Source organism: Novipirellula galeiformis (assembly GCF_007860095.1).
Lineage (GTDB): Bacteria > Planctomycetota > Planctomycetia > Pirellulales > Pirellulaceae > Novipirellula > Novipirellula galeiformis.
On record NZ_SJPT01000002.1, the window covers coordinates 1 to 57,671 of the forward strand.

General features: G+C 54.8%; 36 protein-coding genes (1 of these 36 running past the window's edge). 26 read left to right on the forward strand and 10 right to left on the reverse strand.

Annotated elements, in window-relative coordinates; all coding sequences use genetic code 11:
- On the forward strand, positions 1–1,392 hold a 1,392-nt coding region (locus Pla52o_RS26655), incomplete at its 5' end, for an alpha/beta hydrolase family protein (RefSeq protein WP_390620836.1).
- A gap of 519 nt (positions 1,393–1,911) precedes the next feature.
- Here Pla52o_RS26655 and Pla52o_RS05195 read toward each other — a convergent pair.
- Positions 1,912–2,613: a PEP-CTERM sorting domain-containing protein gene (locus tag Pla52o_RS05195; RefSeq protein ID WP_197169019.1), complete on the reverse strand. Its 702-nt coding sequence runs from the start codon at positions 2,611–2,613 to the stop codon at positions 1,912–1,914.
- 46 nt (positions 2,614–2,659) lie between these two features.
- Positions 2,660–14,446, reverse strand: a complete 11,787-nt coding sequence (locus Pla52o_RS05200) for a GEVED domain-containing protein (RefSeq protein ID WP_197169020.1) — start codon at positions 14,444–14,446, stop codon at positions 2,660–2,662.
- Positions 14,447–14,751: 305 nt separating this feature from the next.
- Here Pla52o_RS05200 and Pla52o_RS05205 point away from each other — a divergent pair, with 305 nt between their 5' ends.
- From Pla52o_RS05205 to Pla52o_RS05220, 4 genes are all read left to right on the forward strand, one after another.
- Positions 14,752–15,366: a sigma-70 family RNA polymerase sigma factor gene (locus Pla52o_RS05205; protein ID WP_146593575.1), complete on the forward strand. Its 615-nt coding sequence runs from the start codon at positions 14,752–14,754 to the stop codon at positions 15,364–15,366.
- A 21-nt stretch (positions 15,367–15,387) separates the two neighbouring features.
- Positions 15,388–16,995, forward strand: a complete 1,608-nt coding sequence (locus tag Pla52o_RS05210) for a serine/threonine-protein kinase (protein WP_146593576.1) — start codon at positions 15,388–15,390, stop codon at positions 16,993–16,995.
- A 1,303-nt stretch (positions 16,996–18,298) separates the two neighbouring features.
- Positions 18,299–19,162, forward strand: coding sequence for a DUF1206 domain-containing protein (locus Pla52o_RS05215; RefSeq protein WP_146593577.1), 864 nt, complete (start codon positions 18,299–18,301; stop codon positions 19,160–19,162).
- A 96-nt stretch (positions 19,163–19,258) separates the two neighbouring features.
- Entirely contained in the window at positions 19,259–19,438 is a 180-nt protein-coding gene (locus Pla52o_RS05220) for a YqaE/Pmp3 family membrane protein (RefSeq protein WP_146593578.1), read from the forward strand.
- 622 nt (positions 19,439–20,060) lie between these two features.
- Here Pla52o_RS05220 and Pla52o_RS05225 read toward each other — a convergent pair.
- The 5 genes from Pla52o_RS05225 to Pla52o_RS05245 form a co-directional block, all read right to left on the reverse strand.
- Complete coding sequence (locus tag Pla52o_RS05225; RefSeq protein ID WP_231612115.1) at positions 20,061–21,560, reverse strand: mechanosensitive ion channel family protein; 1,500 nt, start codon at positions 21,558–21,560, stop codon at positions 20,061–20,063.
- 70 nt (positions 21,561–21,630) lie between these two features.
- Complete coding sequence (locus Pla52o_RS05230) at positions 21,631–22,314, reverse strand: PH domain-containing protein (RefSeq protein WP_146593579.1); 684 nt, start codon at positions 22,312–22,314, stop codon at positions 21,631–21,633.
- A 523-nt stretch (positions 22,315–22,837) separates the two neighbouring features.
- Entirely contained in the window at positions 22,838–23,149 is a 312-nt protein-coding gene (locus tag Pla52o_RS05235) for a hypothetical protein (RefSeq protein ID WP_146593580.1), read from the reverse strand.
- Positions 23,150–23,195: 46 nt separating this feature from the next.
- Positions 23,196–24,884 (reverse strand): DUF11 domain-containing protein, encoded by a 1,689-nt coding sequence (locus Pla52o_RS05240; protein WP_146593581.1) that lies wholly within the window; start codon positions 24,882–24,884, stop codon positions 23,196–23,198.
- Positions 24,885–26,515: 1,631 nt separating this feature from the next.
- Positions 26,516–27,679 carry a sialidase family protein gene (locus tag Pla52o_RS05245; protein WP_146593582.1) on the reverse strand — a complete coding sequence of 388 codons (1,164 nt, stop codon included), beginning with the start codon at positions 27,677–27,679 and terminating at the stop codon, positions 26,516–26,518.
- A 773-nt stretch (positions 27,680–28,452) separates the two neighbouring features.
- On the opposite strand from Pla52o_RS05245, the gene Pla52o_RS05250 reads away from it, so the two are divergent.
- The 3 genes from Pla52o_RS05250 (at position 28,453) to Pla52o_RS05260 (ending at position 31,830) form a co-directional block, all read left to right on the forward strand.
- On the forward strand, positions 28,453–29,559 hold the full coding sequence (locus tag Pla52o_RS05250) for a baeRF3 domain-containing protein (RefSeq protein WP_146593583.1): 1,107 nt from the start codon (positions 28,453–28,455) through the stop codon (positions 29,557–29,559).
- A 31-nt stretch (positions 29,560–29,590) separates the two neighbouring features.
- Positions 29,591–30,856: a hypothetical protein gene (locus Pla52o_RS05255; protein WP_146593584.1), complete on the forward strand. Its 1,266-nt coding sequence runs from the start codon at positions 29,591–29,593 to the stop codon at positions 30,854–30,856.
- A gap of 197 nt (positions 30,857–31,053) precedes the next feature.
- Complete coding sequence (locus tag Pla52o_RS05260) at positions 31,054–31,830, forward strand: CAP domain-containing protein (protein WP_231612116.1); 777 nt, start codon at positions 31,054–31,056, stop codon at positions 31,828–31,830.
- Positions 31,831–32,244: 414 nt separating this feature from the next.
- On the opposite strand, the gene Pla52o_RS05265 is transcribed toward Pla52o_RS05260, so the two are convergent.
- Positions 32,245–33,150, reverse strand: coding sequence for a metallophosphoesterase family protein (locus Pla52o_RS05265; RefSeq protein WP_146593585.1), 906 nt, complete (start codon positions 33,148–33,150; stop codon positions 32,245–32,247).
- Between the two features lie 565 nt (positions 33,151–33,715).
- Between Pla52o_RS05265 and Pla52o_RS05270 the strand changes: the two genes are divergently transcribed.
- From Pla52o_RS05270 to Pla52o_RS05325, 13 genes are all read left to right on the forward strand, one after another.
- Entirely contained in the window at positions 33,716–36,805 is a 3,090-nt protein-coding gene (locus Pla52o_RS05270) for a DUF1553 domain-containing protein (RefSeq protein WP_197169021.1), read from the forward strand.
- A gap of 78 nt (positions 36,806–36,883) precedes the next feature.
- Positions 36,884–38,344 (forward strand): DUF1501 domain-containing protein, encoded by a 1,461-nt coding sequence (locus tag Pla52o_RS05275; protein WP_231612117.1) that lies wholly within the window; start codon positions 36,884–36,886, stop codon positions 38,342–38,344.
- 343 nt (positions 38,345–38,687) lie between these two features.
- Positions 38,688–39,095 (forward strand): malonate transporter subunit MadL, encoded by a 408-nt coding sequence (gene madL / locus Pla52o_RS05280; RefSeq protein WP_146593587.1) that lies wholly within the window; start codon positions 38,688–38,690, stop codon positions 39,093–39,095.
- On the forward strand, positions 39,092–39,868 hold the full coding sequence (madM, locus tag Pla52o_RS05285; RefSeq protein ID WP_197169022.1) for a malonate transporter subunit MadM: 777 nt from the start codon (positions 39,092–39,094) through the stop codon (positions 39,866–39,868). Before madL ends, madM begins: the two co-directional genes overlap by 4 nt.
- Positions 39,869–39,890: 22 nt before the next feature.
- Entirely contained in the window at positions 39,891–41,390 is a 1,500-nt protein-coding gene (locus tag Pla52o_RS05290; protein WP_146593588.1) for an acyl-CoA synthetase, read from the forward strand.
- Positions 41,391–41,424: 34 nt separating this feature from the next.
- The gene (locus tag Pla52o_RS27650) at positions 41,425–41,550 is read left to right on the forward strand and encodes a hypothetical protein (RefSeq protein ID WP_261343335.1); all 126 of its coding nucleotides are present in this window, start codon (positions 41,425–41,427) and stop codon (positions 41,548–41,550) included.
- 564 nt (positions 41,551–42,114) lie between these two features.
- A complete protein-coding gene (locus Pla52o_RS27315; protein ID WP_231612173.1) occupies positions 42,115–42,273 on the forward strand; it encodes a four helix bundle protein in 159 nt (52 codons plus the stop codon).
- A 361-nt stretch (positions 42,274–42,634) separates the two neighbouring features.
- Positions 42,635–43,360, forward strand: a complete 726-nt coding sequence (locus Pla52o_RS05300) for a hypothetical protein (protein ID WP_146593589.1) — start codon at positions 42,635–42,637, stop codon at positions 43,358–43,360.
- Between the two features lie 86 nt (positions 43,361–43,446).
- On the forward strand, positions 43,447–45,558 hold the full coding sequence (locus Pla52o_RS05305; RefSeq protein ID WP_231612118.1) for a caspase family protein: 2,112 nt from the start codon (positions 43,447–43,449) through the stop codon (positions 45,556–45,558).
- A 100-nt stretch (positions 45,559–45,658) separates the two neighbouring features.
- Positions 45,659–48,928, forward strand: a complete 3,270-nt coding sequence (locus tag Pla52o_RS05310; RefSeq protein ID WP_231612119.1) for a caspase family protein — start codon at positions 45,659–45,661, stop codon at positions 48,926–48,928.
- A gap of 499 nt (positions 48,929–49,427) precedes the next feature.
- The gene (locus tag Pla52o_RS05315) at positions 49,428–49,889 is read left to right on the forward strand and encodes a hypothetical protein (protein WP_146593590.1); all 462 of its coding nucleotides are present in this window, start codon (positions 49,428–49,430) and stop codon (positions 49,887–49,889) included.
- The gene (locus tag Pla52o_RS05320; RefSeq protein ID WP_146593591.1) at positions 49,879–50,331 is read left to right on the forward strand and encodes a MarR family winged helix-turn-helix transcriptional regulator; all 453 of its coding nucleotides are present in this window, start codon (positions 49,879–49,881) and stop codon (positions 50,329–50,331) included. The genes Pla52o_RS05315 and Pla52o_RS05320 overlap by 11 nt, the downstream gene beginning before the upstream one ends.
- A gap of 4 nt (positions 50,332–50,335) precedes the next feature.
- On the forward strand, positions 50,336–51,688 hold the full coding sequence (locus Pla52o_RS05325) for an alkyl/aryl-sulfatase (protein ID WP_231612120.1): 1,353 nt from the start codon (positions 50,336–50,338) through the stop codon (positions 51,686–51,688).
- 321 nt (positions 51,689–52,009) lie between these two features.
- On the opposite strand, the gene Pla52o_RS05330 is transcribed toward Pla52o_RS05325, so the two are convergent.
- On the reverse strand, positions 52,010–52,942 hold the full coding sequence (locus Pla52o_RS05330; RefSeq protein WP_146593592.1) for a methyltransferase family protein: 933 nt from the start codon (positions 52,940–52,942) through the stop codon (positions 52,010–52,012).
- Positions 52,943–52,996: 54 nt separating this feature from the next.
- Between Pla52o_RS05330 and Pla52o_RS05335 the strand changes: the two genes are divergently transcribed.
- Together Pla52o_RS05335 and Pla52o_RS05340 are read left to right on the forward strand one after the other, a co-directional pair.
- Positions 52,997–53,941 carry a nucleotidyltransferase domain-containing protein gene (locus tag Pla52o_RS05335; protein WP_231612121.1) on the forward strand — a complete coding sequence of 315 codons (945 nt, stop codon included), beginning with the start codon at positions 52,997–52,999 and terminating at the stop codon, positions 53,939–53,941.
- A gap of 14 nt (positions 53,942–53,955) precedes the next feature.
- Complete coding sequence (locus tag Pla52o_RS05340; protein WP_146594095.1) at positions 53,956–54,690, forward strand: nucleotidyltransferase domain-containing protein; 735 nt, start codon at positions 53,956–53,958, stop codon at positions 54,688–54,690.
- Positions 54,691–55,126: 436 nt separating this feature from the next.
- Here the strand turns inward: Pla52o_RS05340 and Pla52o_RS05345 are convergent, their stop codons facing one another.
- Positions 55,127–55,555 carry a DUF2780 domain-containing protein gene (locus Pla52o_RS05345; RefSeq protein WP_146593593.1) on the reverse strand — a complete coding sequence of 143 codons (429 nt, stop codon included), beginning with the start codon at positions 55,553–55,555 and terminating at the stop codon, positions 55,127–55,129.
- A gap of 194 nt (positions 55,556–55,749) precedes the next feature.
- Between Pla52o_RS05345 and Pla52o_RS05350 the strand changes: the two genes are divergently transcribed.
- The 3 genes from Pla52o_RS05350 to Pla52o_RS05360 form a co-directional block, all read left to right on the forward strand.
- Positions 55,750–56,016: a hypothetical protein gene (locus Pla52o_RS05350; protein ID WP_146593594.1), complete on the forward strand. Its 267-nt coding sequence runs from the start codon at positions 55,750–55,752 to the stop codon at positions 56,014–56,016.
- A 76-nt stretch (positions 56,017–56,092) separates the two neighbouring features.
- Positions 56,093–56,479 (forward strand): DUF2513 domain-containing protein, encoded by a 387-nt coding sequence (locus Pla52o_RS05355; protein WP_146593595.1) that lies wholly within the window; start codon positions 56,093–56,095, stop codon positions 56,477–56,479.
- 807 nt (positions 56,480–57,286) lie between these two features.
- Positions 57,287–57,671: the 5' portion of a CvfB family protein gene (locus Pla52o_RS05360; RefSeq protein WP_146593596.1), read on the forward strand. Its footprint extends 443 nt past the window's final position; the window shows 385 of its 828 coding nt (coding positions 1–385); its start codon is at positions 57,287–57,289; its stop codon lies off the right edge, out of view.

The following is a 57,671-nucleotide window of genomic DNA, read 5'->3' on the forward strand; positions in this document are numbered from 1 at the left end:
AATCGTGTTGGCGTTACCGGCAATTCGGGCGGCGGCACCATGACGACTTGGCTGTGCGGTTTGGATCCGCGTTGGTCGATGGCGGCACCGAGTTGTTTCGTCAGCACGATACGTCGCAACTTGGAAAACGAAGAACCTCAGGACACCGAACAATGTCCGCCTCAGGCATTGGCGCTCGATCTGGATCATGCTGACTTCCTGGCCGCGATGGCTCCCAAGCCAGTTATCATTTTGGCCAAGGAACGTGACTTTTTCGATGTGCGTGGAGCGGAAGAAACCTACGCTCGGTTGCGGCGTCTGTACCGCTTGCTGGGCGCCGAAGACAACGTTGCCCTGTTTGTTGGTCCCACCGGACACGGTTACTCAACCGAGAACCGCGAAGCCATGTACTCGTGGTTCAACCACGCCAGCGGGATGGCGGCCGGCGATACCGATCGCACGTTCGGTGGAGTGTTGAGTTCGACCGGTGAGGTTCCCTTCACGGCGGAGCCCGAGATCCGAATCGAAAAGGACGAAACGTTGCAGTGCACCCCCAAGGGGCAAGTCGATGCAATGGAAAACACGCGAACGATATACGATTTCACCCGCGAAAAGTCACAACAGTTCGCTGCGGCGCGCAAACCCCTCAGCGGCGAAGGCCTGCAAAAGGCCGTGACCGATGTATTGAAATTGCCCGCCGAACGCGGCGAAGTACCGGATTATCGTATCTGGGCCGATCTGCGGGCACGTGATTATCCGACCAAGCACGCGGTCGTTTATTCGGTCGACACGGAGCCTGGGATTCAGGCCAGCGTGTATCGCTTGACCAAGGGACGCTGGTATTCGCGTCCCGAGCGCACCGGCAAACGGGCGTTATTGTATGTTGCGCATCTGTCGAGCGACGACGAGCTACGCAACGAGCCTTTGATCCGCGAACAGATGCAGGCCGAACCCGATTCGCCCCTATTCGCCTGTGACGTCCGCGGCATCGGCGAATCACGTCCCGATACCTGCACACCGGGATCGTTTCACAGTTCCTACGGCAGCGATTATATGTATGCGATCCACAGCCTGATGCTCGATCGTCCCTACGTCGGTCAAAAGACACTCGATGTGCTGCGAGTGCTCGATTGGTTAGCGTCGGTGGGGCATACCGAGATTCACATCGTGGGTCGAGGCTGGGGCGCGTTGCCCGCTACGTTCGCCGCCGTGATGTCGGATCAAGTGAAGCAGGTGACGCTGAAAAACGCGTTGACCTCGTACAGCGAGATCGCCGAAAGCAAGCACTACGAATGGCCGCTTTCGACGCTGCTTCCCAACGTGTTAGCCCAATTCGATCTTCCCGATTGCTACGAAGCATTGCAAGCCAAGCAGTTGCGTCAGATCGAACCCTGGAACGCGCAGGCTAAATAACGTCTGCGTCGCCTTAACGACCGCGTCCCCGTAGCGTTCGGTCGCCAGTCCAGTGGATGGGAGAATTGCCCCGTCCACGTTCGGGTGAGCGTCGCTACGACCGGTTGCGGGCAGCGGGCCATCAGCCCATTCCGCCATCGATTGCGCAACGCGATATGTTATCGCTTCGTTCCGCAAAGCGTTAGTCGTTGTTCGCTCCGCGAACACAACGAATTGCGATCGATCCGTCCGTAAAGAAGCTGGATAGATCGCAATTCGATAGCGGTCACGACAATGGAGAAGGCAAAGCCATCCCCGACTACCGCCGCGGCTGTTCGATTTCCAGTCGCCTACCATGCCCTCAAAGCGTTTTCTTCACACAGGCTGCTGGATATCAAACTGGGCGTCGGTGCGTTTCGCGATAGTGCGGACATCGTGCTGGAAGTCGGAGGTGCCTTCGATCGCTCGTTAAAACTCCGCTCGCACCGCGGCGACCGGCCCCCTCGACGGTGCGTTTCTATTGCGCAGCATCACGCATGACTAAGACAAACGGCAAAGCGTCGTAGCATTGCCACGATCTTTACGGCGGCGGCAAAACACAAGGCAACCGCCAGCACATCCGAACACCAGCAAACTGGCAGGTTCGGGAACCGTGGCAGCGGACGTGACCGTAAACGATGCACCCTGCACGTCGGGTACAAGCGTCGTGAAATCGAAGTCGTCCAGGAGTAGGGTGGTACTATTTGCAAAGGGGGTGTTGTCGATCAAAAAGCCAATGGTGTAGTCACCTGGAGTGGGCGGAGCGACGGCTGACAAAGTCCCCAATCGAATGTAGGCGGTAGCCTCCGGGATTCCTGTGTCAGAACCAAATGGTGGCGTATCGGCGTCCAGAGTGACGATTCCGTCGTCGGATACATCGGGATCAAACGAGAAACTCAGCGAACCGATCAAGCCGGCATCGGGAACAAATGAAAACCCAGAAAAGTCTGTACCGCCAACGGTTAACGCTGCGTCGCTAGCAGTGAAATCCAAAGTGATGGAAATGATGCTGTCCGTAGGGCTCGGCAACGCCACGTTCCTAAGTTCGATATCAAAATCGACGACATCTCCCGGTGCGATGGGATCAAGCGTTGTCGTTGTGGCCGTAATCAAACCAGCTTGAACCTGGGCAGTGCAACAGGCGATCGTCACCCACAGCGTGGCAGCAAGTGACAATCGACAACTTGTTTTAGTAAATAGCATGAGGTTTCTCTTGAGGTTCAATCGGAAGGTGTCGTTTCTTGAGGAATCAATCCAGCTGCTTGCCCACACAGCTGCGAAGCCAGACGTAGTAGTCGCGGGTGGAGATAATGCCATCGCCGTCGAAGTCGAAGGCGGAGTCATAGCCGGCCATTCCGGCACGGGCTCCAAATTGGACTTTGGTGCGATCGAACCAGGTGGCTCGGTCGGAGATGCCGACAATCGCGTCGCCATCAAAGTCGCCGCTCAGTTGATGGAAATGGTAGCGGTAGACTCCGTCATCGGTTCCATCGGAGTCCACAAAACTTGCATCGATCGTGTCGTGGATACGCAGTTCGTACCGACCATCGGCCAGGATCGATTGGGTGCCTCCCGCAGTCAAATCGATCAGCAATCGGCTCGTCGCCATATCCCAGCGGAACTGGTCAGCGGTCAACGCGACGTTGGTGCTAAATCCAGCTCCGGTATGGAGTGAGATCGCACTCAGGATCTGACCGCTGTCGATCATGCTTTGCGCGTCGAAGTCGCGATCGAACTGAATGGCTAACTGAGTCGTGTTGCTGCGCTGCAGGGCTCCGTCATTAACCGTCACACCGGACACCGACAGCGGGTCCGCTGCGAGGTTGACGTTTAGGCTGAATGTGGTGCGCGAAGTGATTCCGAAGCTATCGGTGGCCGTGATCGTGACCGTTTGACTCTCATCGGTCGTGTCGTTGGTATTGAAGGACCAAGACCAGGTTCCACTGCCATCGTCAGCTTGTGTGACGGTCCCGATCGAAGCCGACAGGCTCACGACATCGCCAACGGAATCCGAGAAGGTGATGGTATTGCTGGCGACGTCGCCTTGGTCGACCGTCAGCTCCGAGAGTTCGACGGCAACCACAGGCGGTAAGTTCGTGACATCAAAGTGGGCGATTCGCGTGGCGACTTCGACGTCATCGACTCGAACCGAATAACGGAAGCTGGCGGAACCGAGTTCAGCGGCAACGAAACGGACGGTATGGTCGTCACTTAGGATTTCGGCTTCGCCGTTGACCGCTTCCGTGATAACGAACGTCGGATCGGTCAGTTCTAGATCAGCAACCAGCGACAGCAAGTCGAGGTCCCGCTCGCCAGCAACGAGGCTATCGAAAACATTGTCGGCGAGGTAGCTGACCAATCCCGCATCTTGCCGCTCCAAATGGTCAGTGATCTCCGCTTCGATTTCAAATTCCGAAACGATCGGGACTTCATCGATCTGGAACGTGTTACCGATCGCCGACAACGAATGGGGACCAGCGTTGTCAATCAGATCGCCATCGCCATGAATGATGATCGTGTTTCCACCGGGATCATCGGCAGTCCCCAGATCAACCTTTCCGCCGGTGACCTGAATGGCTGGCCGATCAGCCGTCGTCGTTTCTTCGATCCTGCTGTTGCGTAGCGTCAAGCTTCCGCCCTGGACGAGGATGGTGGGAGCGTCGGTGGCATTGGTGAAGGTGAAACCCTCGACGATCAGATTTCCGGATTCCAGCGTCAGTGCGGGCGAAGCACCCACCCAGGTTGGCCCGTTAGAACCGTTGATGCGAACGGTGATACCGGCTGGCAGTTTGATGGTTTCGCCGCTGTACACGCCTGCCGTCAGGTTGATGGATATTTCTAGCGTCTCTCCGACATTCAGGTTTTCGAGTTGGGTAATAGCCTGAAGCGTGGAGGTCAGTTTTTCCGGATCAGACGCGATGGTGAGGATCGGCTCCTTTTCATCTGTTGCTTCCTTGACCCAGTCCTTCAAGCCAGCGGAAAGGCTAGACAGGTCAAGACTGGCACCAAACGGATTCACCCCATCCCGGCCAAAAACCACATAACTTTGACCAGCCTGACCATCGGCGTAGTATGCTCCGATGATCAGATCGTCAATTCCGTCGTTGTTGACATCACCAGCACCGCTGACGGAATATCCTGAGAAGTCACCTGAATCAAAGCCGTAGATCACGAACCCATTGCTGCCGTCCAGAGAATTCAGTTCGACGCTGGCAGCAAACGGATGTTCCTCATCTCGACCAAAAATCACATAACTTTCACCAGCATCAGATTGACCATTGCCAGACCCATTGGCGGAATATGCTCCGATGATTAGGTCGTCGATTCCGTCGTTGTTAATGTCACCAGCCCTGCTGACGGAAATGCCTGAATGGTCGCTTGAATCAATGCCGTGAATTGCGAAACCACTGCTACCGTTCAGGGAGCTCAGGCTGACGCTGGCGGCAAACGGGACCTCCGCGTTCCGGCCAAAAATCACGTAACTTTCACCAGCAGCAGACTGGCCATTCCCTGCCCCATCGGCGTAGTATGCTCCGATGATCAGGTCGTCGATTCCGTCGTTGTTAATGTCACCAGCGCCGCTGACAGAAATGCCTGAAGAGTCGTCTGAATCAATGCCGTGGATTACGAAACCATTGCTGCCGTCCAGTAAACTCAGGTCGATGCTGGCGGCAAACGGATCCTCCGCGTCCCGGCCAAAAATTACGTAACTTTCACCAGCATTAGACTGGCCATTACCTGACCCATTGGCAAGGAATGCTCCGATGACGAGGTCGCTGATTCCGTCGCCGTTAACATCACCCGCACCGCTAACGGAGATGCCTGAACTGTCGCCTGAATCAACACCGTGGATCACGAAGCCATTGCTGCCGTCCAGAGAACTCAGGTCAACGCTGGCACCAAACGGATCCTCCGCGTTCCGGCCAAAAATAACGTAACTTTCACCAGCACCAGACTGGCCATTGCCAGCGCTGCCGGCAATATATGCTCCGATGATCAAGTCGTCAGTTCCGTCGTTGTTGATGTCACCCGCACCGCTAACGGAGATGCCTGAACGGTCGTTTGAATCAATGCCGTGGATCACGAAGCCATTGCTGCCGTCCAGAGAACTCAGGTCAACGCTGGCAGTAAACGGAGCCACCGCCTTTCGGCCAAAAATCACATAACTTTCACCTACCTGGCCATTGGCGTTGGGGGCTCCGATGACTAGGTCAACAATTCCGTCGTTGTTAACGTCACCAGCACCGCTGACGGAAAAACCAGAAGAGCCGCTCGAATCAATGCCGTGAATCACGAAACCATTACTGCCGTCAAGGGAACTCAGGTCGACGCTGGTGGTAAACGGATCCTCCGCGTGCCTGCCAAAAACCACATAGCTTTCACCAACATTGGATCGGCTATTATCAATCCCATCGGCGTAGGGGGCTCCGATGACCAAGTCATCAATTCCGTCGCTGTTCACGTCGCCAGCGCTGCTGACGGAATAACCTGAACTGTCAACTGAATCAACACCGTGGATCACAAAGCCACCGGTGTCGAGAATCGTCCCGATTCCCTCACTGCGGGTGATCGCGGCATTTCCAGTGACTCCACTCAGTCTCACCACAAACGTCTCGTTCGTTTCAGCATAGGTGTCTCCTTGAGCGATTACAGTAATTGTCTTGGTGGATTCACCGTCCAAAAATGTGAGTGTGTCCGCGACTGGCAGATAGTCGGAGTTATCCACAGTGGCCGTTCCGTCTACCGTCTGATAGTCAACACTGACCTCTCCCACCAGCGAGCCACTACGTGTCACGGTGAATACAAATGGAGTTGGTCCCACCGCACCTTCGACTTTGCTAACGTTGCCAATCGTCAAAAGACTGGAACGAATCGAGACGATATGGTCTTCGACTTCGCCATCACTGGCAAACCCGGTCGGTACGGAGGCGGCTTGTATGTCAGTGCTCAGACGGAATCGGGCGTACGTCGTGCCATTGAAACCGACGGGTACCATCGGGAAGTCCAATTCGACCGTCGTCGATTCGGGATCCGGGTTAACCGAATGCTGGGCGGAAAGATCGAACGTCCCGTCGCCGTTGGAGTCGATCCAGCCGTACAGCATTGCCGGTTTCGCGGTTCGATTGGTTACCACCACCGTTACGGTGGGGCTCGTACCTCCAATAAACGTCAACGAGCCAAACGCATCCTCGTCATCCGCCAATTCTCCGTGAAAGAGGTCACCAGTAACATCATCTGAGTTGGCTTGGCTGCCGGGATTCGCGGTGAACTCGCCGTCAACGAATTTACCGATGAAGATATCTTGGTCGATTTGGTGTGATGGCCCGCTGTCACTTATGGACGTGTTGTAGTTGCCAGGTCCCGTGCCGGGGCCGGTATCTGGGGCATCACCGTAGTCCCTGCTGAGCAAACTCGCGAGGTATTCTCCGCCCGCACCGTCATTGGACAGCAATCGGAGGATGGTCATCGTCGAGTCCGAACTGCCCGCCAATAGAATGCGATCGAATTCATCCACGAACACACCACCGATCGATTCCGAAGTGCTGCCGAGGTCGATGATTTTTTTGCCGCCGTCGCCGAACGCTTCGTCGAGGGTGCCGTCAGAGTTGATGCGGGCAACCGCGAAGTCCGAAACACCATCCGACGGTGAAAAGGTGTAGCCGCCGACGATCACGCGATTGGAACTGTCGACCGCGATACTCTGTGCGCTATCAGCATCGCCACCGAAGTCAATGGATAGCTTGCCGTCGTCGTCAAAGCTGACATCAAGCGAGCCGTCGGGGTTAAGCCACGCGATAGCAACGTCGGTTTGAGCAGCCGAATAGTCGTAGTAATAGCCACTGATGACGATTCGTCCAAATCGATCGATCGTGACTGCCGATGGCACATCCGAGCTGTTTCGATTGGCGTCCACGATATTGATGGTTTGAATCCCATCGCCGCCAAATCCAGTGTCGAGTTGGCCGGTGTTGAGATATCGAGCTGCCGCAAAATCGCTGTTAACTGTGCCCACGATCACAATGTTATCGTTCTGATCGACCGCTAAATCCGTGGGGTGGAACGCAAGCTCGACGTATTGACCGGAACCGAATGTCGAATCAAGAGTTCCTGAGGCTGTCAACCGTGTCAGGATTTTAGCATTTCCGGAAGTGCCGGAAATCAGGATACGCCCCTGACTATCGACCGCCATCGCGGTCGGTCTGTCACTTTGGCTGTTGAAGTCGTGGATGGACAGGCCGTTGGTGCCAAAGCTTGCATCGAGTTCACCATCAGCCGTCAGGCGATAGATGTTGAGGTTCTCTTTCGTGCCCGAGTTTAAGTTGCTCTGTCGACCATTCGTTAATAGGATGATTCGCCCTTGGTCATCAATATGGACCCCGATGGCGCGGTCTGAATTGTTGAAAGGATTCGTATCCAGTCGCACAAGACCTCGATCACCAAATCCAAGATCAAGCTGCCCGTCATCGAGATATCGAATGACCAGGACGTCACTCGATCCTGAAGAGTGCCCGATGGCAACGATTTTTCCGTCGGGCTGATGCGAGACAATTTCTGAAGCGAATCCGTTCGAATACGGACTTCCAATGTCGGTGGTGAGCTTGCCATCACGACTGAAAGTGCTGTCAAAGTCTCCATTGTTGGTCAGCCGCGCAACGGCAAAGTCAGAAGTCCCCGTTCCTGCAACCAGGATATTGCCGACCGGATCGATCGCCAAAAAGCCTCCAAAGTCGCGTTCGTTACCAAAGTCAACAATCTGGACCCCGTCGTCGTCAAAGGTATCGTCAAGTTCTCCCGAAACGGCAAGTCGGATCACCGCAATGTCCTCGCGCTGTCCGGACTCTTGAGTTTGGGCTGCAATCAGGATGCGGTCGCTGCCATCGATCGCCAGGCCATAGGTAAATTCCTGCTGTGAAAAGATGTCGACGATATGTTTTCCATCGTCTGAGAAATTCGTGTCGAGTACTCCGCCATTCGTCAATCGGGCGACGGCAATGTCTGTCCCGGATTCGCCACCTTGAAAGGATCGTCCAGTGACGACAATTCGCCCCAAACTGTCGATGGCGACAGAGCCTGGATAATCGCCCTTGTTATCGAAGTCGATTGTCTGGATACCGTCGCTGTCGAAAGTATCGTCGAGTACTCCGTCCTTTGTCAGACGAATCACCGCCAGATCACGTTGGCTACTCGATCGGAGGTTCGTATAGCCGCCCATCACGATTCGATCCAGAACATCGATGGTAAGGGATGTCGAGATATCCGTCGTTCCGCCAAGATCGAAGTGATTCTTTCCATCTTCCGAAAACGTCGAATCAAGCACTCCATCTGCGGTTAGTCGCGCAACGGCGAAGTCGTAATCACGGTCGACGATGTGCTGAGCACTTCCACCAACAACAATTCTTCCCGTACTGTCGATGGCGACATCTGGGGTTCCTGTTTTGCGTCCATCGAAGTCGATGAACTGAAAGCCATCGCTTCCGAAGCTGGTGTCGATATCCCCGTTGGGCATCAAACGAGTGATCGCGAAGTCTGATCTTCCTGATCCATCGGTGTACGACAATGCCCCCGCAATGATGATTCGATTCTGGTCATCCAGGACCATACTGCTCGCCGACATGCGGGCGCCATCGAACCACATCCGGTGCTGAGCGACTCCCAGGTTGCCAAACGTCCCGTCGGCTACACCATCCATGTTCAATCGGAGGACGGTGACGTCAGATCCATTACTCCCCAGAATCAATGATTGTCCGTTGGATGGATACGCAACGACGTCCACGACGCTATCGGTATTTGGCTTTCGAGAGTCCGTACGGACAACTCCGTTATTACCAAAACCGGGATCAAGCGAACCGGAGGGGATCAGGTTCTGGTAGCCGTTGCCGATCCCCGTTACGACGTAATCTTCGACTTCGCCATCGAGTGCACGACCGGTGGGAACCGCCGCACTTGCGTCGGTACTGAAGCGGAACCGCGCGTAGGTCGTTCCCGAAAATCCTTCTGGAACCTTGGGGAACGTCAGCGTGACTATCTCACCAAGGCTGCCTTTACCGACGGCTGCAGAAGGTACAGAGAGGGATACTTGTTCGCCCCCATCAAATTCGCCATTCATGTCGTAGTCGATCCAGCCGTAGAGCGCTGCATCACTACCAGTCAGGTTCGTGACGTACAGATCGACGGACGGATTTTGACCGACGGCCAGATTTCGTAGTTGTGATGGATCAACCAAGCCATCTTCGTCGTTACCAAAACCGGTGACGTCATCGCCTGTCGCCGCATCGTTCGGATTCGGTGCCTTTTCGACATCGACGAACGAACCCAGAAAGATGTTCGAATCAAGTTCGTGCGATGGCGACCGCATTGCGGTGGAAGCATCCGCTAGCTGCACTAGATAGTCACTGGATCCTGCTCGAACCATCAATTCCGGCAGGTCATTGCTGTTGCTGTCGTCCATCACAGCGATGGACCGTCCGAAGGATCCGTGGTTGTCCGCAGAGTCTTCTGGACCGCCTCCCATCCCGGTGGCAATTTTTGAGACGTCGGTTACGGAGCCATCCCTTGCCAACTGCAAGACGTAGACGGCACCTCGATTCATACCGCCGGTGTTGTCGTACGGAGCGCCGACAGCGATGTCAAGGATCCCATCCCCGTTGGCATCGCTAATCGATGCCACGGATGTTCCGAACCGGTCGTCTGCAGAAATCGGCATCCCAGTGCTTTGTGAGATGATATTTCGGCCTTGCTCCGTGCCATTGTTGTTCAAGTATACGACGAAAGCTGCACCGCTGCGGCGATTGGCAAGCGTGTCGGAATAAGTAGGGGCACCGATCAGCAAGTCGGTCACATGATCGTCATTGAGGTACCCAAGATTGACGACCGAGCTGCCGAAGTCTCCCGGTCCGCTGATCACTTGGTAGTCGTCAACGACTCCATTCGCCCCCATCAGGAGGATGAAGACCCTTCCATCGCCTTCAAATCCTGCAGCCCCCACGGCCAGATCATCGTATCCGTCCGCATCAATGTCTCCAATCGAAGCGATCGAGATGCCAAAACCCGCTGGTTCAGACAGCGATGGTCCATTGCCGCTGTCGCCGCCGATGATTGTGGAACCGATCGACTTCCCATCGCGGTCCAGAAAGACGACATCCAGTCGGCCCGCGGCTTCGCTACCGATCCCAGGTGAGCCGATGACGACGTCGGGAATGCCGTCGCCGTTCAGGTCACCCAATCCCGTGAACGATTCGCCCAAACGGTGCGTCTGAAGATCGACGGGAATCGCGGTTGACTCCACTCGTTTCACGGTGCCATCCGGGTTCAGCAAATGGATCTCTACGCCGGGAGAGTTTCCGCCGATCAACACCGATGCGGCCAGGTCATTCGTCCCATTGCCGTCAACGTCACCGATGTTGTGAAACGCCCCGTCGACAAGTTGAGACTGCGGCGTGGTCGCTGTGGAAACAATGCTTCCGGAGTTTCCGATCGCTGCATCGCCATGGTCGAAGTACGTTTGCCCCGAGCCTATTGGGGGTATGATCGTGACGAGATAGTCTTCGACTTCGCCATCGAAGGCGGCCCCGGTCGGTGCTGCGGCTGCACCATCGGTACTCAATCGGAACCGCGCGTATGTCATACCCGCCACCCCGGCTGGAATGAATGGGAATGATAATGGGACAGTCGGCTCGGTTGTTTTGTCCGGTACGGGAAACTCGCTCCGCTCACTGAGATCGAAAACGCCGTCGAAGTTGAGATCGATCCAGCCGTAGAGCATGCCATCGCTGCCGGTGTCATTGGTCACAATGACGTCTACCTGCGACGTTTGTCCCGCCGTCAGTGTCAAGACACCGCCGGGAAGAATCAGACCATCATCGTCATCACCGTCTGCCAAATTCGATGGATTGGCAAAGACATCCGCAGTAATGGAAGTGCCAAGATAGATCGCATCATTGACGATGTGTACTGGACCATCATCATGGGCGTGGGTGTTGTAGTTCCATGGTCCCGTGCCATCGCCGCTATCCGGAGCATCACCGAAATCACCGCGACGAAGTACGCCGATACTCATTTCAATTAGTCCGCCCTGGCTGTCACATCGCGGCGGAGCGGCTGTCACAAAGTCAACTCCACCTTCGCCATCGACGTCTCCTAGTACAGCCAAGTCGACACCTACGTCCGAGTAACTCCAGCCCTCGGGGGTTTTTAATTCAAGTTGTTCTTTGACCGTTCCATCGGCATTCAGCAAGAGCCGATGAATGCTTCCAAATCGTACGTCGCAAAACCCTTGCGTTGTATCGGTCGAAGTCCTACCGGGCGCTCCGACCAGTACGTCCGCGACCCCATCACCATCCAAGTCTCCTGGTGCGGCAACGGCTAATCCGAAGAGTTCTGCTGAGGTATCTGTGCCAAGCTTTGATAAGTCGTAATCGAATGTTTTACGATCACGAAGTTCTCCTTCTGACGATAAGAACACCACATCCAAGAATCCATTTCTGCCAACGGCGATCTCCAGCAATCCGTCGCCGTCGAGGTCGCCAATCGCGGCGAGGTCTTGAGCGTCAATCCCCGAGAGGCTTGTGCGGTCAATCACGCTACCCTCGCTCGACATGAAAAGGATATCGATTGCCGCATCGTAGGTATCGGTCACCAGGGCACCGGGTCCGGTGTACCGTTTTCGCTCGTATTCCTGTTGAGATACCGCGAGGTCGGGCACCCCATTGCCGTCCAAATCACCGACAGTAGTAATCGCTCGACCAAAGTTCAGATTAGCGGGATCAAAGTTGGCGTCGTCAGGGCCGAGGTTGGGGGTGGGGCCAATCTCCGCGAAATCGCGCAGCGAGCCATCCGTTTTTAAATACAGTATCTGAACTTTGCCATTTGCGTCTGGTGAAAAACGTGACACATCAGGGAATGTACTCCCCACCGCTAGTTCGTCGATTCCGTCACCGTCCAGGTCACCGGCAGACGCGAGCGACCCGATCGTTCCAAAACCGTTTCCGCCCACCCGGTCTCCACGAATCTCCGTGGTTGTGATGATTCGCCCTTCTGGACCGACAAACAGTACCTGGACCGCGTTACCAGCCGCGACGGCCATATCGCGATAACCATTGCCATCAACATCGCCGAGGGAAGTGACATGGCGAGTGTTTTGTCCGTGGACGCCAAACGGACCGATCTCACTACGAGCGACCGGCGATCCATCCGCATTCAACGAAACGATTTCGACCGAACCGCTCCACGCATCGTTGGATGCACTAATCGCAATCTCAATCGATCCGTCACCCGAAGGATCAACCGACAGGTCACCGAGAAACGCCATCGCACTAGCATACTTGGCGTCCGCATGCTGCGAATTCGATTTCAGTGCATACCGCTGTGCCGCCTCCAGAGTGCCGTTGGCATTCAGGAACAGCACGTAGGCTGCTCCCTGGACATCATTGGTTGGTTCACTATCCGCAAGCGAGCGTCCGCGGAGCGTCGGATCTCCGACGATCAGTTCGAACCTACCGTCGCCATCGAGATCTCCTGCGACCAGTGAATTTCCGAAGCCATAGTCATGCCGAGCACTGTAGTCAATGAAGTTGCTGGTCAAGTGTGTACGATGCAGTACCTCAAAGTCCGCATTGAGTGACAGGATTTGAACGATTCCCTCGTCATCGTTCCCACCACGCTGAATTCCCACAGCGATTTCGATATTGCCGTCGTCGTCCAGGTCTCCCAGCAGCGTGATGGCTTTACCAAATATATCGTTCGAATCAGGAGCCAAAGGCGCGGACGCGATGTGTGAAATCGTGGCAGTTTTCTGAACGGCACCACTTGAATCGACGGAGAGAATCTGGAAATAGTCGGTGTGTCCTACTTTGGGATTCCTGACGACCAGCTCCTGCGTCCCATTGTTTCCGAGATCGCCGAGGTGCGCGATCGGCTCGCCAACTCCTGTAGCAATCGACTGTACGCTTTTGGCGGTTCCCACACTGTTTAAGTAAATGACATGCAACGACGTAGCGTCCGACAAGGCTTCGCCGGATGAAACAGCGAGATCGACGAACCCATCCCCGTTGAGATCCCCGATCGGTGCAATTTTTAGGAGGTTGCCACTGTACGGCGCAGACTCCCCAATGCCTGCTGCTCCGAGCGGGATGATGGTTCGTTTTGAATAAGAACCATCCGATTCGAGAAAGAAGATGTGGACAGCTCCTGTGCCTTCCCCTTCGGAATTGTCCCCTGGAACGGCGACCGCGAGATCGGTGACGCCGTTTCTATCCAAGTCGCCCACTTTCGCGATCGAATCACCGAATTTGAAGTTGTAGCCCACAAAGGGAGCGTTGGGATAGTTGGTATGGTCATCTGCCGCCACACGATAATACTGCAGCATTTCCGCTTCGTCGGTGTGCGGTAAGAAGATGTTGGCCACGTAGTCTTCGACCTCTCCGTCGCTCGCCAGGCCGGTCGGGCTGGCTGCTGCACCATCGGTGCTGAAACGGAACCGGGCTTGCGTCTGGCCGTGGAAACTCGAACCAATCTCAGGGAAAACCAACTGGACGGTTTTGGATTCGGCAAAGCCGACGATTGTCTCGGGGGTCGCCAGAGCGCGTTCGGTTTGGTTATCAAACACGCCGTCGCCATTGAAATCGATCCATCCGTGCAGTGTGGCCGGGGCGTCTGTCCGATTCGTTACAACGACGCTCACCTCCGGCTGACTGCCATGAGTCACGTTCAGATCGAAGTGGGGGTTGCGCAAACCATCGTCTTTCAGCCGATCCGGTGTGCCCTCGCTCGGACGCCCCATGAAGATTCTCGCATCGATCGTGTGCCGAGGTCCGTTATCCACCAGCGACGTCTGGTAATCCCCAGGGCCCGTGCCGACGCCGAAATCCGGCGCATCACCGAAATCCATGGCCAACAGGTGACGGTCCTCCAGACGTTCAATGCCGACGCGGCGGTGCGTCGATCGCAACGCTGCGGATAGCTGACGGCGAGACGTTTTGCGGTGCTGGGTACGGCGACGCGAGATGGAGACGCGTTGGGTAGATCGCTTCGAAAACATGCGGGCCATCGTCGTATATAGGGTGAGGCGTTTTGTTCGGTGGGTTGCTTCGGGGCCTGCGTCAGGCCACAGCACGACGACACATCCCGCTACTACATTGGGCGTAGAGATCAGCGGAAACCGGAAAATTAAATCCGTAAACTTGAAAGCTGACTGTCTCACCACTAGGATGTCTGCATCTCGCCGAGATGCGATGGGGGTGCGGTGGACACCCGGCTAGGCGGCTAGGATCTCGCGGCCGAGCCGTTGCCGCGTTACCCAACGCTTGAAAGTTGACAGACACAGACCTGCGGGAGCCCCATCCGATGCCCTCTACGATTCGCGATCCCCATAGGAGCATTCCCACCGACGGCGGTGGCGAGTGTTTTGACGTGGAATTAATTGAGCGATTGCTGCCGCAATTGTCCCGGATCGCTAAGCGCTCCATTGCTCGCCAGTGGCAGGCGAAAGTCGCTGTGTCCGACATTGTCCAGGACACGTTCATGGAAGCGACACAAACCCTGCCCGACTTTTCAGGGTCCACCATCGGTGAATTTAATGAATGGCTGCGGGCGATTCTGACCAACAACCTGCGAGATGCGCGTCGCAAGTATGTCGATACTCAGAAACGATCGATCGACCGTGAGCAACCACTGAATCGACTTTCTGCACCAACGCTTTCCGCCACTGATCCGTCTCCCAGTCGAGTTGCCGAGTCGAATGAGTTCGATCGCGAATTGCACTGTGCCATCCAAGGACTGGCTCCCACGGACCGCCAGATTTTAGCGTTACGCTGCCAGCAAAAACGGACGTTCGCGAAAATTGGAGATCAATTGAAGATGAAAGAAGACACGGTACGAAAACGGTGGGGTCGAATTTTAAGCGCGCTGCATCGACGCCTGCAAAGCTTCGATTCGCGAGCTTTCTCAAGACATCCATGATCTGCCTGCGGCAGGAAGCCCATGAATAAATTTCGCGATCCTGATCCGGGAAGGCCACACGATGGCGTGGACCTTCCGGAGTTAGACGAATCCTTTCAGCTACTCGCCGCCGCGGCGACTGCCGAAGAACTGGAAATGGTCGCCGAGCAACTCGGCGGTGACCAGGCGGCGTTACTAAAACGGCTCGCCAAACACTTCTCCAAATCCCCTGCTGATCCCGCGGTTGCCGCGGATGGACATGCCATTCCCGATCGTGTGGGCCGCTTTACCATCCTTCGCGAAATCGGCAGCGGTGGTTTCGGTGTCGTCTATCTTGCTCGTGACGAAACGATCGGGCGCGAGGTGGCGGTTAAACTTCCGCGACGCGATCTAATACGGGATACGCTGCGACGGCAACAGTTGGTTCACGAAGCTCGCACGGCGGGGGCATTGGAACACCCGAATATTATCCCCGTCTATGAAAGCGGAACCGACGGCGAAATGGTCTACATCGTTTCGGCGTACTGCGATGGTCCCGACTTAGCCAGCTGGCAATCCTTGCAACGCCAACAATCAACGTCGATCGAAGCGGCTGTGTTTGTCAGCAAGCTGGCCAACGCCGTAGCCTACGCCCATGCGCAAGGAGTCGTACACCGCGATATCAAGCCGAGCAATGTATTACTTGCACGTGAACCGAGCCTGACGGACTCCAACGAAGTCCATGACCCCAAGGCGTCAAATTCATCGTTGCCGTTGTCGAGGTATCAACCGCGATTGACCGATTTCGGACTGGCCCAACGGTCCGATGAGCCGATCACCGATACTCGCAGCAGCTTGATTGTTGGCACGCCCCTGTACATGGCGCCCGAACAATTGTTGCCCGACCTGGGGCCTGTCACCGCACAGACCGACATCTATTCGCTGGGTGTATTACTGGTCGAATTACTGATCGGCCAACCGATGTTGAGCGGCAAAACCTACATCGAAATTCTTTCCATTTTCCAAAACGAATCGCCTGCCTACAAGCAACTGGTGCCGATTCATATTCCGTCGGACCTGCGGACGATCATCATCAAGTGCCTGTCGAGAACGCCGGAGAACCGGTTTGTCTCCGCCGACGCGTTGGCGCAGGATCTGGACGCTTTCGTGGGCGGCCGCCCCGTATCGGCTCGCAATGCGACGTGGCTGAACCGAACCATCACATGGTGCCGCGACGCTAAACGGACGCGAGAAGCATGCCTGTTTACGCTCGCCGCAATCGCTTGCATGACCACATGGGTTTTGTATTCGCTCACGTTGGTATGGGGGCCGACATTTCCAGGGCAAGACGCCTGGGGCCCGACCGTCCAAGCGATGGCGATCGTCGGCATTATCAACGTTCCTATCGTGATATTCGCGTATTTAGGTCTCGGCCAACGTCTTTGGGCAATGAAAGTTGCGTTGGCTTGGTTGCTCGTTGGCAGCGTGATTGTGCCAGGGCTGGTGGTTGTCGGCGCTATAGGGCTTCTGGACCCGATCTATGGTCCCTATCCCTACTTCAGGAAAAGTTTTCACTCACTGATAATGCTGGTCGGATTCGCGCAAGTAATCTACCTAGCTGTAGGCCTCTACGCCCATCACTGGAATACCAAGCGACACGTCAGTTGGTAGCTCGCAAGCCTGAGCAATTCAACAGCAGATTTAGCCAGGAGCATCCGAAGCCGGAAAATTACCGACCGTAGCAAGTCGGCTACGGTCGTTGTTCATCTTGAGGATTCTCACTATGCGGTTTTGTGTTGCTCTGACGACTCTGCTGCTCTGCCTAGCTTGCCATTCGCTTCAGGCGGATGAAAAAGCTGCCATCGATGCTCTATTGACGTTCCCGCTGACCGATGCGGCTGTACCGCAAGAAGAGGTCGAACGATTTTGCGAACCGAAGGTCGCTCGTATCCTTGAGACGTGTTGGTTGAACAGTAGGAGTCGGCCGTTGGATAGTGGCAAGAAACCATGTTCGAGCATGTGATCTTTCGCGGCCAAACGCGACAGGTGCGGGACCAACCGACCGACATCGTCTGACAGGATGAAATCCAGGGCGGTCTGGGCTGTCGCATCCGGAAACTACGCTACCAAATCTTGCCGGGCCTATGGATTCCCGCACTGTTATACGAGCCGACCGAGATATCCGGCAAAGTCCCGGTGATCATGAACGTCAACCTTCACGACGATGAAGATGTCAAAGCCGCCCCGTCCAACCCGATGCGGTGCATTACCTAAGCCAAACGTGGGATGATGGTGCTGAGTGGCTGAGTGGCTGAGTGGCTGGGGGAGGGGGGAGGGGCCAGCTGCGTAGCGCTGGATTCGCACTCTACCGCATGAACCAATCGGATCTCTGCGGCACCAGCGGTACGCACCGAGCTAGTGCGCACCGAGCTTGCGCCGGTTCGTCAAAAACAACCTTGCCGAGGTGGACTTCCATACTCCAGTAAAGTGCGGTGTCCCCTTGCGTTTCTATCGGCCAATTAGCCAATTACCTGCGAATGAGTTTTTCTACACCAAGTCACAAACGCGAATGGTGTCGCGACAACCAACGGTTTGTGGGAAGCGGCACGTTGTTTGCATAAATGAGTTGTTTCATAAATCACGTGGGGCTCGCCCAAAAGTGCAGTGCTGCGTGACGGTCCCTCCTGACGCTCTTCCAGCCAGCGAGTTGGCCTGACTTCCTTATCTCCATGCGAAACACAAACGCAACAAAATCCCGGATGGTAAACGGCGTTCTAGCTCGTACGGATCTCCTCATCGACCCCGGTGACGATGAACCCGGCGAGCGAAGCAAAGGCTAGTCGTACGATAAATCGAACACGGTTTCAGAATGAAGATAGATCGCTGGATCACTGTCGCATGACCGCTCCGCCGGTCGGCCTGTTTACAACGAATCGGCGGAGCGATTCGGCGACAATCCAACCGGAGAGATCCAATGTCTTCAACTACCACCAGCTCCAACTCCTGGCACGGTTTTAAATCCGCGACACTTCCTGATGTTCCCAAATGGGTTGTTGTCATGGGGCGATTTGGGCATATCGCTAAGGGGGTCGTGTATGCGATCATGGGCTTTCTCGCTTTCAAGGTCGCGATCGGCTCTGGAAGCGACATCGAAGGGTCACGTGGCGTGATTCGTGAGATCGGGCAACAACCCTACGGGAAAGTTTTGCTCGGGGTGGTTGCCATCGGTTTGCTAAGTTACACCGCGTGGCGATGGGTCCAATCGGGATACGACACCGACGGTGCGGGATCGGATTCCAAGGGCATCGTCAAACGCATCGGTTATGCTCTGAGCGGACTTAGTTATCTGATGCTGGGAATCTTCGCCGGCACGTTAGCGTTGGGAACTTCATCCGGATCAGGCGAATCGAGCGACTCGCAAAGCGTAAGCCCGCTGCTCGCGACGACATGGGGACAAGTGCTGCTTGGAATCGCCGGAACGATCGTAGTCGCCGTTGGGTTCTACTTCATCTACAAGGGATACCAAGCAAAATTCATGGAGAAGTACGACCTGGCAAGCATGAGTGAGACGTTACGTGAAGCGGCTTTGCACGCAGGTCGATTGGGACTGATCACCAGAGGCATCGCCGTCATTATCATTGGCGGTTTTCTGTTCAGTTCCGCCGTTTCCGGTACAGGTGATGGAGAGATCAGTGGGATGAGTGATGCTCTTGCTGCAATCGCTGCCCAATCGTTCGGGAAAGTTCTGCTGGGAATCACAGGCTGTGGGCTGATGTGTTACGCGGCCCACATGATGATGTTGGGTTGGTTTCGGCAATTCAATGTGGCAAGCGAATAGTCAATGATGGCACGCCGATTGCTACCGATTGTTTTCGTTACATACCGATTGCTTTAGCGATCGGGTGCGAATCAACCTACGTACGAAGGAAGACCAATGTCCACTCAAGTCGCCACCCAAAATACCCTTGTTAAAGTCATCTTGGCCATCCTGCTACCACCACTCGCCGTCTTCATGAACTCGGGTCTAGGGACTCAGTTCTGGTTGAATCTGGTCCTGACGATCGTCGGTTTCTGGATTGTCGGAGTGATCCACGCACTGATCGTGGTTCTGTAAAACTGGTTCAATTCAGCATGTGGACGTTAGACGATCCGAATCTTAGCGACGAGGTGGCGACGATCCGCACCATCGATAAAGCGGATGGTCCTTGAAGCGGGTGGCATTGAGTTTCCAATGAATCGCATTTCAACCACCGTTGAAGGTGATTGAAATGAGATGGCGAATGTCATTTGCGAGTGCGATGCCAACCTGCGTGAACATCAGGTTCGCGGCCTGACGAACATTTCGATCGACGACGATCCATGACGACGAGCCATAGCGGAGACCTATCCCGCAGTTTACAGCGACGGCACGACCCGCTGAGTCCAATTCGCCAGCTCGGAACCAGTGATGCAATCAGCGAGTGTAGAATCCATTTATGGCGGTATCGGATCCCACGCTAGCACAATAAAAAAATGGACGTGGGATTCCAGGCGTCGCTGCGTTCGCCAGTTGTAAGGCCCGTGCCCATTGGCCAGCTTTCGCTGGCCGGCGTGTGATTGGCCGGTAGGAGCCGGTCCTACATCTCACCTCATTTTTGAATAGGCTCTAGCGGTGCCACGACTTGATCGGATTGGGGGCTGGGGGGCCGAATCCTGTTTTATCGATCCCAGCTTGTCGAAGTATTTCGATTGGGGCGTCAATCGATCAGGTTTTCTTCGCCGTCATCCTCTGCTTCATCGGAGTGCCGCTGGATTTCGTCCGACATGCTGCGCAGGTTGCCTTCCCCCTTGCTCGCATGGACTGTGTCGGCGAATCGTTTTTGTGAATTCGGCTTCCGGTTGTCGGCAACGGCACCGCGCTGTGTTTGCACCCTGTCCGGTTGTTCTCCTGACAACATTGCCACGGGCACTCCGTTGGGGAACACGACTTCACGTGCTTCATCGGGCATGCTGATATTGGCTTGAGTCAATGCCGCTTTGGCAAGACGCATCAAGGCGCTGCTTACTGAGGCTGCGTCGAAACGTTCGCCGTCGAGCCAAAACAAAACTTGCAAATTTACGGTTGATGCACCTAGCGACTCAACCAACACGAGCGGTGCCGGATCGTCTAAAACGGATTCGTGCTTTATCAACTGTTGAAGAACGATCTCTTGCGCTTCGGTTACCGAGTCGTCGTAGCCGATCCCGATGGTGAAACGCTGTCGCAAGCGTGGCGAAGAAGAGTAGTTGATGATGACCGATTTGTAGATCGTGCTGTTGGGAATTTGAATGTGATTACCGTCAAGCGTCAGCAACAGAGTTCCGCGAGTCGTCACCTTACGGACGAAGCCTTTGTAGCGGTCCAATTCGATCAAATCGCCGACGTTGAAGGGGCGATTCAAACTAATCAACACGCTGGAAAGGTAGTTCTCTGCAATATCACGAAACGCGAAACCGAGTGCGATGCCGACCAATCCCGTACCACCGAGTACCGTGACCGCCAACCGGCTCAGACCTGACACCTTCAATGCGATGTAGAGTCCGATCAGCATCACCAACACGGCAACAACGCTGGCAATGACTTGCTGCAACAGTTGGCTGTCGATTCGCCGCGCCGTCATGCGACGCGCGAGTGATGCTAACAGTTTAGCGACCCCGTACGACAAGAGCATGACCAGCGTTCCCACCACCAGCAGCGGGATCAATTGAACTAAATCACGTGCAAGCTGTTTTAATTGAACGACAGCCGGTGAGACATCCCAGACCGGTCTTGCTTCCACCGAAACATTATTCACGACGGCAACCACATCGGTCGTGCGCTGCGCGACTCGTTCCGCCCAATCGCGATGTTGCTGAGTATCGGCAACTCCATTCAGAAAGACGACGCCTTCGTCGGTGGAAATTTCCACCGAATCAAACCAGCCCGTCGCATTGAGTATGCGCTCCAAACGCCCCGAAATGTCCACGTCTTCGGTGACCGGTTGGACCTCAATCTTATCGGGGGCTTCGATCACCTTCTCCTCGTCCTGCGGTGGCTCGATAGCCGCTTTTGGATCTGCGTCGCGTGGAATCACGTCCTGCGGATTCGCAGTCGCGATACCAAGTGCATTGCCGACGAACACGAAGACCACCGATAACATGATTCGGCGTGATGCGAGGTGCAAATGTTTCATGTTGACCGCGATTCGGTTCGTTGGAACTGCTGATTCAAAATTCATTCACGAACTCATGCCGGCGATACGCGGTGCGGTGGGCATCGCGTGCTGCGTGGCACTGCAACAATAGTTTTCATGCTTGGTTTTCACGAATGTGTTCGATGATTCGTTCGGGTTGCGGCAGGCGGCGAGCCACCACTTCCAAATCATCTTGGCCGGAGCTAGAAATGCCGACGTCGCCAACATTTAGCAATCGTTGAATGAACGTTTGGTTGAGCTGAATGTTTCGCACGTCGTCGTGTTGAACCTCCGATGTCTGGCGAGACACGATGCCTTCGCAATAAATCGTTCGATCATTCGTTACTGTCAACGTCGTGAACTGGCTTAATAACATCCAGCGACCGATGACGGCGGCCACGGTTAGCAGCGTGATCAGACAAAACCACGTCAACAGCGACACGGGCCCAAGGGCCATTGTTTCGTTCAAAGAGTAACCCGCCAACGACATCCCCGTCACCGACATTAGCATGAGCACGACGGCGGCGAGAGCGACAATGGACAGAACGAGTGTCGCTATGGGGCGGGCACGAAACACAACCGGGTGGACTTTGACAAGGGTTCGTTCGCCAAGTTCGGATGTGCTGCGAGTTTCGCGAGGTTTACTTTCGACTTCGCGAACCGACGACACCACGGCGGTCGGCATTTCCACCTCGAATGGCTTCTCGCAACTCGGACAAACCAGCGGACCGTCAAGATGCTCGATCGTGGTATCGACTTCGTGTTTACAATTGGGACACTTAAGGGTGAGGACTTGCATGGTGAGTCGTATCGGCGTTGGAGGAGAAGGGGGAATGCAATCCCTTTATCGGAGATGCACTTGATGTGCCGATCGGGAGCCGAGCTTTTGCCAAGCTCGGACATCTAAGAGCTCGGCGTCGAACAAGCTCGGCGTCGAACGATTCAGCCAAGCGGTTTCGCTTGTCGACCTCGTGAACACGTTAGCGAGCTCATCCAAACCGATGCCTGATGCGTGCATAGCATCGAGCAATCGCGTTTCAGCCGACGTAGCCGCGTCGATGGTTCGCGTTACGCGAACGCAGGCGCCGTTCTTGTCCGCGCACTTGTGCGTCGCCCCTCATCGTGGAGATCGCCTCAACGATCGTTCGCTGACGCAGGCACCTCGGTTGCTTATCCACCAAGTTGGTCGCACGGGGACCAGAGAGCCGGAGACCAGAGCAGCGGGAGGGACAGAGAGCCGGGGACAGAGCAGCGGGAGTGCCGGGGACAGTGATCGCACGGAAATCCGCTGAGCGTTGAGATCTCAATTGGGCTGGCGGACATCAGGTTTTGATATTTTTTAACCTCCCATTTTCTAACCGTCTCATCCGGTGCCCCGCATCGGTGGCACGCCCGCAGCAAAATGCTCTGTCCCCAAGCACTCGCCGCAAAATGCTCTGTCCCCAAGCACTATATTCACTGTCCCCAAGCAATTCATCGGGGAATGCGTCGGAAATGATTGCCCACGAATCACGCGAATCCGCGCGAATCGACTTTTGCTGGGTGACACCAATTAAATTCGTAATGAAACGATTGAAAAAAGGCTTGGTAGGATTTTCGCCTACCAAGCCTCCATAATCGTGGCCAAGATTCACTCAAGCTCGCTAACTTAGAGTGGTTGCAGTGAACCGTTGCTACACATTATTTGGCCGCTTGATCGAACAGGCGAGTCGATTCTTCGACGGTCACTTCTTTATTGAGCGACTGACTATTGAGCATCGCGGCGAAGCGAACGTCGCCATTACCGGTGCACTTGACCGTGACCTTGTAGTCGGCACGGTCCCCTGCTCGCATAGTCTTGATCGGCTTAAAGGTGATCGTCGATCCATCGACACTATGCTCGGTTGGTCCCTTGGCACTCACAAACTCAAGGCCTTTGGGTACTTCAGCCTTTAGCGTCACGCTGCTGTCGTCGGCATCGCCTTCGTTCCAAACTCGGATCGAATAAACAACGTTCGACTTTTTGGCAACAGGATCTTCGTCGTCAAGAACGACCATTTGCATGGCAGCCAGACGCACGACCTCGGCGCGTGCCATGGCCATTGACTCCGTTTCGCTCTTAGCATCGGCTTGGTCGTCAGCGGCGTCGACACTACAGAGGTAGCGAGCTACGACCTTGGTGGGTAGTGTATCCACGTCGCCGGTTCGCACGGCATACTCGAAAACGGCGGTTTGGCCAGCTTCCAAGCGTTCGATCGTGAACGATTTGTCGCTCATTGCAAGCTCGACGTCGTCGCCGTTTTTGCCCTCGTTTTTGTCAGCCGAACCTTGCTTGGCTTTTTTTGCATTTTTCGCCATCGTTGGCACGTCTTGCGATTGATCGCTTGACTTACCGGACGATTGATTCGAAGACTGCATTGTTGGTTCGCTGAAATCGACTAGGTTGCAGGCCTCGGGCCAGAACACATTGACACGAACGTCATCGGCCGCTGCATTGCCGGTGTTGGTCACGTGCGCGGTGAAAGTAGCGAGTTGTTCACCGTACAAACGATTCGGTCCATCGACCTGAACCGCCAAGTCGGCAGCAATCACCTCGGTCGTGGTCTCTTTGCTACGTGACTTTAGGTCACTGTTTTCAGCTTTAGCAATCGCGCGACTGCGGAACGAACCTGGCTTGCTAGCATAAACGCGAGCGAGGAAGTTGCGAGTGTCACCAGCCTTGAGACCGTCAACTTCAAACTTCAGTGTTTCGTCGCCATCGATGGTCGCCAGTCCATCCCCTAAAGTGTCGGTCACTATGAACGGCCCGACATCACCGCTACCTGCGTTCTTGACGGAGTATTCAAGCTCGATCACGTCACAGCGATCGGCTTGTTTGGGCGCCACCTTGGTTAGCTCGAGTTGTGGCTTGACGACTTGGCTGGTTAAACAGATCGCAGGCATGTAGTTGACGATGGCCAAGCAACTTCGCAGTTCGCCTACTTCATCAGCCGAAGCTGTCACGTTAACCGTTTTGCTTTCACCCGGTTTGAGCATCGCGATCTTCATCTCGCTATTACGCTTGCCCTTTTTGTCCTGCTTGGACTCAACGCTTTGCCTGGACTCAGCATCCTTAGATCCTGTCGACGTCGTTTCGACTGAAAAGCCTTTGGCCTTCAATTGCTTCAGTTCGATATCGTGAATCGTCACATTGTCTGAAGCGTTCGTAATTTTGACGGTGTAGGTGAACTCTTCACCGACGCGAACTTCTTCGGGCATGTTCGCGGTTAGTGTCAACAGACCATCTCCTGTGGAGAGGGTTTCCTCGGCTTGCGCGGTAATGGCGATGCAGGACGCTGCGGCAAGTGCGGCGGTCACTGATGCGAGCCGCCATGTGCTTCTCTTACTCATGATATGTCCCTTCGATTGGAGTGAAGTGATCGGTTCGGCGACGAGTAAACAATCGAACCAAGAAGTGAGCGGGACTAACGCTCCCGTGCTGCAGACTCTCTCTCCACCCGCAGATGCCGTGCCGCTAGTCTACGATCGAACCTCGGCTACCTTGATCGATTCGTCTTTCTCGAGCCTCTCGTCAAAGCTCCTGGTCTCGCCTGTTCTTTATCGAGAATGACAGCAAGCGAATAAGAGAGCCTGGGACATTGAGCCTGGGACAGTGAGCTCACAGAAATTCGTTGAGAACGCATAAGGCAAATCGGCTGGCCGGCACCAAGCTTCGTCATTTTCTAACCTCTCCTTTTCTAACCCTCTCGTCCGGTACCCCGCCGTGATGCTACGCCAGTAACAGTACGCACTGTCTCGCCGAGAATCCTGTCCCCAGGCATCCGAGCAGTAGCGTAGCCATGAGCAGCGGCGCCACAGTACCAGAGGGACACAGCATCTTTCCGGAGTGAGGTTCCAGAGTTGTTTGATTTTCTTTGTGAATTCTGTGTCTTTTTTTGGCTAGAAAAATAATCGACGATGCCACTCACCAATGCACCGCAAGCGTTTTATCGTCTGCGGAAAAAATAAGTCAGTTCGGCCACATCTTCGGAGGACGTGATTCCATCGTCACAAAGGATGTGACAGATCGACCAGAGTTTGACGACGATATAGAAAGGTTGTGGCAGGGAGATGGGCTAGTCACGAAAGGGCACAAGGGACACAAACGAAGAAAAGAAAGAGCTTTGAGCGGACGTACTTCTATATGTAGAAGCTTGGTCCGCCAAAGTTGATTCGCAGGCCGGGGGCGAAGCGGGCGGCTTTGAGGTAACCGAGGATTTGTGGGATGTCCGCATCAGAAAATCAAGGACAGGAAAATCAAGGACAGGAAAATCAAGGACAGGAAAATCAAGGACAGGAAAATCGGGGACGGAAAATCGGGGACAGTGATTGCACGGAAATCCGCTGAGCGTTTGAGATATCAAATGGGCTGGCCGAAACCAAGTTTTGATATTTTTTAACCTCCCATTTTCTAACCGTCTCATCCGGTGCTCCGCATCGGTGCCGCGCCCGCAGCAAAATGCTCTGTCCCCCAGCTCTATCGTCTGCGGAAAAAATAGGTCAGTTCGGCCACATCTTCGGGGGACGTGATTCCATCGTCACAAAGGATGTGACAGAGCGACCAGAGTTTGACGACGATATAGAAAGGTTGTGGCCATGGAGATGGGCTAGCCACGAAAGGGCACAAGGGACACAAAGGAAGAAAAGAAAGAGATGTGAGCGGACGTACTTCTATATGTAGAAGCTTGGTCCGCCAAAGTTGATTCGCAGGCCGGGGGCGAAGCGGGCGGCTTTGAGGTAACCGAGGATTTGTGGGACAGGAAAATCGGGGACAGTGATTGCACGGAAATCCGCTGAGCGTTTGAGATATCAAATGGGCTGGCGGACATCAGGTTTTGATATTTTTTAACCTCCCATTTTCTAACCGTCTCATCCGGTGCCCCGCATCGGTGCCGCGCCCGCAGCAAAATGCTCTGTCCCCCAGCTCTCGTCCCCCAGCTCTCACCAACCACTGTCCCCAAGCACGGTCCCCAAGCATGATGTCAGTGAAGGTTGAAACGAAAATAGAGGAGGTCCGCCTGCTCGTGGCCGTCGATCCGGGCCCGCTCGGTGAAGACGACAAGGTATTCTCCATCGCCGATCTGCGCGATCGTTGGATATCCGTAGAAGTTCATGTTCAACCGCCGCTTCGGCTCGAATTCCTCGACTGCCCAAGGGCGTCGCAGATCGTATCGCTGAGTCCAGTTCTGCGACTTTCCTACCACGTCATCAGGATCGGCCGTGTAAATCTGCAGCCCTTGTTGGTCGTTGGGCAGCGAGTAGCGAGTACTGTTGAGCGCGATCAGCAGATCACGATCGTGATCGTAGATTAGTTGCGGAGCAGCGCCCCAGTGCTGGTCCGGCGGGATGTTGGTCGGCTCGGGCTCGGTCCATGTTTTCCCGTTATCGTGGCTTTCGATCTGGAGCAGCGGGTGCCCCTGCTCGCGTCGGTCGTCCCGGATCAGCGCAAGCATGCGGTCGTTACCGCACCAAGCGCCGGCGATCTCGGTCAACGCATACTTCCGATTGTCCGTCACGAGCCGACGGTTGTCCCACGATACACCGTCGGGACTGGACGTGATGTACCGCCGACACCCCAACATCATGTATCGCTCGATATCGGGGTTGTAGAACATCTGCCCCGTGCTCCAGACACCGGGGATCCCGCTCTGCTGTGGGTCGGTCCAGGCCTCAGAGACTTGAGGCTCCGTCCACGTCTTTCCGCTATCATCGCTGTAGATAAAGTATCGCCCTTCTGTCTTCCCATCCTTGGCGAGGTGTCGGAAGAACACGACGATCCTGCCATCCCTGGTGACGCCTCCATGGACGTTGCGGTCATCATATTGGTCGCTGTTGTAGACCGTTTCGACCTGCCCCCACCGGTCCGCCTCCGGATCGTAGGTCATTCGAACAATGTGTCCGTTGGTGCCCGTATGGTCTCCCTGGATGCCAGGATCGAGGCGAAAGATCAGCATGATGCGCCCATCGGCGAGCGGCGCGAGGAACCCCTCGGACGTGTGGTCATCGCTGAACAAGACTGGCTTGATCTCGGTGGTCCGCAGCGTCCCTTCCTCGTTGGCCGCGACAGCACTCTGGCTTAGAGCCAGCAGTAGAACTCCGGCCAAAACCCTAGGGGTGACAGTAATAAGCGGCGTCTGTTTGGTCATCGGGTAACTCCAGTTGGCTTGGGGGCGACCTACGCAACGCGTCTGAATCGAAGGCGATCCTTCCGCGATCGGTATGGGGCAAAACAAATGCCCTCCTCAAAAAGAGGCTGGATAACGAACACCGCAAGAAACCGACGTTTCATGTTCGGCTAGCTTTCACTGACACGTCTCGCCATCAAGAATCGAATCGAGCAATGGACGCAAGATAGAGTACTCAAGATCATACCGGGACCAAGGAAGGACCTACCAGAGGGACGTCGAATCTTTCCGCTGCCACGCATTCAGAAAATGGCAGGCAAAAAATTAGCTCGCAAAACCAGGCAAATCGACTTCGCAGGCGCGCCGCGAATTGAAGGAAACGCGGTTCGATTCAATTTCCACGAGGACGATCCCGTCTCAACGTGGACCCTCGACGTCCAAACGTGCGATAGGCCATTTCTCAGCAGCCCAAGGCTAAAAAAATATCCAACTCCGCAGGATGAATCGCTGACCGGGTCCCACTTCGAAGTCGATCCCCTAGCAACATGCTCTGTCCCCAGGCAACTGTCGATCCCCGAGCAACATGCTCTGTCCCCAGGCAACTCGTCCCCAGGCAACTCGATCCCCGAGCAACATGCTCTGTCCCCAGGCAACTACAAACAGTTTCGAGAACGAAGTTTTGAGATGCCTGTGGCATCAACTTTGCATTGTCGATGTAGTCGCGATTGCCACAACCGCACGGTTAGAAAATCGCGGCTGAGACAACTCAAGTTACGCTTTCAAAGGAAATCCTCATGACCACCACGACTGACGCAACAACTCCACAGGCTCTCAATGCTGACGATTTGAAGGAATTGGCATCATCGACCGGAAATCCTTGCGTATCTCTTTTGATGCGAACCCACCGCAGCGGTCGCGAAGTCCAGCAGGGACCGATTCGCCTTAAAAACCTGCTCAAAGAAGCGAGCCAGAAACTGAAAGCTGTGGGGCATGACGACGGCATTCTCGATCGCCTGAAAGCCCAATCCAGCGATAGCCAGTTCTGGCAACATCAAGGCGAAGGGCTGGCGATTTACTTAACACCCAACGATTGCCGCATGTTTCGCCTCAATCGCAGCGTCGACGAAAAGGTCTGTGTTGGCAACTCGTTCTTCATTCAACCGCTGATTCGTGAATCCAATTCCGGTGGCGAATATTTTGTGCTTTCGCTTTCCTGGGACGAAGCGAGCTTATTTCGTGTCGCGGGGAAATCCTTCACGATGGTCGAAACCCGCGCACTGCCTGCGAAATTCGATGATCTCGTTTTGCCGCGTGACCCCGAAGAAAGTTTGCAATATACGAGTCACCGCAGCGTCGGTAACACCGCCGGAACCTCCACCGCAATGTTCCATGGCCACGGTGAGGGCGAAGACAAAATCGAAGCCGACCGTGACCAGTACTTATCGCTCATTGGCGATGAAGTGGCGGGGGCGATCTACAACACGGGGCTACCGCTATTGGTCGTAGCTACCAGTGAAGTGACAGGACATTTCGAGGCCACGACGAAAGTCCAAGTCGACGCGAGAGTCGACGGCAGCCCGTCCGGGTGGACCGACGATGAGCTACGCGAGCGTGTTCACAAAGCGATCGCACCTCAATTGAAGCCCGACCACAGCGAGTTCGTGGAACGCTTCGGCACGGCGATGGCGAATTCCAAAGCGTCCGCAGACATGGATGAAGTCTTGAAAACGGCGAAAGCCGGACGCGTCGATTCGTTGCTGGTGTGCAATCACGAAATTCATTGTGAGCAAACCAATCAAGTTGTCCTTGAAACACTGCGTCATGGCGGCGATGTCTTGCAATGCAGCCCCGAATGCATGCCCAGCGATGACGCCGTCGTCGCCGCGATTTTCCGTTGCTAAGCGTCAACATTCCCTTAATCAAGTCAATCCAATGAAATCCACACGACTGCTCGCCCTGCTCTCCATTGCGTTCGCCGCGATCGGGAGTGCGAATGCTCAAGATCAATCCGCCGTTCCCGACGGTTCCGCTTCCCAAATCAGCGACTGGGCGCTGGCAGGCGTGATCTGGAGCGACGCCAGTTTGACGAAGAAGCTCGCCAGACAAGCTGCGGAGGAAGCAGATTCACCGGAACAAGCTGAGCAGTTCAGGAAGCTGTTCCAGCAATCTTCTCGGATTGTGGAAGCGATGGAGACGTTTGGTTGGAAACAGGTCAAACAGACCGGCAATGTGAATGGCGATCGCTCGCTTGAGCCAACTGGCAGCAAGAGTTCGCTGCCAGAACTTCAAAGCACGCCAGCTCGCAACGACGTGTCAAGTGACGAAGCGGTTGGAGCCGCATTGGCGAGGCCGACGAATCTCTCAACCGCCGACGCTGACTCGTCCAAACGTCGCGAGCGACCGAAATCACAGACAGCACCAACGCCCACACTCGACTCTCGCATCGAGCGATTCGACACTGAAACTCCTGCGGGTCAGGATGACCCGGGAATGGACGATGAACGCAGTGGTAGCGGCTTATCGCTCGACGTCGACAATTATCGTGTCGACGACTACATCGACGAAACGCCCGCTGAAGCTCGTAACCGAGCCGATGCAATCGAAGACGGAGTGGAAGGCGCGATCGCGGCAGCATCCGGTCGTCTCGGCATCGGAACCCGAGGCACGGACCATATCAGTTATCGCGAAACGCAAACACGTTCTGCCACGTTGCCCTACGCTGAAGATTCGATCTATGACTCCGATGACTACGACCCAGACGCGGACTACGATGTCAATAACCCCCTGGGCGCGAACTCCATTAATCCTGCAAGCGTTAATCGAGGCGACAATGACGACGACATTGATCGTGGGGACCCCGCCCAGGTTATCGATGGCGAAGACGAGTTGCTGGCCGCGATGGCTCGTGAACAACAAGCGACACGAGAACCGACAACGTCGGCCGCAGCAACACCAAGGCGACCGACGCGGACTGACCTGAATCGCTACACCGCCGAACGTTCCAAATACATTCAAGACGCGAATTGGGTACAGTTCCACTTGGATGCGAATCAAGCGGTATGGACCAAGTTCACGACGCGAGAAAATCTAAATCGTCGACTCAGCGACTCGCTGGTAAAACTCAGAGCGGACGTCAGCGTCGCACTCGAAGCCACCGACAACGAATTGCTCAAGAGCATCCTCATTCAGGTGCAATAACGTCGCCAAATCAGCCTGACCGATACAACACCCACGGTAAAGAGCACGAAGCCCTACTCGCGTTCGCTCTTTGCCGTCGGCAGGGGATGGTTACGAATGCGACTACGGCAAATCGCATCGAGCCCGCGATGGCATCATTGTTGCGTCAACGTTGATAAACCCGCAAACGTCCGATCCTTTAAAGGGTGAACCTAGCCATGTATCACACCGCTTGCTCTATCTCGTTGAATCTATTCCTCGTCTTCACGACCATGACGGTCGTGAGTGGGCAAGAGGGACAATCGACCTCTTCAATTCCGGCGACGGGCAAAGCGACCGCTGGATCATCGAACATGATTGCTGAAGTCGAGCAGGCAATCGTCGATCAAACCAACGAGTTCCGCAAATCGAATCAGTTGGACGCCGTGCAGCGTGATGAACACTTGACGCAAGCCGCTAAGAAGTTTGCCGAGTTCATGGCCCGAACGAGCAAGTATGGTCACCGAGCCAACGACATGACACCTGCCGAGCGAGCGGAGGCGGCGGGCTACGACTATTGTATCGTTCGCGAGAACATCGCCTATCGAACCAACTCGGGGGACGTCTCTGCTGATAGTTTGATCGAAGTGTTTGTCCAAGGTTGGATCGAGTCGCCGCCGCATCGCGAGAACATGCTCGCCGACTATGTCACTCACACTGGGGTTGCGGTCGCAACAACGGATGATGTCACGTACTACGCAGTGCAGATGTTTGGGCGCCCGAAGTCAGCAGCATTCCGCTTAAAACTGACCAACGAGACCGAGGAAACGAAAACGATTGAATTTCGCGCCAACGATCGGCAAGACGAAGTGGAGTTGCAACCTGGGATGATCCTGACCATGACGCGATGCTTCCCGACGAAGGTCTCCGTTGCAGGAAGCGAGGCCACTACTAAAATCAAGTCCGACGCCAACTTAAAATTAACGCTCAAGGGACTGGTGAAATCGAGCGACTAAATCGTGTCGCGGGAATCACCTGACTCCCCAGCGTCCCATCACGCCGACGAATGATGGCGAATGCCACTGCGTTTACGGAAACGCTGGCAGAAACAGCACATTCCGTGGAGGGCGACTTTAGGCTGGCCGAGGGGCAGCATTCATTTCGATGAGGGGTTCGTTTTTTTTTGCCCCCCGTTACGCCAACTCGGGGAAGGTGTGATCCGGCCTGCTTGGCACGCTAGCCTTGACCAATTCGAGTCGGCAACGACCAAGCGTGCGCCTCCCCCCTAGCCCGCGCCCCCCCCCAAGCTTGCGCCGGTTTGTTAAAGCAACGCTACCGGGATGGACTCTAATCATCCAGCAAAGTGCTCTGTCGCGATGCCTTCTACTCTGCCCATCCGCGATTTTCGTTCTTTGCAGCTCCGGCTACGCTTAACGCCATGTCAGCGTTTTCGTTTCGCCGTTCCAGCGATGCGCTTCATCGGTCGTATGCGTGGTGAGCGTGACGCCGGTGGCGGTAAGTTTTGCAGTGGTCCAACCCGTTGTCGATTTTTGGGGATCGGCAACGTACGACGTCGCTGGCATGTTCAGGATGTGGATACCTCGATGATTCGCGTAGCCGCGATCGTGGATGTGTCCGTGAATGTAGGCTTTAACCCACGGACGCGGTCCAATCACGTCCCACAATGCCTCGGAGTCAATCAGACCGCCGGGGAAGTGCAAGGGATCTCCGCCCAGTCGCGGATTGTGGTGCGTCACAATGATTGCCGGCTTGCTCTGAAAACGATCCAGGGCAGATGCAAGCCACTGGAGTTGCTGCGTGCCAACCGTTCCTTGGGTCACCATGGTCTTTTGCAATGAGTCGAGCAGAACGAAATTGGCGTGCTCGGTTTCGACGATGGCAACGTGTCGCGATTCGACGGGGCTATATTCCGCTCGCTGTTCCTTCATCACTCCGAAAAATGCTTCGCGGTTGTCGTGATTGCCCAACGTCAGATTCGTCTCGATACCAGCGTCTTGAAGGGGACGGATCAACTTTGCGAACAGCCGGTAGTCACCGGGTTGGCCGTCCTTCAACGCCAAATCACCGTTGATGAGTACACACACCGGCTTCGTCGGCCGGTTGACCAATTCCGTGACCACCTTTCGCAGACGGCTGGGAACCGGGGATTCCTCCGGCTGTTGTTCGCCAATGTGCGTATCGTTCAGCAGATAAACCAGATCGGTTTCCACCTCCGCGGCTTCTGCTGCGGTGGAACTGCGTCCACACAATAGCATGCTCGCGCCACTAACTTGTAGGAGTCGCCGACGATTCAAGGCGGGAAGGTGAACAGGCATAATGGGCTTCTAGATAGGTAAAGGTCACAGGTGATCTTGCAAAAATATCGTACCACATCGCGATCTGCTTCCTCACATGAGCAGGGCAATTCAGTGTTTGAATGGCGACACGCTCCCCTTCGTCGGCGATCAAGTTACAAGCATCGCCGATGCGATCGTGAAACTTTTCCGCCTCGTTCATCGGTAAGAAACTTGGAAAAAGCGACAAGCCGTTGCGGTGAAACCTTCGTAAAATATAGCGGTTTTTAAACGCTCGTGGTGCTAACCCCCATGACATCGTCTTGATCAACGACGCGGGACGATCTGTCCGACGCCCGCGGGTAACGTGTTCGAGTTGGACGGGGCGACGTCACGTTGCCCCGCATGCGACTCGGCACACGCAAATGCTTCTTAGATTCCCGTTAGCGTACCGGATGGTGTGAGCCATCATCCGTGAAACGAACCGTGTACACTAATGACGGGTGAATCGGCAACGATGGGCAAAACGATCTCAAACATTGCCGAGTCTATCCCCTCCGCCTCGCTACACTGCTTTGCGTCCCTCTCACAAGCACCCTGCTGCACTATGGATTCATTTCTCAGTGTCGATGATCACTCTGCGAGCATGCAGCAGAAACGCGACGCGATCAACGATTGTCCTAGCGTGTTCGTTCGAGAGATTGCTAAACGGTTCGCACTCGCAATCCGTTGTCTTGGCGTCGCCGGTTTTGTTTGGTTCGTTCCAGCGATTGCTGCTGCGGGTGAACCGGTTGACTTCGTGACCCAGGTTTTGCCGATCGTTCAACAGCATTGTATTCGTTGTCATTCGCCCGGGATCGACAAAGGAAACGTGTCGCTGGCGACGGCAAGTGATTTGTTAGAAGATGATTACATCGTTCCAGGCGATTCGGACGCGAGTCCGCTGGTCGATTTGATCATAGCCGCCGATGGCGGCGTGCCAGAAATGCCCCAGCAGAGCGAACCGCTTTCCGAACGAGAAGTGCAAACGATTCGAGATTGGATTGATCAAGGCGCGAGTTGGCCCGACGACGTTGTGATCCATGAAAAATCCAAGGCGGACGAAACGTGGTGGTCACTGCAACCGATCCGCAAAGCGGACACCACAAAGACGAGCATCGACGACTTCGTTCGCGAAAAACTTGCGGAGCACGATCTTAGCCTGAGTCCGATCGCGGATCGTCGTACTTTGATTCGTCGCCTCACTTTTGATCTGCATGGATTGCCGCCGTCACCCGAAGCGGTCGCAGCATATGTCAGCGATCCCGACCCTCAGGCGTATGAGAAACTCGTTGACCGTTTGCTCGATTCACCGCACTATGGCGAGCGATACGCACGTCATTGGCTCGACATCGCTCATTACGCAGACACCCACGGATTCGAACGCGACATGCGACGCGACAACGCGTGGCGGTATCGTGATTACGTCATCGGGGCACTGAACGATGACAAACCGTACGATCGTTTTTTGCAAGAACAAATCTGCGGCGATGTGTTGTGGCCCGAAGATCCGCAAGCGGTAATCGCGACTGGTTTCCTGGCGTCCGGTCCGTGGGATTTCGTGGGGCAAGTCGAAACGAAAAGCGATGAACTACGTCGCGCAGCACGCTCACTTGACCTCGACGATATGGCCACCCAGGTGCTGACCACGACGATGGCGATGACCATCAACTGCGCTCGATGTCATGATCATAAACTCGATCCCATTTCACAGCGTGAGTATTACGAACTGCAAGCCGTCTTTGCCGGTGTCAAACGCGAGGATCGCCTCGTTGGTGGACTCACATTACAGAAGTACGAAAGCGACAAGACTCAGCTGACCCGCCGACTTGGCGAGATCGATTTTGAGATCGGGAAACTGGAAGGCACGGGAATCGACTTGGCGGATTTGGTGGGCGGTGGTAACGGGCATGGCACGGGAAAATATCGAGACGGCATCGACGTCCGATCCGGTGCGATCGATCGTCGCGATCTCGGTTCGCTCGGCACGGTTGTGACGAACAAGTTCACGCCGTCCGAGTTGCCGTATGTCGATGGTGTCTTCATTCCCAATGGACACGAGGACAACGCCGGGATCGTGGTTAGTTCGACCGGGATCACCGTGTCGGGACTGCCTAGCACATCAGGTGCCGCTTGGGACTTGATTCGCAATGGTCCGGTGACCAGTCAGCATTCGACCGAACTTGGTGGCATCGATTTCACAAAACCGGGACATTCCGTCCTGGGAATGCACGCCAACGCAGGGATTACGTTTGATCTGGATGCGATTCGTCGTGTTAACGGTGTTCGTAATGCCAACGATGACGGCGCGTTTCGATTCACAGCCAAACTTGGCTATTTTGGCGCAGTCGGCAGCTTTCACGCTGACGCTTGGGTGTTCATCGATGGACGCCTAGCCGCCGAGTATCGCGGGATTCGGCGCGACGATGGCTTGCATCATGTTGACGTTCCTGTGACTCGGGAGGCACGATTCTTGACCTTGGTTTCCACGGATGGCGGTAACGGTTACGGGCATGATCAAATCGGTTTTGGTGATGCGAAATTCATCGCCACGGAATCCATTTCGCTGACAACCCGCGAGCAAGAACGGCTCCAAAAACTGCGCAGCGAACGCGGTTCGGTATCTGATCGATTGGCAAACCTCGGTCCACCGCCGAGGTTCTACGGCGTTTCGTCATCCCTGGACGTTCCCCAAGTTCATGTTTTGATACGGGGCGACCCCGAGTCACCAAGCGGTGAGCCACTTGCTCCCGCCGCACTCGGTTGTCTAACGATGCTGCGGCCCGCCCTCGCAGTTCACCACTCGAATGCATCCCAACGGCGTGTCGCGCTGGCGAACTGGATCACTCACCCCGACAATCCATTGACGCCGCGTGTGATCGTCAATCGCCTGTGGCAATGGCACTTTGGTCAAGGCATTGTCAACACGGCGAGTGACTTTGGCTTTGGCGGCGGACGTCCTTCTCACCCCGAGTTGCTTGATTGGTTGGCGACCGAATTGTCCAGCAAGAGTGGATCCCTCAAGGCAATGCATCGCTTGATTCTGAATAGTCAGACGTACAAGCAGCAATCAAGTGATGCGAAGGAATTGGCGGGTGTGGAATTGGATGCTGGGAATCGACTGTTGTGGCGTCAGAATCCACGTCGCATCGAAGCGGAGGCGATTCGCGATGCGGTGTTATTCGTCAGTGGCAAGTTAAATCTCGAGCGTGGCGGTCCAGGGTTCGAAGATTTTGAGTATCAAGAAGCGTACGCTCCGATCTACACCTACCGGACCGCCGATCAACCCGAACTTTGGCGGCGCAGTATTTATCGCTATATCGTTCGTACGACACCCGACGGGTTTTTGACCACGTTGGATTGCCCCGATCCTGCGAATATGACGCCCAAACGGAATACGACAACCACCCCGCTGCAATCGCTCGCAATGCTGAACAATGATTTCATGCTCAGGCAAGCTCGCTATTTTGCCGAGCGAATTGAGCAGGAGGTCGGTGTCGCACCAGAACGCCAAGTGGAGCGGGCTTTCGAATTGGCGTTTGCAAGAAAACCGTCGGCACAGGAATCGCAATTGGCGGAGCCGTTTGTCAAAGCCCAAGGACTCTTCTCGCTATGTCGATCGTTGTTAAACGCCAATGAATTTGTTTACTTGGATTAAGGAGATCGGTCGAAACCAGGAGGCTAATTCCACGAAAGGGGTGATCGCCTCTGCAAACGCCTTCCATCGAACCTGCTCATGAATCAAAATTCTCGCTCGCCTCAATCCTCATCCATCACTCCGTCGATGCCGCAATCGTCACGGCGAACGTTTCTGCAAAATGCAGGCGGAGGTCTTGGTGGGCTCGCGCTGACAGCGATGCTGGCGGGCGAAACCCAGGCGGCAATTCACCATGCCCCCAAGGCACGGCGAGTGATTCAGATCTTTTGCCCTGGTGGGATGAGTCACCTCGATACGTTTGACCACAAGCCCGAACTGGTAAAGCGAGCCGGTCAGCCCTTTGACCCTGATGGCAAGTTACAGTTCTTTGCGTCCAAACCAGGCAATTGCCAGCCGAGTCATTGGGAATTTCGTCAACATGGCGAATCGGGGATGTGGGTCAGCGACTTGTTGCCCAAGTTGGCGACGTGTGTCGATGACATTGCCTTCATTCACTCGATGCAGAGCAAAACGGCGTTGCATGGTCCGGCCTGCTTCATGATGAATACGGGATTCACGCTTCCCGGTTTTCCCAGCATGGGATCATGGGTGACGTATGGACTTGGCAGCGAAGCCGACGATCTACCTGCCTTCGTCGTGTTGCCCGATCCAAGAGGCTTGCCACCGGGCGGCATCATCAATTGGGGAGCCGGTTTCTTGCCTGCCGTTCACCAAGCGACGATGCTGGACACATCGAATTCGAAACAACCGATTGCCGATTTGTTTCCGCCAGCGGAATTTGCGGAGCAGAGCCCGTCCTCGGAACACGCAGGATTGGACTTTCTGCAAAAATTGAATCAATTGCATCGCGAGACTCGCAGCGGTAACAGCGAGTTGGATGCGAGGATCAAGGCCTACGAAATGGCGGCGCGATTACAGCTCAGTGCCCCCGAAGTCACCGATATTCAATCCGAGAGCGAGTCGACAAGGCGTCTGTATGAGGTCGATCATCCCGAGAACGGTCCGTTTGGTCGGCAGTGTTTACTGGCGCGTCGATTGACCCAGCGGGGTGTACGGTTTGTCCAGATCTATTGTGGAGCAGAGAACACGACGGCCAAGAAGATCCGGCCCAATTGGGACAGTCACGAAGACATCGTTCGCGACCATGGCTATTGGGGATCCGTGCTGGACTCCGGTGCCTCGGCGCTGCTGAAGGATTTGAAGGCTCACGGGATGCTCGACGACACGTTGGTGATTTGCACCACCGAGTTTGGCCGCCAACCGGGGGCGCAAGGCAAGGAGGGGAAAGGCCGCGACCATAACGCGGGTGCTTTTACGGCTTGGCTCGCAGGCGGCGGAATTCGCGGCGGCGTCCGTTATGGTGCGACCGATGAACTCGGATCCAAAGCGATCCAGTCGCCCACGTACTGTTACGATTTGCACGCCACGGCGTTACATCTACTTGGGATCGATCACCAGCGGTTGACCTACTATCAAAACGGCATCGATCGTCGGCTCACTGATGTGCACGGTCACGTCATCCAAGAAATTTTGGCATAGCGTTCAACTGCACTTTAATGCTCAATGAAAGTGCTTTATCTCGTTGCCTTTTCCTTCGCCTTTTCCTTCGCCTTTTCGTTTGCCTTGCCTACGTAGGCCTGCATCCAAAGGTGCAGCGATGACAGAGGCCGAAATGGCGGCGCTGATGAGGGAATGTTTTACAGGGCGTTTCGCCGGACTGCGCGGTCAATGCATCTGCAGCAGTCAGATAGAACGACCCGTTTTCTGCATTCCTGGGAGTCAATATCAAGAGAATTTCCAAGCGAAGCCCGCTGCCTCCCTATGATCCGGCTCAATAGTGTATCGTATCCGTCGACTGACAAATTCCATTGAAGGAGTGTTGATGGCCATTTACGGAACCGCATTGTTATCGCTATGTCTGATCGCCGGTTTGATCGCTGGCAAGCTGATCGGGTTGGCCATTGGTATTGACGCCAATGTGGGCGGTGTCGGCATCGCGATGTTGTTGCTGATCCTGATTTCGGGTCGCTTGCAAATCAGTGGATTCATGGCCAAGCCTACGCAGAATGGCGTGCTGTTCTGGAGTTCGATCTACATTCCCATCGTGGTGGCGATGGCGGCGAGCCAGAACGTACGCGCGGCGCTTAGTGGTGGGACAGCCGCGATCATCGCCGGCGTCGTGGTGGTGATTGCAAGTTTTGCAATGGTGCCGCTGATTAGTCGCATCGGACAATCGAATGACCATTTAAAATCAACGCTTGAATCCGCTTCGACAGGAGACGACGCGTGAATGAACTATGGCAAGCTATCGAATCCGTACTGACGAAGTACTCGTTGGTGACGGCCTTTGCCGTGGTTGGCACCATCGTGTGGATATCCTACGGAATTTCGGCGAAAGTAACGCGCCATCGGATGCACGGTTCAGCGATTGCGATCTTGGTTGGTTTGCTGCTAGCCTGCATCGGTGGCGTAGTGACCGACGGAGAAAAGGGGATTGCTGACATCGAATGCTTGGCAGGGATCGGTTTGATGGGCGGCGCGATGTTGCGTGACTTTGCCATCGTCGCGACGGCGTTCGGCGTGCGGTTAGATGAGTTTCTCAAGACCGGTCTCAGTGGGGTCGTTTCACTGCTTGCCGGAGTGCTGATGTCGTTTTTGATTGGTGCGATCATTGCCTATGGCTTCGGATATCGAGACGCCGTCAGCATGACCACGATTGGCGGAGGAGCGGCGACTTACATCGTGGGGCCCGTCACCGGAACTGCACTAGGAGCGACGAGCGAAGTCATCGCGCTCAGCGTTGCTGCGGGATTAGTAAAGTCGATGCTGGTGATGACGTTGACACCCTTTGTGGCAAAGTGGATTGGACTCGATAATCCGCGTTCCGCACTCATTTTTGGTGGGCTGATGGGAACGACTAGCGGTGTTGCCGGTGGTCTTGCAGCCACCGATGAGCGACTCGTCCCCTACGGTGCGATGACGGCCACGTTCTACACCGGGCTGGGATGTCTGCTAGGACCCTCGGTTATTTTTATCGTCATTCGAGCCATTGTTGGAACATGAATCTAAATTTAAGGGCCATGAAATGAAACAACTACCCATTATCGAACGTGCCATGGCACACGGTGAACGAATCGCAGTTTGCTCCGCCACGGGCACCACCACGTATGGTGATCTTGTCGCTGCTTCGGAATCGGCCGCCGCGACGCTGCTCGCGGGAGCCGACGACCTGAACGAAGCTCGGATCGCGTATCTCGTTCCTGCCGGAGAAGGATACATCCAGACGCAGTGGGGGATTTGGCGCGCAGGCGGGATCGCCGTTCCGCTCAGCACGTCGGCAACCGAGAAAGAGCTTGAGTACACGCTCACCGACTCGCAGACAAGCACGGTGATTGCAACGAGTGAGCTTATTCCGCGGCTCACTTCGCTTTGCAAACAACTCGACATCCGATTGCTGTCGGTCGATGATGTGCCATCGACGCCCACCGCTCGACTACCTGAAATTTCGACCGAGCGGCGTGCGATGATTCTCTATACCAGTGGAACGACCAGCAAACCCAAGGGCGTCGTCACGACTCACGCCTGCATTCAGGCTCAGATCGAATCGCTGGTCGACGCGTGGCGTTGGCAACAGGACGACCGCATTCCATTGTTCCTGCCGCTGCACCACATTCACGGCATCATCAACATCATGTCGTGCGCGCTATGGTCCGGAGCACAACTCGAAACCTTTCCGCGATTCGATCTTGATACCGTCCTGGGCCGAGTCGCCGATCATGCCTACACCGTGTTCATGGCGGTGCCGACGATCTACGTCAAGGTGATCGAAGCGTTGGAGGCCATGCCGAGCTCCGAATGTGATCCGATCGTGCAAGGCTTTGCCGACATGCGATTGATGATTTCCGGTTCAGCCGCCTTGCCCGCTAGCGTGCATGAAAAGTGGTCGGAACTGACGGGCCAGAAGTTGTTGGAACGTTACGGGATGACCGAAATAGGCATGGCGTTATCGAATCCCTATGACGGGGAACGCCGCCCCGGTGCAGTCGGTCAGCCACTGCCCGGTGTCGAGATACGGTTACAGGACGAATGTGGTGAATCGATCACCAACGAAGGTGTTTCAGGGGAGATACAGGTTCGCGGCCCGAACGTCTTCCAGCAATATTGGAATCGACCCGATGCAACAAGCGAGTCCTTCGTCGACGGCTGGTTTCGTACTGGCGATATGGCCGTCATTGAAAACGACTACTTTCGTATCATGGGACGCAGCAGTGTCGATATCATCAAGAGCGGCGGTTACAAGCTGTCTGCTCTCGAGATCGAAGCCTCTCTGTTGGACCACCCAGCGATCACTCAGTGTGCCATCGTCGGTTTACCAGACGATACGTGGGGTGAAGCCGTCGCGGCTGCCGTCGTGCTGAAGCACAGCCAGGCACTGGAACTTGAGTCGCTTCGAGGGTGGTGCAAGGATCGAATCTCGCCCTACAAGATCCCACGTAAGTTGCTCGTCGTGGAAGAACTCCCCAGAAACGCAATGGGCAAAGTGACCAAGCCGGCGGTATCGCAATTGTTCAATCAGATCGATTAGGGGCGTGGCTGGCCGGAACGGTTGCGAGGTGGGGATGGCATTAAAGTCTGTGGCCCTAAAGTATGCGGCCGAAGGTTGGCGTCCTCGTAGGGCGAGCGTGATTGTCGATTTTCGCGTCGGATTCGGTGTGACCGACGTCGATGCGAGTAAAGGGGCATGAGCAATGGTCATGGTTTGCCCAAGATGATTTGGTGTCAAGCTTCGTTCTACGCTTGAACAACCACTCTGGCGTCAACATTGAGCACCTGCGTTCCGCATCAGAGTTTGGCGAGACGATCTGTCCCACATCACCACGAAAAACGTCTTACTAGTAGCATCGGCTTCTAACCTGTGTTCTTTGACAAGCAGGATGCTTATCCCACGATAGAGTTTGACGGATTCGACTGCGGTGAAGCTCCGGCGTGAGTACGCGCACCTTCACGCGTCTGCTTACCGTGAGTCGCCTTAGCATTGGGCCACACCGGAATAAACTCAGTCTTCAGGTTTCAGACTTCAGGCATTAGGAAAGGAAAGCATGCATGCGAGACTACAGGAAACTGCGAGCGTTTGAGTCGGCCGATCAACTGGCTATTGCTGTCTACAATTGCACATCAACGTTTCCCAAAGAGGAAATGTTTGGGCTAGGCTAAGCTCACAGCTTCGCCGCGCTGCCGTTTCCGGTCCATCAATCATCGTTGAAGGAAACGCTAAATGATCACAAGCCGACTATGTTCGCTTTCTCCAAATCGCTTACGGTTCGGTTTGCGACGTTGAGTACCAGCTTTCGCTAGCACAAGGACTCTCCTACCTCGAAGAAAAGGTCGCTGCCAACGTGATTTCGGTCGCCAACGAAACTGGACGCGTCCTCAACCGTTTGCTGCGTTCCCTGAAGTCTGGCTCCTGAAGCCTGAGCAAGCGCCCCATGGGAGCCGAACCGACACTTCCGTCATGGCAAGGCGAGCACGCTACCCGCTACCTCAGGGGCGCAAATGCATCGGCCTGCGTGACGTTATCGAGGCGGTTTCTCCGTGGTTTACAGAGTTCTCTGCTGCTGTGATTTTGCAAATCGCAGCGTTTCGTGCAGGGAAGGCTTCGCTGCCAAACAAAAAAACGAGAGAACTTTAATTGCACCTCAGTATGGGGGGCGTTAGGATTGCCAGGGGGTGGGTTGACAAAGGCATGCGTGTTGATCCTTCACCAGGATGGGTATCACCGTCGATGGACGGTTCTCTTTCTTTCACGCCTTAGGGCACGAGGTACACAGAATGCGTTTGAATCACATTGCAGTTGTAGCGGCGTTGATCGCGACGAGTACGTCGGTATGTTTCGCACAAGACGCGAAGCAAGAAGCGAAGAAGGGGGAGACCAAAGAAATCCGGTCCAGCCTTTCAAAAGAGGGGAGTACCACGCCCTGTCTGGGTGCTTGCACGATTAATTTTCAAAAGGAATTGGGGGCCGATTTTGCATACTTGATACCGTTGGGAAGCCAAATTCATCAAGCTCGAATCACTCCTGATCCCGTAACGATTGCGGTTGCGGCGCGCAGTCTCGCTGCTGCGGAAGCCGCCACAGGAAAGCAAGCGAAGGTGACTGCCTCACAGGTCATGGCGGAAGCCGTTGACTTGGCCAAAATGCGTGGCGATGCGAAAGAACTCAAGGCAATTGCTCAACTGGTAACCGATGCGACGACGAAATCGGAACTCAATCAACTCGTGGAGCTTGCCGAAGATTCTGCGGCGGAACCCGGTGAAGCGTCAAAGTCACAATATGGAGACCTGACCGTCATTAATCACACTCCCCATGACCTGAAGATTATGGTCGACGGGCATGTTGTTGGTCGTGTTCGTTCAGGACGAACACGACGAATGCACGTCCACGCCCATGCTTATCATAATCACTATGACGCTTACTGCATGGCGGATGGTGACCTGATCCGACACGCAAATGCGAGTGGGCACAATCACGATTTGACTTGGCACATCGACGAGTAGGCCAAATTTGAACTTCACTTCTCAAGCCCTCATGCGATTTTGCGTGGGGGCTTCTCTATCAGAGTTCAAAGCACGAGACCATGATAGTGAATCGCTTAATTCTGTGGATGGCTCTGTACTTCACTGTTGTTTCATCAGGCGAAGTTGCTCATGCCGAACGCATCGCTCTTTTGATCGGGTGTTCCGACTATCAGTCTGAGAAAATAGACGACCTGCCGGGAGCTGCCAATGATGTTCTTGCGTTCAAGCAACTCCTCGAAAACGAACTCGACTTTGACCGAGTCACCACGCTTACTGGCTGGACCGACGACGTCGCAACGCGTCCTACTCACGATCGTATCCACGATGCCTTCGAGCAATTAATTGAATCTGCATCGCTCGACTCTCAGGTCTTCATTTTACTGTCAGGTCACGGAACCAACGTTCCAGTTCCGGAGTCCCAGGCGAATCTTCTTGATGTGTCCAATCCCGAACCTGACGGGCTGAATGAGGCGTTCCTTCCTGCTGACGCACACGCGGATGAGAATCTGATCCTTGACGACCAAATCGGTCAGTGGCTGGATCAACTCCAAGAGAAAGGCTCGCACGTTTGGATCGTCTTCGATTGTTGTCACTCAGGAACGATGACGCGGAGTGTTGGCGCTAGCGACGAGGTGCCTCGGTACGTTTCGCCGAGCGTAGTGGGGGTATCGGCGGAAGTTCTCGAAGCAGCCCGCCAACGTGTTGAAAAGGGGGCGAACGTTTCGAGTGAAGACGAAGCGAAGGAGTTGGCCAAACCGAGGCAATCAAAGGGAAGTGTCGTGGCCTTTTTCGCAGCGAAAGCACACCAAACGGAAGCCGAGTTGATCCGCCCAAAGAACTCAGGAATCAAACGCGGGCTGCTTGCGTATCATCTTGAACAAGAGTTACGAGGACGCAAGTCCGGCATCACTTATGGAGATTTGAGCCGTGCACTAATAAGCCGTTATCAGGCTGACGGTCGCCGACACCCATCGCCGTTCTGGGCGGGGGACCTTAATCGTGAAGTCTTCGGCTTGCGATCTTGGCCTGAACAAAAGCCAATGTTCCTGAGCCGAGAGGGCGACGCGTTGGTCGTCTCGGGTGGCCGATTGGCTGGATTGAATCAGGGAACCGTCCTTGAAGTTTTTGCGCCCAGTGACAAGGCACACGAAACGCCGATTGGAACGGTTGAAGTTAAAACGGTAAACGCCACATCCGCAATCGTCGAGCCTACCGAATCGTCGGTTGCGGCTAATTGGCCCAACAATGGTTCTTGCCGAATTCTATACCACGAAAGTGATCGTACACCGCTGCGATTGTCGTTGTTGGCATTGTCTGGCTCCGCTTTGAAACCGTTGCCCCCCGAAGGGCTAGCCACAGCAATCCGCCAACAGTTCAAGGATTCGTCGATTCTTGTCAACGATGAATCCAATGATTGTGACTGGGCGTTTGTCTTGCTTGAAGAAACCGGCGATGCCGTTCTGGTCCTCGGCGAAGAACTGCAGCGACTATTACAGAACGGCATGTCTTCGTTGGAAAAGATTCCTCAAGCTAGATTCAAAAAATCCGATCTTGGCGATGTCGCGAAAATCGCTGCGGAGATCGAAAGCAATCTTACAAAGGTCGAAAAGTGGAGCAACCTGAACAAGTTGATGGTTGCGGCCGGAGCCGAACTGGATCCAAATCAAGATGTCCGTATTGAGGCGCGTGCGGCTGATGGATTGTTGATCGGCGATAGCCAATTGAAGCCAGGCGAGATCGTTGAACTTCGTGCGACAAACAAAAATTTGAGCCGAGACTATTGGTATGTCATTCTGCAACTCAACAGTCACTACGGAATCGGGCTGGTTGGGGGCGAGAATGGATTGGGAGTGGGAACGTTACGTCATGCTCCTCGAACCGCGCCGCCACGACCACAACCAATCTATCGTTTCCGATGTAACGACGATGCATCAGGATCATTCGGGCTGATCGTCATCGCGATGAACACACGCGATCATCCTCACACGCCGAATTTTGGTTTTTTAAGACAGGAAAACTTTGGTGCGGTGGTGAATCGTCATACGACGGAGTCGCCTACGACTGAGTTCGAGCGACTGTTAAACGGTACACTCAAATCTCCAACCAAATTTCGTAATCAACAAGGTTTGGACAGACCACAGATACTCACGTGGACATGGACGGTATCGCCGCCGTAGCCAAACAAATCCGATCAATGCGGGGGCTTTCGTGCAATTTTGCGGCGGTGGAAATGAGGCCTCCTACAGTCGCTTGCACATGCAAGCCAAAGGGAAAGCGATGAAGAATCTCATTCAGCTACCACTATTGCTCGCAGGCATGGTTTCGGTCTTTGCTGCGACGGCGGCGACGAGTCAAGACGCAGCAAATTCTGGCACCACAAGCCTTCCCCTGACCTCGTCGGAGAAGTACGCGCTGCTAATTGGAGTCAACTATACCGAACGCGAAGCGGAACTTTCAAAATCTGGCTTGAAGCCACTGAGCAATGCGGCGAATGATGCGGTCGCGTTTTCAAAGGTGCTCATGGACTACTACGGCTACGAGAGAGCCAACACCATCGTGCTAACGGACGGGCCCGACGAAGACGACGGAGACCCAAATCTGCCCGAGATAAATGAGCATATCAAGAATCTGCGTCTTCGAGTCGATGACGATGACTCGATTCTGGTGTTCTTTGCCGGTCATGCGCAAAAGCTCAAGCGAGCGCCGGTGGGGGAACAGGTTGCGTTGCTACCGCTTGATGTCGAATTCAAAGACCGCGAGCCAGTGGTAAGTGTTGGGCTTCCAGATCAACTTTTTAAGCAGGTGGCTGACTTTCACTGTCAACACAATCTAATCGTGTTGGATTGTTGCTATTCAGGTGAGATCTTTAATTCACGCGGTCGGTTTACCTTTCAGCCGCAGACAAAAGGTGAGAGGTCAGATGCTTCGCTTCAGCTGGTGCAATCTTTCCAAGCGATCGCCTCTTGCAGAGATGATCAAGTTGCCGGAGATACGCCCCAGTACGGCGGCGCAAATTCTAAATTCATGACGGTCTTTCTTGACGGGCTCAAGTATCTACCCATTCGCAAAGGCAAATCACGCGACACGCGAGTATGGGCCAACCGATTACTGGAGTATGTCCAAGGTGGACTGCGGTCTGATGACTCACAACGACCCGATTGTCGTAGCCTCAGTAACGATAGCGGCGGAAATCATGGCGGTGAATTCTGTTTTACCCCGACAACAGAAGGGCTTGCGAAGTTGACGGCCGCCGCAGAGGAGGAGCTCAGTGACGGTGGGCAACTCCAGCTGCAGGCAATGATTGCAAGTTGTCAGGGTGAATGGTGGTTTGATGAAATGCCATGGTTCATACCCAGTATTCGTGCACTTCTGATCAAGCAACATTCGACGAGAGTTCCTCAGAAGAGGTCATCTGCGGGTGTTGCCGCGTTCGTCGATATAGACGAACTTCGCAAAACGGCCAATGCCGTAATCAGGGACCGACGAATCGGCGACGACCTAACCTCGCTTCGATACAAGCACGCCGGATTGCTTTTTCAGGTCAAGAATTCGAAGCAACTCGAAAAGGCCCTGGAGACGATCGAGAAAGACCTGAGCGAACGGGTGACCGAATTGGTGGCCGAAGATAGTCACCTGCGGGCGGTCGTCCTTCACAAGCTGGGCAAGACGGAGGAAGCGAAAGTCGCCTACATCAGTGCGATTGAGAAGTATAAGGAAGAACGTACGCGTTCCGAACAGGATGCGCTCACATTTACTGCAGCATTATGTTGCGCCGATTACGGGGAATTCCTGGTTTCCATCTCTGAGCAAGAGGAAGCCGTCGAGCAATTCGCCATTGCAATATCACTTGTTCAAGAGGTAAGCACGAACCGAGTTTACTCGGCATTCTTCCAGGTGTTTGCGACCGGTCGGCAAGCCGATGCAAAAGCCGGGCTCCGCGAATGGAGAGCTTCCGGCGACCTCTTCGACAAGGCTGAAGAACTCGGAGCACGCGATCTTCCCGGACACCTCCTGCACGCTCATATTTTAAATCGCCGCGGTTGGCTGCGGATGAAACGATGGAGATTGACGGACGCACAGCGTGACTTTAATAGGTCGAGTGAAATACTCAAAAAGCACTTTGTTAAGGAGAATGGGAAATTAAATCACAACGCACGAATCACGGATCTGCACAATCAACACGGGATTGCCATGCTCACCCGATTCAAGGGGGACACTTTGCTGGCGACCGAGGCCTATCTGAATCTCGATTCGACGGTGCAAGATAATTATCGTGAGTTCTTAGCGTCGGATGACCATGACCCCGCAATCCTGTTGAGTTTCATTGATCGTCTGATCAATACACGCGAGCGGCTAGGCGACTGCAATTTGTTTGGTGACCCCATCGAGATTGACCCGCGAGAGGCATTTGATGACTATCGCCGCGCGTTGAGTCTGGTTCATTTGCTCTCTCGACGAACATCCGATGAAGAAGACACGTCAACGCAGCACGACGAAGCGAGAGACAAGCGTCGGAGCGCTTTGCTCTACAAGCAATCTCTCGCGCTGTGCATGGATTCGTCCATCAAAGATACTGAATTGGCCCTGAGAATGTGTCGTGATTCAGACCAAATCTATTTTGAACTGGGCGGTAAACGTTCAGCTTCTGGGACCTGGCAGGCGCTTGGGGAACTAACAACGTTGATCGTTGAAGCGAGAAGAGAAGCGACAAGGGGAAATCAGTTCGTGACCGACTCACCCTCGCAATCGGAGAAGCTTCGAGAGGGGTTACTGCGGTATCGTGATGTCATTGGTACGGCACCACACCGCGATCAGCTAGAAGTTTGTCTATTTGCATCAAAGGTATTGCTAGACTGTACGATGTCAGATCGCTACCACGCTGAATTGAACGGCGAATTGCTACATAGTTTTTGTCGGGTTGCACTTTCCGATTCTTCGGCGTCGCGAAAACGGGGCCAGGCCGAAAGCCCGGCTGAAGCGACGTGCGAAGCCTGCTCGGAACTGCGTGAGTACTTGCGACCCTATTATGATGCGATCGTTAGAGCGAGGCTGACCGCTGGATCAGCCATTCGCGTGAAGGATTTGATCGAACTTCAGGCCGAAGCAACCACAGGAAGGCCGTATGCGAAACCCATTTCCCCCGCTCCCGTGCTTGCCATCTACGAACTCGGTGAGGACTGTTATTTGTTTACAGACATCCCACACGGAATCAGTCGGTGCGACCCGATCACGGAGATGTACGATGTCAGTTCGATTCGCGACGCGATTGCAGGTCGCAAAGATCCGTTCCCTCTGCCACATCAAATTCGGGTCGCGATTCAAGACTGGCAGGATCGAACCAATTTGACAGTCGATCGCGTCATACTGCGTTCAGATCGATTTGCATCGACGGCCGCGATTGACCCGGATCTATACAGTGTTCTACGCCCGGTGCTGCCGTCCCCTGCTGGGGATGAGACTGACCCAAAAATGAAGCCAGCCAGCGAAGTCAGGCATGAAAACAAATTCCCACTTGCCATCGACGGCGCAGCTTCGCAGTCCAAGTAGCAAACTCTTTAATCGCGCCATAAAGTCGAGCTGTTGAGAGGATGACTTTATCGTGCGCACCCAATGCTATTCGCTTACACCCCTGCTCCGCTCGACCAAGTTTCAGGGGGGCCAGTTTCAGGAGTGCCAATCGATGCGGGCGGCATGTTGACGGGCCACCCCAAACCGAGACGCCCTAAGCCGGGCCACCCAAGCGGAGCCGCGGATGATACAGAAGAGCCGACTGGAGTCGCGCTCCGCTGCGGGGCGGGGGATGAATGAATGGCGCTCAAGGAGGCAAGGTGTCGCCGCTAGTGGAACCAGGCAGTTGCAATCTCATTTTGCTGGCAAGACTCGACTAGCCAGCGCGTCTGCGAATGAGAAATTTCATCCGCAAGTATTGACAGGTCGCTCGTTACCTGTACTGTACAGGTAATGGAAATGCTCTCGTGACTGCGTGTGCTTAACCCACGCGTCCGATGAGCCAATGTGCCGATTCAACTCGCATGAACCTAGTGATATGCCTCCATTGGAAAAACGCAGCGTTCGGCTTCCACGGCTCACCTTCGTGACGCGGATACTCTTTGCACTCTTCTTATTTGGCACGGGGATCATGACGATGGGCTTCGGCGTTAACGGGTATCCAGTTGGCGATCCGCCGACTGAACTCGATCAATTCATGCTCGCGCTTGAGAAGACAGGCTATCTCATCTTCTGGGTTGGCTTTCTTAAGACGGTCGCTGGCGGCTTGATGTTCTTCCCGAAGACTGCGCCACTCGCGATCCTGATGTCGCTGCCCTATGCGTTTAATATCTTGCTGTACGTGATCTTCTTTGCTCATCAATACCTCGTGATCGGTCTTTTGGATTTCGTGGCATGTGCTTTGCTGATCTACTGCTACTTTGATTGGTATCGCCCGATTTTTGCTGGGCCTACGACGGCTTCGATTCAGGATTCTTCCGGAGGCGAACATGCACTTTGACTCAGAGTCTTCGCCTGGATTCGCAATCGGGCGTGTTGCTTATCAAATTCGTTCTGCAATGGCCGCGGTGCTGAAGGGGGCTGGTTGGCCGTTTTCGCCGGAGGAAACTCAGACACTGATCACTTTGTTGGACGCCGGCAAACCGCTTAGCATGAACGAGTTGGCATCGCGGATGATTCGTGATCCAACGACGGTAAAACGCCAATTGGATCGACTCGTTGAACATCGGTTTGTTGATCGGAACGTATCGAGTGAAGACGCTCGCATCGTGATCATTGCCCTGAATCGCCGTGGTGAACAGAAACTTACGAAGGTGCTCCCCTTACTGGACGACTTACGGAGAACTGCGCTCGAGGGCATTTCAAAGTCGGAGCTGGGCGCCACTCAAAACGTACTGCGAAAGATGCAAACGAACTTAACGAAACACATTTCAGAGGGATAATCTCGTGAACAGAATCATCTTTGCTCTCAGCCTCATGTTGCTTGGTGCAAGTTCAAGCCTAGCTCAGGATGTGACGAGCGCTACGGAGCGGCTGAGAAAACAAAACGCCCAATTCACTGAGCAGATCGTCAACGTTGCTGACAACGTTTATACGGCGGTCGGCTTCAGTGTCTCTAACGTCTCGATGATTGTTGGCGACGACGGGGTGGTCATTGTTGATACGGGAATGACGCGAGATGACGCTGAACGTATCGTGACCGAGTTTCGCAAGATCAGCGATAAGCCGGTGAAGGCGATCATCTTTACGCACTCCCATGGCGACCATACCGGCGGAGTGACTGCGTTTCTTGGAGCGGAGCGACCGCAAATCTGGGCTCACAAAAACTTTGGCAGCGAATACCGTCCACTGACGGCTGCGGGTGTTACGTTTCAATCCGTGCGAGCAGCACGGCAAGCGGGCTTCAAGTTGCCACCGGAGCAACGGATCAACAACGGCGTCGCCCCGGTTCGATATCCCAAAAGCGGTGGCCATGCTTTCGCGTCAGCCACCGAGGCCACGCCGTCACATTTCCTCGAAGCTGAACGGCAAACGATCAACGTGGGTGGGGTTGAGCTTGAACTTGTGTCGTCACCCGGTGAGACGAACGACGAACTGTACGTCTGGTATCCAGCGGGGAAAGCCTTGTTCGCCGGCGATAATTTCTACCGATCGTTTCCAAATCTGTACGCAATTCGAGGTACTCCCAACCGCAGCGTTCGCCTATGGGCCGAAAGCCTTAGCAAGCTAGCCAACAACAACGCGGTCGCCTTAGTCGGTGGGCACACCCAACCGGTGCTCGGAGCAGACGAAGTGAAACAAGTCCTCGGCGATTACCGCGATGCGGTGCAGTTCATTCACGACAAAACCGTTGAGGGAATGAACAAGGGAATGACGCCCGACGAACTGGTCGAGTACGTACAGCTTCCCGAAGAACTTGCCAGCAAAGAATACCTGCAACCGTTCTATGGACATCCCGAGTGGGGCGTGCGGACAATCTTCAGTCAATATTTTGGCTGGTTCGACGGCAACCCGTCCAATCTGTTCCGATTGTCGTTGAAGTCCGAAGCGGAGCATGTCGCAAAGTTGGCCGGAGGAACGGACAAGCTTTTGGCAGCAGCCAAAGAAGCACTTGCCGCAGATGACAACCAATGGGCCGCACAGCTCGCCGACCATTTGTTGGCAATTGACCAGGACAACGTTGCGGCGAAGGAAATCAAAGCAGACGCGCTGACCAAGCTCGCCAGTAACATGGTCAACGCAACGGCGCGAAACTACTACCTCACCGTCGCCCGCGAGTTAAGAGAGTCCATTCGGTAGGATTGCCCAAACCTAGCTAACAAAAACGCTTGGGGACATTGTGCTTGGAGACATTGCGTTTGGAGACACAGCACATTCCTAACACATGAGCATAGGCTGGCGGAGCGGCACTACGCATCTCGATGGAGTGCACGGTTTCTTTACTCTGTATCTTCAACTCTAGGCAGGCGTTAGATGACCTGCCTGGCACGCGGCCCGGCCGCATTCAAGACGTCGCCAACCAAGCATGTGTCGGTTGATCAAAAACGGCGCTACCGAAGTGGAATTCAGTGCTCCTAGAAAGTGCTATGTCTCATTCCTTTTTCCTGTTCTTGATTTGACTCACGCGTTAACCTCGGATCCGCGTGGTGATGGAATCGTGGGCACCCAAAGCCGCACGTCGAGCTTGTATTGTCCATAGTTATCGCCAAAACGTGCTCGTAAATCGCTTTCTTCAACGGGACGCACGAACCAGTGCCAGACGCATGCCCCGGCGAGGGCATAACCGATCACCGTGTAGCTTCCAAAATACCAACCCGCCGCGACGCCTTGCATGATGCCAGCCAGTGCCATGGGATTTCGAACGAACCGGTACGGGCCGACGACCACAAGTTTAGAAGCGGTTGCGGTCGGCAACGGTGTCCCGTCGCCATGAATCGCCATCGCAATGCCGCTCCAGGCTCCGATTGCAGACGCGAATGCAAACAACACAAGCGAAAATGCCGATTGCCCGGAGTGGGTGAACGCCGGCAATCCCATGCGATCCTCCAACTCGACGATGCCCTTTGGCAGTATCCACAAAAACAGACTCCAAAAAAGTAACGTTTGAGCGAACGTCCAGCACAACGCCGTTGTCTTGCTCATCGTCGTGACGCGAATGGTCGCCGGCGACTGGGCTGCGTTACCGTGGATCGTCGCCATGGCCAACGTCAGTCCCGCCATGCTGACCATCATCGCAGCAGCAATCCAAGCTTCGTCGGTGAGCAAACTGACCCCGATGCAATACAACGCCGGATACCAAACCGCCGCGGCAAGGGACCAGACCGCGACCGCAGCCCAAGACGTTCGTTTGACGACAACGATCGCGGTCGCTATTGAACCGCCCACTAACAACAACGAGTCGCCTAACCAAAACCCTAGCAATGCATTGTTGGGCCATGCTTCCGGCTGGAACCATTTCACGCTTGCCGGCATCGACAACAGCAGGCCCCACCACGCAGCCGTGCCGACCGCTTGGACCACCAAATAGACCGCTATAATGTGTCTTGCATTCATGCCGTCCATCTTAACCGCAAGCTTGTTTTCCAACGCACTGAAAAAATCGAAACTGTGTCCACTGACCAATCTCAACCGTTGATCTACTCCGTCGGAACTCAGGTCGTGGCGCAGAAAGAGGTGATGACTTCGAACGATCGTATCGCTCATCCGGCCGGAGCCGTTGGAGTGATTGTGCGTGCGCCGAAAGATCGGACTCATGCTTACCGCGTCAAATTTAGCGACGGATTCGAGGCGGCAATTCATCACAATCAAATGGTGCGACTTGCGGAGTTCAAGAGCCAGCGGATTCGCAATGAGCACTCGCCGTTGATGAGCGCGGGGCTATTCGATCGGGTGATCTATCGGTGCGTGATCGGCTCGCGTGCTTATGGGCTGGATGACGATAGTTCGGACACCGATCGTCGAGGAATCTATTTGCCGCCCGCGGAACTGCACTGGTCGCTATACGGAGTTCCAGAGCAACTGGAGAACGACGTGACCCAGGAGGTCTATTGGGAGCTGCAGAAGTTCATTGTGCTGGCACTCAAGGCGAACCCAAACGTTTTGGAGTGCCTCTATTCGCCTATCGTTGAATCGGTGACACCGCTAGGCGAAGAATTGTTGGCGATGAAGGACGCGTTTCTATCCAAACTCGTCTTTCAAACCTATTCCGGATACGTCGCGTCGCAGTTCAAGAAGATGCAGACTGACTTCCGCAATCAAGGACGCGTCAAATGGAAGCACGTGATGCATCTGATTCGCTTGCTGCTATCGGGAACGCACGTCTTGTCTCATGGCCGCGTCAATGTTGACGTCGGCGAGCACCGGGATCAGTTGCTGGCGATCAAGCGTGGCGAGATGCCCTTCAACGAAGCAGACCAATGGCGAAACGAACTGCAGCGTCAATTCGAATCCGCATTTAAAATGACGAAGCTTCCTGATCGCCCCGACTACGAACGCGTGAACGCGTTCCTCGTGGACGCTCGGGGCCGCGCGATGGAGAAAGATTTACCGTGATCGACAACGACAAAATGATGCAGCATGTGCGAACGCATCCGTTTCCACTGGTGTTCGCCACGATTAGCGGCGCCCACCTTTACGGTTTCCCCTCGCCCGACTCCGACTTCGATCTTCGCGGTGTGCATCGGTTGCCGCTGCAGACGGTTGTTGGGTTGGACGATGGCGAGCAAACCATCGAGAAGGAAGGCATCTACGACGGACTTGAAATTGACCTCGTCACTCACGATGCGAAAAAATTCTTCAAGTTGATGCTGCGACGCAATGGTTACGTGCTCGAACAAATATTCTCGCCGCTAGTGGTGTTCACCACGCCTGAACATGCGGAACTCAAGTCGATCGCCGCGAATTGTATCACCCGGCATCACGCACATCACTACCTGGGGTTCGCAGCGACGCAGTGGAAGCTATTTGGCAAGGAATCATCGCCACGTGTCAAACCGCTGCTGTACGTCTATCGCGTGCTGTTGACCGGCATCCATCTGATGCGGACGGGTGTTGTCGAAGCCAATTTGGTGACGCTCAACGCAGAAGCGAAATTGCCGTACATCGACGATCTAATTTCGCAAAAGCGCGAAGGCCCGGAGCAGGGAACGCTCGACGCTGCCGATTTGAGATTTCACCAAAGCGAATATGAACGGCTGACGCGAGAACTCGAAGCGGCCTATGACGCTTCCGCTCTGCCTGAAATGCCGTCGGCACGCGATCGGCTCAACGACCTCCTGGTGCGATTGAGGCTTCAGCGGTGAAAGGCTTCAGAACACGTGAAAGGTTCGGGAATACAGCACATTCCTTAGAGGGTGACTTTAGAGTGGCCAAGGGGAACTACTCATTTCGATGAGTGGCTCGGTTTCGTTCGCCCTGGGGGTGATGCTGCCTGGCACGCGGCCTGGGCGTATTCAAGGCGACATCCATCAAGCATGCGTCGGTTGATCCAAAACGGCGTTTCTGAGATGGACCTCGGTACTCCTAAAAAGTGCTGTGTCCCTTTGCCTTCCCCTTCGCCTTCCCTGCCCCTTTGCCTCCCCCCCAAGTGCCATGCTCGGCCGCCATACTCAGCTGACAGAATTCCCAAAGCGATATCCAGAGACGAAACGGACTAGGACTCCATCGTCGCTCTAGCGGTTCGTTGGGCACGAACGCCCGTTGTCCGAATCCGCCGAGCGAGCGAAACGTACGCGGTGCTTACTTGCCTTGATCTAACACGCCTTTGAGCATTGGGAATCGTGCAAGCACTTGATCTAATACTTGCTCGCCTGCGTGCTCTTTGATGAATTGGACGAGCATCGTTACAAATTCGCCAAGCTTTTCGAGAGGCAGCCCTTTCGCCGCCAGCGCCGTTCCCAATTCCAGGGAATTGCCAGTCGATCCGCCAAGCATTTTGCTCGCCATGCCCGCAAGACTACCCAGCATCCCACCTCCCGCGTCCGCCGATTCACCATCGTTCTCGGATTGGATCAATGATTCGAGACCGGGTAATGAAGAGGCAAGTTTCGAGAAGGTCGAATCATCAATATTCTCTTTGATCATCCCCATCGCTTTTCCAGTGACCCCTTTCGCGGTTGCACTATCAATGCCGAGGCGGTCCGTCAGTTGCTTGATCAGTTCATCCATCGTTCACAAATTCCTATGTAGAGCTTGCGGGAATTAAAATGCACGATGTTGCTGAGGAAATCACCGCACACACATAGCGTCATTCTAGGGCGATGATTGGCAACACAATAGCCTGGAGATAACTTTCACGCAAAAAGCGAACCTCCCAACTGGGAACACTGCCCATTCCTGAGGAGGGACTCCAGGCTGGCGGAATGAAATCATTCATTTGGATGAATTGCACGGTTTCTGCAACCCGTCCCTTTATGCCTGGTGAGGCGTTAGCTGGGGTGCACTGGCCCATTCGCTTCGGCCCGTTTTATGCGGCACCCACCAAGCTTGCGGCGGATTGTCCAAAACAACCCAACCGAGATCGACTTCACGACTCGTTGTCGAGCATGCAACGTGGTTACGGGGCCGATCGGACTTCTCCGTGGTTCGAATCGACCGCTACACCGGATGCGTTTTTAGCAGACCGTTAGGCGATTGATGTTGTCACCAAATGCGGATTGTGCTCCGCTGCTCGCATGAAGGATGAACCCCAACACCTAGCGAGCAATGAAGATGATACGCGACATGGATTTGATTCGAGCCATTGTGCTTGCGATTCGCAATCACGAAGCGCGGCCATCGGCCGCTGAGGTACAACATCTAATTGGCAATGTCGACGATGGGGTATTCGGCTATCACATCGAGTTGTTGACCCAAGGTGCGATGGTGACCGGCATCGACACGGGCCCCCGGAAAGATCGCTACGGCAAGGCAAACTTGGCGTTGACGTGGGCGGGACAGGAATTCGCCGACAACATTGTCAATGATGCAGTCTGGGCGAGTGCGAGAAAGACGCTGGACGACGCCGAACTGAAATCAGCTTCATTCGAGGTTTGGTCGCAAATTGTGGTTGCAAAGATCACGAAGCTTTGCGCCGCTGTTTCCAGCCGATGACATGAAAGTTGGCTGGAGCGGATCATTCGAATGGAGGTCGTATCCGGCGTCGACCTCAAACGGCAACGTACGAAACGCTGGCGGAATTCTACGCCAGTGAATGAGATCACCAGGCAACCGCGCCGTCCTAGGCTGGCCGGTAGGAATCGTGGGGTGAAATCGCATCAACCGCTCGGGCTGGGACTCGATCGGGTTGCAAATCGCTTCGGGGTGCGGATTTTTGAATGCGCAGGTTCTGGCGCGTGCGGCTGCGAGCCAAATTTCGGCGGCCGACGCAATGACGCGCCGGACCCCGATTGAGTCACCGTTCGGAGCGAAATGTCGAGACATCACCGCGGTTTGATTCTGGCGCTGGACGAGCGAGACGCTGGCGGATCTCGCCACTCGACTACGAATTGCACGCCCCGATAGCGTGTCGAAGCTAATACGTCGAGAAAGGTCTTGTCGCGAGAGATCAGAGCAATCTCGGCAAGCAATCCAGGACATCGAAGGCACACTCCATCTAAAAACGGAGCACCTAAGCACCTCGGCAGAAGGCGTTGGGCATAACTCCTCAAAGCGGCGAAGCTGCAAAACGTAGCCTAGGCTACGTTAAGCCCAATGAGTTGTGCAGAGGTGCTTAACCCGCCTCTGGGCGAAGGCATTTCCCGAGTCACCAGATCGTCAAGGACTGCTTCGGACGATAAACTATCTCTCATGTTGTGGGGGCGAGTCTGATACAGGCTCGGCTAGGGTAGGTCAGGCTGTCCCCGATTAAAAAACTCGGCCAACCACTTCGATCCAGCAACCGCGAAACACATTGAAGCCATGATTCAAATCGGCAGAACGTATGATTTACAAGTGGTCAAGGACACTGAATTCGGATTCTATTTGGATGCCGAAAATCTAGGCGAGATCTTGCTCCCCGCAAAGCATGCTCCAGACGGATTGAGTGTCGATGACACTGTCGAAGTCTTTCTTTACCTGGACTCGGAAGATCGCCCCATCGCGACCTTTCAGACTCCCAAAGCGGAGGTTGGCGAATTCGCGTATTTGGAAGTCAAAGACAACACTCATATCGGCGCGTTCTTAGATTGGGGATTGGACAAAGACGTCTTGGTTCCGTTCGCGGAACAGCATCGACCGATGACCGTGGGGGATTCCTACATCGTCTATCTGTATCTCGATAACCAAGATCGGATCGCGGCGACAT

What these genes read in the sequence shown, in the direction of transcription:
- Pla52o_RS05195 (WP_197169019.1), bottom strand. Translation starts at nt 2,613, where the DNA reads ATGCTATTTACTAAAACAAGTTGTCGATTGTCACTTGCTGCCACGCTG.
- Pla52o_RS05200 (WP_197169020.1), bottom strand. Translation starts at nt 14,446, where the DNA reads ATGTTTTCGAAGCGATCTACCCAACGCGTCTCCATCTCGCGTCGCCGT.
- Pla52o_RS05205 (WP_146593575.1), top strand. Translation starts at nt 14,752, where the DNA reads ATGCCCTCTACGATTCGCGATCCCCATAGGAGCATTCCCACCGACGGC.
- Pla52o_RS05210 (WP_146593576.1), top strand. Translation starts at nt 15,388, where the DNA reads ATGAATAAATTTCGCGATCCTGATCCGGGAAGGCCACACGATGGCGTG.
- Pla52o_RS05215 (WP_146593577.1), top strand. Translation starts at nt 18,299, where the DNA reads ATGTCTTCAACTACCACCAGCTCCAACTCCTGGCACGGTTTTAAATCC.
- Pla52o_RS05220 (WP_146593578.1), top strand. Translation starts at nt 19,259, where the DNA reads ATGTCCACTCAAGTCGCCACCCAAAATACCCTTGTTAAAGTCATCTTG.
- Pla52o_RS05225 (WP_231612115.1), bottom strand. Translation starts at nt 21,560, where the DNA reads ATGAATTTTGAATCAGCAGTTCCAACGAACCGAATCGCGGTCAACATG.
- Pla52o_RS05230 (WP_146593579.1), bottom strand. Translation starts at nt 22,314, where the DNA reads ATGCAAGTCCTCACCCTTAAGTGTCCCAATTGTAAACACGAAGTCGAT.
- Pla52o_RS05240 (WP_146593581.1), bottom strand. Translation starts at nt 24,884, where the DNA reads ATGAGTAAGAGAAGCACATGGCGGCTCGCATCAGTGACCGCCGCACTT.
- Pla52o_RS05245 (WP_146593582.1), bottom strand. Translation starts at nt 27,679, where the DNA reads ATGACCAAACAGACGCCGCTTATTACTGTCACCCCTAGGGTTTTGGCC.
- Pla52o_RS05250 (WP_146593583.1), top strand. Translation starts at nt 28,453, where the DNA reads ATGACCACCACGACTGACGCAACAACTCCACAGGCTCTCAATGCTGAC.
- Pla52o_RS05255 (WP_146593584.1), top strand. Translation starts at nt 29,591, where the DNA reads ATGAAATCCACACGACTGCTCGCCCTGCTCTCCATTGCGTTCGCCGCG.
- Pla52o_RS05260 (WP_231612116.1), top strand. Translation starts at nt 31,054, where the DNA reads ATGTATCACACCGCTTGCTCTATCTCGTTGAATCTATTCCTCGTCTTC.
- Pla52o_RS05265 (WP_146593585.1), bottom strand. Translation starts at nt 33,150, where the DNA reads ATGCCTGTTCACCTTCCCGCCTTGAATCGTCGGCGACTCCTACAAGTT.
- Pla52o_RS05270 (WP_197169021.1), top strand. Translation starts at nt 33,716, where the DNA reads ATGGATTCATTTCTCAGTGTCGATGATCACTCTGCGAGCATGCAGCAG.
- Pla52o_RS05275 (WP_231612117.1), top strand. Translation starts at nt 36,884, where the DNA reads ATGAATCAAAATTCTCGCTCGCCTCAATCCTCATCCATCACTCCGTCG.
- madL (WP_146593587.1), top strand. Translation starts at nt 38,688, where the DNA reads ATGGCCATTTACGGAACCGCATTGTTATCGCTATGTCTGATCGCCGGT.
- Pla52o_RS05290 (WP_146593588.1), top strand. Translation starts at nt 39,891, where the DNA reads ATGAAACAACTACCCATTATCGAACGTGCCATGGCACACGGTGAACGA.
- Pla52o_RS27650 (WP_261343335.1), top strand. Translation starts at nt 41,425, where the DNA reads ATGGCATTAAAGTCTGTGGCCCTAAAGTATGCGGCCGAAGGTTGGCGT.
- Pla52o_RS05300 (WP_146593589.1), top strand. Translation starts at nt 42,635, where the DNA reads ATGCGTTTGAATCACATTGCAGTTGTAGCGGCGTTGATCGCGACGAGT.
- Pla52o_RS05310 (WP_231612119.1), top strand. Translation starts at nt 45,659, where the DNA reads ATGAAGAATCTCATTCAGCTACCACTATTGCTCGCAGGCATGGTTTCG.
- Pla52o_RS05315 (WP_146593590.1), top strand. Translation starts at nt 49,428, where the DNA reads ATGCCTCCATTGGAAAAACGCAGCGTTCGGCTTCCACGGCTCACCTTC.
- Pla52o_RS05320 (WP_146593591.1), top strand. Translation starts at nt 49,879, where the DNA reads ATGCACTTTGACTCAGAGTCTTCGCCTGGATTCGCAATCGGGCGTGTT.
- Pla52o_RS05330 (WP_146593592.1), bottom strand. Translation starts at nt 52,942, where the DNA reads ATGAATGCAAGACACATTATAGCGGTCTATTTGGTGGTCCAAGCGGTC.
- Pla52o_RS05340 (WP_146594095.1), top strand. Translation starts at nt 53,956, where the DNA reads ATGATGCAGCATGTGCGAACGCATCCGTTTCCACTGGTGTTCGCCACG.
- Pla52o_RS05345 (WP_146593593.1), bottom strand. Translation starts at nt 55,555, where the DNA reads ATGGATGAACTGATCAAGCAACTGACGGACCGCCTCGGCATTGATAGT.
- Pla52o_RS05350 (WP_146593594.1), top strand. Translation starts at nt 55,750, where the DNA reads ATGAAATCATTCATTTGGATGAATTGCACGGTTTCTGCAACCCGTCCC.
- Pla52o_RS05355 (WP_146593595.1), top strand. Translation starts at nt 56,093, where the DNA reads ATGAAGATGATACGCGACATGGATTTGATTCGAGCCATTGTGCTTGCG.